We start from the raw sequence: 57,671 nt of genomic DNA, 5'->3' as shown, positions 1-57,671 counted from the left end.
TGAAATTCTAGAAAAAGAATATAAATGGTTAACGGATGAGGAACTTAAAAAGCATACTTTGTTATCTAGTAGCTTGTCCACAGTATCCAGCTAAAAATGTCACAACAACATACACTTTTAGTTGCTTTTCCTAGATATCGTGGACAAACTACTAGATGACACCTATTCACCTTAGAGTATAATATGATGTCTGCAAAACTTATTGTTCTTTTTACCTTACTTATCTCGCTTTCTACTATGGCAAGTAAAAAGGAAGAAGAAAAAATTACAGGAGTAAAAGCAACTAAAGTACAAATTGCCGAACTTTACGACATATTTAATATTGTAGGGCAATGCCAGAATGATAATAGTCGTGATTATTATGCTAATGCCACCGGAGTAGTTGAACAAGTCTCAGCACATCAAGGAGAAATAGTAAAAAAAGGGGATATATTGCTAGTTATAGATAAAAACATAGCAGAAACCACTAAATCTAGAGCAGCAGCGTTATTAAATACAAAACAAGAAGATTATAATAGAAAAGAAGCTTTATTCGCTAAAAAATTTGTAAGCAACGAGGAATATAAAAGGTCAAAAAGCGAACTTGAAGATGCAAAATTTCATTATTCCAAAGCTCTAAAAACATATAATGATATGATAATTACTGCACCCTACTCCGGTAAAATAGGCATAATTAAGTCTATGGTCGGCGATGAAGTAAAAATAGGTGACTATCTTTTTAGCATTACCGGAACAGAAAACTCACAAAGTATTTTTATTGAATTGCCGGAGTCTTTAAGCAGAAAAGTTGGAGTCGATACTGAAGTTTTAATTGCAGGAAAAATTAAAAGTACACTCGGGGCAGTATCGCATTACTTATCAGATAATGGTACTTTAACAGCTAAAATTATTTTACCTATGGGTACAAAAATCCTACATAATAGCTTTGTAGATGTTACGCTTATAATTAACCCTCATAAAAACCTAACCGTTCCTGAAAGTTGTATTCAACGAAATAATCAAGGTAATTTTATTTATAAAATAGACGATTATACGATAAAACAATTATATGTAAAAATCGGTACACGTACAGAAGGTCTAATTGAAATTATCTCTGACGATATTAAAGCAGGTGACTTAGTCGTTACCGAAGGTATGACTAAAATTGGTGACGGCTCAAAAGTTAAGATACTTGAGGAATAGTTATTTATATATGCTTTTTAAGCCATCTCTGTATTCTAGAGATTGTTGCACGTATTCCTTCTTGCCTTATAGAAGTAATAGTTAATAAAATCAAAATTTTTGTCACAAAGCAATAGGTTCGTATTTTTTGAATTACATAGTTATTTTTGAAAAAAGAAATATTACTTTTTTTATAGTCTTCATTTTTATTTTCTAGTAATCTTAATTGTGTAACAGCTGCTAATAACAAATTAATAGTAAACGGACTAAATTTACTTAAATAAGAATCATTAAGAACATAAGAAGTAATATTTATTAAACCTACTGAATATTTATTTGGATCCATAAACGTATTAGTACCACCGCTAATGCGTACTTTAGACAATTCTTTGTCTATACCACCTATTGAATTTTTACTAGCAATAGATATCCATAAACAACAATCTTCACCGCTTCTTATATTTTCAGGAAATAAATTTTCTTGGAATAATGTCAAAGTTCCCATAACTGTCGGCATTGCTATTGGACAAGTTTGTATGACTTGAGGAAAAACATTGCCACTAAAAAACCCGGAATGAACAGATTCTATATATTTTCCTTTTTCATTTATTTTTTGATATGAAGTATGAGAAAATATAAAATTATTTTCTTCCATAAACTTTAATTGGATTTCTATTTTATCCTTATAAAATAAATCGTCCGAATCAAGGAAAGCAATATATTTTCCTATAGCATTTTTAATACCTAAGTTACGTGCAGCAGCAGGTCCTTCATTTTTTTTATGAAAATATTTTATTCTTTTATCTTTTTTGCATATTGAAGTTAATTCTGATATATCATCAGTCGACCCATCATCTATTATAAGTATCTCAAAATTTTTGTGTGTTTGAATAAGTACACTTTCTATAGCTTCAATTGCCCAATTTATTCTATTATATACCGGTATAATAACACTAATTTTAGTATCATTTAGTACTTGTTTAGCCATAGTATTTGCTAAATCACAGGCTTTTTTATACGAAGTATTATTGGATAAAAAAGTAGCTGTACGAGTTAAAAATAAATAAGGAGAACCTTCCATTTTGATCATTTCTTCTTCTGTTAACTCGTGAAGAAACGATGACCATAATATATTACATTCTTCGTTATGATTTGATATTTTTTTACTACCTTGCTCTGAATGAAAACGAGATTTAATTAGGATAGATTCGTCAAAATGAATAGGAGCAACACGGAAAATTTTAAACCATAAATCATAATCTTGCGTTGTCGGTAAAGCCTCATTAAATATACCGACTTCATGAAAATATTTAGCAGGAATCAATAACGAACAACCATGTATTAATCCTCGTAATAAAGGTAATAAAGAAATATTAAGTTTATTTATAGGTAGCACACTATCCGGTTTAATATAACGTAGAGAGTTGCCTTTTTCATCGATTAATTCATAACCACCGTAAATGATAGTATCTTTATTATCCAATTTATTTAATATGTCAACTTGATGCTCGATTTTATTAGGATAATATATATCATCATGGCTAAGCCACGAAAAATATTCCCCTTTCATGTTTTTTATACCGTAATTTAAGGCCGAACCGCAACCTCCGTTTTCTTTATGAAAATAGCGTATTTTATCACCATATGATAATGCTACACGTTCTGTCTCTCCATTATCTTTTGAACCATCATTAACAACAATAATTTCAATATTTTTGTAAGTTTGTGCTAAAGCACTATTTATAGCTTCTTTCATATAATTAGCCCCATTATAGACAGGTATAATAATGGAAACTAAAGTATGATAAATATTTAAAGGTTTATCTTTTCTAGTTGTCATAACTTTTAAAAATAATTTATAAAATGTTAGTTTTATTGTTTAAATTTTCTATAGAGCTTTAGAAAAATAGATTTTTCTTCTTCACTAATAATTAGTTTATTTTTAAGAATTTTTATTTCTTCTAAAGCATTATTTAGCTCTGTTACAGTATTATTTAATTTAGTTTTTCTCTTCGCTATTTTTAAATGCATCTCTAGTTTGCAGCAATTGTTTTAATATATCTTGGGATTGCAAACCTAGCTTTTCTAAAAATTCTAGAGTCCAAGCTGAGATTAGATAGTTAAATAATTGTTTTATAGGCTTTAAATCTGAGTTACTAGATATACAGATTATAGAATTAGGAGGATTTTTTCAGAATGCGTGTCGTTAGTTACACCATCTACTCCTTCATAGAAAAATTCTTTGTTCGGATATGATTCAAAGTCTTTTTCAGTAATTCAATTAACTAAATGATGTATATTCCCTTCCGGTTCATTAAAAGGTACATTTACTATTAATCGTTTTTTATATTTAAGATTAAGTACTAGATTTAACCCATCTTCAATATGCTCAAGTGCATGTCGTGATACAATATAATCATATTCTTCTGCCTTTTTAATAAAACTAACTAAATCAGATTTAATATATTGTATATTAGATGCTCCATAATTTTGTTCAGCGTAAATTATAGATTCTTTACTGATATCTATTGCTGTAATTTCTATTCCTAATATATCGCTAAGCATGAAAATTCCGTGTCCCGTTCCACAACCTATATCTAAAATTTTTATTTTTTGATTTAGCATTAATGGGCTATTAAATATATCGACTTCTATAATTTTTTTAAAAATCTTATAGCTACTTTTATGATGTATTACCTCTAGAACATCATAAGTTTCCCCAGGAATTAATCTTTCTCCATCATTATATAATTTCTTCTAACATAAATTATTTAAACTATTATAATTTTAATAAATATTCGGCGATAAATGCAGCAGGGTTTTCTACAGGATCAAGCATCTTTTTAAATTGATTTCTGCCACTACTATTTTCATGATAAGGTAAATAATGATTTTGCTTAATAAATTCTATATAGTTAATAATATCTTGCGGCTCATAAGCAAAATACATATATTTTTTTAATTCTTTAGATAGAGCATTGCTATTAAATTCATTATTCCAACCATTACTTAAGTAAATTATAGGCTTATCGGCAACTATTACTTCAGCAAGAGATGAAGTACCGTCACTTATTACAATATCTGACACCATTATATCATCCAGTAACGACCTAAATGCATGTGCAGAAACAGTAACATTCTTTAAAGAGTTAAATCTACTTAATATATTATCCATATCACTTTGGCTTAAGTAATTTTTACCGACCGCATAGGTAAATAGTGTAACATGCGGTCTTATAATAAAATGAATATTAGGATGTTGTAATGCATAATTATAGAAAAAATAGTAATAATTTAAGAAAGTAGAACCTCCTTCATATAAATCTCTATTTTTAAATGATAACTCCCATCTAGGAAGCCATAAAATGGTTTCCAAGTTTGGTTTTTTAATATTATAATTTCTTATTTCATAGTATGGTTGATAACCTGAAACAATAACTCTATCCTTAGGAAATTTATAATTACTAATAAAGATATCCTTTGTACTTTCTGAATCAACAAATACCGTCTCTATGCAACTTGATAACTTATCATCATCAATATTTTTTTGATGAAAGATATGCGGACCATAGACTATATACATAATTTTTGTTTTAGTTCCTCTAAAGCTCTTATACAAATTAGCAGCCGTAAAAGGTTCTGATATATAGCCTTGAAAATTTTCGTAAGGGTTTTGCGTAAAGATAAAATCCGGCTGATAATTTTTTAGTTCAGAAATTTCACATTTTGTATTAACATTTGAATAAGAAGCATACTTACCGCATGGATATATCACATCTTGTGTATCAAATTTACTAATAAACCCGGTATCTATTCCTCCTTGAATATTGGGATGAGGATGAGGTACTATTACAATTTTGACATCATGACCTATTTTTTTCATCTCATTATACATTGCGTATACGCCTTTGCCGCCGAATGTCTCTGTACTAACAAGGAAAACTATTTTTTTATAAGAATTTTCTTTGGAATAGCAAAAAGAAGATATAAGAGTTATTAGTAAAAAAACACTTAAAAATAAAGTGTTAAGTTTTATTAATCTAAAGAATTGCATGTTTTTGATACAATAATAATGAATAGGATTACTTTTTAAACCATACTGTACGGTTAACATAATCCACATAACTTAAAACTATACGTAATATTTTCTTTGATACAAGTCCTGCTTCTGCATAATCCGGCACGATATCTTGCAAGCGTTTATTATGCTCGTGTTCTTCCGTAATAGCTTTCACCGATTGTAGTACCCGTTCAGCCTTAAAACCCGACATAATAAGCGTTCCGGCGTCCATACCTTCAGGACGTTCATGTGCTTCTCGAATATTTAAAGCAGGTAAATTAAGTATAGACGCCTCTTCAGTGATAGTACCGCTATCGGATAAAATACAAAATGCACTCATCTGAAGTTTGACGTAGTCCGTAAACCCGAAGGCCGGCAAAAATCTTATTTTATCGCCAAGTTCTTTAAACCCCTCTAAATCCTCAAGCCTTTTTTTAGTCCTTGGGTGTGTTGAGAAGATTACAGGAAAATTATACTCTTTAATAAGCGTTTGTAAACTACTTAATAATTCTTTCAGATTATTTTTGACATCAACATTTTCCTCACGATGTGAGCTAATTAAGAAATATTGCTTTGTGGTAAGTGACAATTTATCTAAAATATCAGACTTTAATATTTTAGGCATAAAGCGATCAAGGACCTCAGGCATATGCGAACCTGATTTAAAAATAAGCTCAGGTGGTAAACCTTCGAAAATTAAATAACGTCTTGCATGCTCGGTTAACGTAATGTTAACGTCACTAATATGATCAATGATTTTACGGTTTATTTCTTCAGGTACACGCTGATCAAAACAACGATTTCCCGCTTCCATATGAAAAATCGGAATTTTACGGCGTTTAGCGGCAATTGCCGATAAACATGAATTAGTATCACCGTAAAATAAAACGGCGTCGGGCTTTTCTTTCTCAAGTACTTCATCAACTTTTTCGATAATAAGCCCGATAGATTTTGCCGTATTATCTGCTGCTACTTCTAAGAAATAATCGGGTTTTCTAATTCCCATATCATCAAAAAAAACCTGATGTAATTCATATGCATAATTTTGACCGGTGTGAACTAGGATGTGATTAGTATATTTATCAAACTCGGAAATCACGCAGCATAGTTTAATAAGTTCAGGACGAGTACCGACAATCGTCATTACCTTAAGCATTTTTTAGCTCCTCTTGTACGTAATCAAGAGTCAGTAATAACTCTTTTACTTCTTCTAAATTTAAACGTTTTGTATTATGGGAAGTGTAATCCTCTAAAAGTGCTACTTTCTTTTCACCTTCAACAAAATATTTTGCATAATTAAGATCGCGCCCGTCCATAGGAATACGGTAATAATCCCTTAAATCATCAGCTTTTGCCATTTCTTCTGATGATACTAATGATTCGTAATGTTTTTCGCCGTGACGTGTACCGATAAAACGTATTTCATTTTTGCTATCGAATATATCTTGTAACGCTTTTGCGAGTACTTCAATTGTGCTTGCCGGAGATTTTTGTACGAAAATATCACCCTGATGACCATGCTCAAACGCATGTAAAACTAAATCCACCGAATCTACAAGCGACATTAAAAAACGTGTCATTGACGGTTCTGTAATGGTTAATTCCTTACCTTGTTTTATTTGATTGATAAAAAGAGGAATGACTGAACCTCTAGAAGCCATAACGTTACCGTATCTAGTAACGCAAAACACAGTCTCACCTGGAGAACGCATACGTGCTTTTGCTATTGCTAACTTTTCCATTAATGCTTTAGATAATCCCATTGCATTAATTGGATATACAGCCTTATCGGTACTCAGTACAATAACTTTTGTAACTTTGTTATTAATAGCAGCACTTAAAACATTTTCAGCACCTAAGATGTTAGTATTTATTGCTTCCATAGGATAAAATTCACAAGTCGGAACCTGCTTTAAAGCAGCGGCATGGAATACATAATCTACACCGTGCATTGCCTCATCAATACTTTTATAATTGCGTACGTCCCCGATATAGAATTTAAGTTTCGGATTATTTAAAGCAATACGCATATCCTCTTGCTTTTTTTCATCTCTACTGAAAATACGAATTTCCTTAATATCGTTAATAATATCGGATTTAAGAAAACGAGAAAGCACCGCATTACCAAACGAACCGGTGCCTCCTGTAATCATTAAAGTTTTATCTACAAACATTATATATAAATACCTATTTTGATTCATTCTGTCATTGTGTCAATCGAGAAAAACTCTAGGGTAGTCATCCTGTGGCTTGTCCACAGGGTCCAGTTATAAAAAATACAAACATAAAAAACTCGATTTATCTCACTTTATGCTGGATTCCGTGTACAAGCCTATAGTACCGGACATTTTTCTTCTATGTCATTCCCGCGCAGGCGGGAATCCAGTAAAGTACAGCTTTTTTTAAAAGCTTTACTTAAAAAAACTATATAATAAAAAATCTTTAAAATGAAAGATTTTTTAGTCTGGATCCTCGCTTTCGCGGGGATGACATTGAGATCTTTTTAAAAGTGGACAAACCTATATTCGCAATGACAATTTACTTAAACTCACACATACACTTTACAAGCTCACGCCATTCAGGAGGCGTATATCCCGTCACCTCATTAAAACGAGTGCTATCTAGTGAGCGATCTATTACAAGCTCATCTGACGAAATAATATCGATTTCTTTATTATATATTTCTGCTACTAATTTTAACAATTCTAACTTATTAATCGGTTTTGAGGCAACATGATAAAGCCCGTGCAACTCTTTATTAGGTAACACAAAATCCCTTATTATTCTTGCAAGCTCTACTGTCGGGAATCCTGAATAAATAGCTTTCTCAAACCCTTTCACTGAACCTTCTGCACTTAAAAACCAATTGATTAAGCTTCTATTGCCTGCTAGCTCATGACCTATAATGGAAGTACGCAATGTGATAGCATGCGGATAATCTACCTCACCAAGAAATTTTGAACGACCGTAAAGGTCATAACAGTCAGAAAAATCGCTTTCCTTATAATTACCTTTTTTTCCTGAAAACACACAATCAGTACTAATATGGATTAACCTTGAATTAGCTAGTTTACATAAATTAGCTAGCCTATGAGGCAGCAAACTATTTATCGGTAATGCTTTTAACGGGTTATTAGCATCTGCCAATTGTTTTACAAGCCCTATACAATTTATTACTATATCGGGTTTTGTTTGATTAAATACCTCAACTAACGAATCATGGTTCTCAACATCTACATTTGTAATTAATTTATCGGATAAATCCTTAGAAAAGTAAGAACGAGCTGAATTATTTCGGGCTGTCGCAAAAATGTCAAATTTTTTATCACTACTTAAAAACCTGAATATGCTATTACCCAACATACCGGTAACACCTAAAATTAATATTTTCATAGTATATTTTATTTATTTTTACCGAATCGGTTCTATCATAAATAATATATCTTTACAATAGTGTTTCGAGTGCGTAACAATATTGAGTTATAAATAATTAACTTGCCATAGAACAGGTTCTTATGCTATCTTCTGTAATTTTCCAACCTTCATCTTCTGCAAGCTCTAAATCATATTGGTCTTGCATATTCATCCACCAACGAGGATTAATATTAAAATACTTACCCAAACGAAGGGCTGTATCAGCGGCAATTGAACGATGATGCTTAATTATATTATTGATCCTAGTAACGGGTACATCAATATCACGAGCAAGTTTGCTTTGACTAATCCCCATAGGTTCCATAAATTCTGCTAGTAAAATTTGTCCCGGTGAAATAGGAGGTAATTTGTTTGTCATAAATTCTTGGCTTTGTTGCATGGACCGTTTTATGTCATTCCCGCGTAGGCGGGAATCCAGTAAAACCTATAAAAAACTTGTTTTTTTAGGTTTATTTTGTCAAATATGCAACTTCTATATCAATATTGAAGTTATTTTGCTGGATCCCTGCTTTCGCGGGGATGATATTGAGTAGGTTTTTCGATCCATGCAACAACTCTTCAATTCTTTCCTAATTAAATATTTTTTATAGAATCAAGCACGGTTTCAAGAATCATACTAGCAGCTACTGCATCATCGTTATTATTACGGTCTTTTCTTTTCACTCCAAACGATTTAAGGAAATTATTTGCAGCTTTGGTAGTTAATCTTTCATCTTGTAAATATATAGGCAAGTTTATAGATTTTGCTAGCTCTTCAGCAAATTTTATCACTATATTGGTTTGCTCCGTTACTGCTCCGCTCATATTAATCGGTAGACCTATTATAACACCGCAAACTTTATATTTCTCGATGATATTAAGCAAGGAAGTAATAACAATTTTTTTATTTATCTCGGTTATAGTATTTAAGGGCATAGCAATACTACGTTCTTGATTAGATAATGCGATTCCTAATTTTTTGCTTCCGTAATCAATAGCGATAAGCGGAGCATTTGGTATTAAAAGCCGATAAAATTCTTGAAGATTTTTTATGATCATGATAGTTATAAAAATTACTTTATTAATTATTATTTATGCTAAAAACTATTCAGAAACATTTAGATACGAAATTAATTAAATTATCGGCGATTTTAGCCTTTATTTATTGTTTATTATTTAATACCGCAATATTGATTTATAAATTTGATTATTATAAAGCAACAATCTTTAGAGGGATATTAGAGTTATCAAAAGATTTTTGCTATATTTATATATTTTCTTTTATAGCATTTTTCGGTCTTAGCGTACATAGATTAGTGTTAAAAATCGGCGTGGGGTTTTTATTTATAACATCCGCTATTGCTAGTTATTACATTTATTTCTTCAAAATCAATCCTACTAAACAAGTAATAGGTAGTTTTTTCTCAACGGATTTAAACGAAGTTTATGAATTAACCAGCATTAAGTTAATAACATGGATAATTTTTTGCCTTTTTACCTGTTTTTATACTCTCAAATCTTTTGCCGCCGAAAATTCTAAATCATTCGTAACAAAACTATTATCTGCCGCTTGCTTACTTATTTTTGTATATAATATTATTACTCCTTCATTTAAGATACTAAAAAATTATTTTCCCATTCAGTATTTACATAATAGCTACCTTAATTTTGCCGGAAATTTCGGTAATAAAAATTATGCATGTATAGATATTAGCAAACAATATAACTTTATAGATAAGTCAGATAAAGATATTATCGGTGTTTTAGTTATAGGAGAATCAGCAAGATTTGATCATTTCGGTATTAACGGTTATGAAAGAGATACGACTCCTTACTTAAAGACTACTAAAAACCTAATTTCTTTCAAAGCTAAATCTTCTTCTAACCTTACCTATCTTTCCGTACCGTCGTTACTTTCACGTTATCCTGCAAATCAAATTGAAAATAGTAGACAAGAGAACAGCTTTTTATCAATTTTAACAAATCTTGGCTTTAATACTACTTGGATCGGTACTCAAACTTTAATGAGGAGTTTTGCAAATTTTGACCTCAGTAATATATATAATGACGTTAATTTTACTATAGTACCGGGCGGCTCTGCCCTATTTTCTTTAAATGATCATGATGAAAAAATATTGCCTTTTATAAAAGAAATAATAACAAACTCAGAGAAACAATTTTTAGTAGTTCACACTTCCGGCAGCCATTGGAACTATAATGCGAGATATCCAAAAGAGTTTGAGTATTTTACCCCTACCTGTCCTATTAAGGTTAAGGGAGATGCAAGTGATTGCGATAAGCTTGCTTTAGTTAACAGTTATGATAACTCTATTTTATATACCGATTTTTTTTTATCTAATTTAATAGATTTGCTTAAAGATAAAAATGCATTTTTATTATATGTATCTGATCACGGCGAGTCCCTCGGAGAAAATGGTTATTACGGTCACGGCGGTCCACTACTTGCAGAACAAACAACCGTACCTCTTATAGTTTGGGTATCAGATGATTTTCAAGCCAAATATCCTAAATCAGTATCTTCAATTAAAAATTATGCTAATACCGAAATTAGCCATGATTATGTATTTCATTCAATCCTTGACTGTTTAAATATAGATTCCGACATAATAAATAAAGACTTAAGTATATGTAAATCTAGTTAAAAATTATTGAATTATTAAAAAATTTATATATAAATTAAGAACTCAATAATTATATGATTTATTATTATGTCTGATATACCTAAACTAGACGACTATTATTATAGATTTTTACAAAGTATTTTACTTAAAACACTAGAACAAAATAAAGCGGCTGAAACGTATTTATTGCAGAAAGATTTTAATAGCGCTTTAAATGAGATAAAAAATGTAAATGAACAACTTGAAGAATATTCAAGCATTCTTTCTTTACTCCAAGTAATTAAAACCCATTTTAGTGATAAAAAAATATATAATTAAGTACCGTTTAACTTAAATCCTTTTTTTATAATTAAAAATAATATAGAGTGGAAATAAAAAAAGGTATTGAATTATGGAATATGCATTATTAATTTTCAGTATTATAGCAATTTTAGTTATAATACAAATGGTTAAAGTTGTACCGCAACAACAAGCATGGGTAGTAGAAAAACTTGGAAAATTCGATAAGGTACTGCAGCCTGGCTTAAATTTACTCATCCCTGTCATTCAGAGAGTAGCATACAAACATACTTTAAAAGAAGAAGCAATAGACGTTACCGCTCAAACAGCTATTTCAAACGATAACGTAACATTATCTATAGACGGTGTTTTATATGTTAAGATCATTGATCCAATGGCAGCATCTTATGGTGTTAATAATCCTTACTATGCCATAACACAGCTTGCTCAAACTACTATGCGTTCGGAAATCGGTAAACTCCCTTTAGATAGAACTTTTGAAGAGCGCGAAACTTTAAACGTAGCAATTGTAGCAGCTATTAATCAGGCTGCTATAAATTGGGGCATACAATGTATGCGTTATGAAATTAAAGATATTCAACCTCCGCAAACTATACTTAAAGCTATGGAATTGCAGGTAGCGGCAGAGCGTCAAAAAAGAGCTCAAATTCTAGAGTCGGAAGGTAATAGACAAGCAAAAATTAACCATGCAGAAGGTGAAAAAGCACAAATCGTACTGAATTCAGAAGCTTCTTATACAGATCAAGTTAACAGGGCAAAAGGTGAAGCTGAAGCAATAGGCTTAGTCGCTACCGCTACGGCAAATAGTATTGAGATTGTCGCAACTGCTGTACAAAAAACGGGAGGAAGTGATGCAGTAGCTCTTAAAATAGCCGAGCAATACATTAGTGCGTTCGGTAATTTGGCTAAAGATACCAACACCGTAATTTTACCTGCAAATCTTTCAGAACCGAGTAGTTTTGTAACCGGAGCGTTAACTATATTTAACCAATTAAAAGCTTCTTCGGGAACGAAAATAGATAAGTAGCAATTTATAAAGATTTATTATTGTAATAATAATTAGTTTTATATATCATATCAGATTATTAATTAATAAAAGGTTATGAATATGTCAGTATTTGTCGGCAAAACTGCTCCAGATTTTACAGCTAAAGCTATTATGCCTAATAATAATATAGACGATAAGTTTAAACTTAGCGATTATGCTGCAGAGGATAATATAGTGCTATTTTTTTATCCTCTAGATTTTACTTTTGTTTGTCCATCGGAAATTATAGCATTTCACAATAAGCTTGGTGAATTTACCGAAAGACGTACTAAAGTAGTAGCTGTTAGCGTTGATTCTCATTTTAGCCATTTAGCTTGGAAAAATACTCCGCATAATAAAGGCGGACTTGGACAAGTACAATTCCCAATGGTTTCCGATATCAAAAAGGATATTTCTTCAAAATATAATGTACTTAATGAAGACGGTGTTGCTTTACGTGGAACTTTTTTAATCGATAAGGATTTCATAGTACGTCACATGCTAGTTAACGACTTACCTATCGGTCGTGATATTCATTATACATTAAAAGTAATTGATGCTTTAACTCATCATCAAAAGCATGGCGAAGTTTGTCCTGCCGGCTGGCATAAAGGTGAGGAAGCAATTACCCCATCACATGAAGGTATAGCACATTATTTAAGCTCACATGCAGAGAAGCTGTAATATATTACTGTGTTATTAAAGTGGAAAACTGTCCTACCGTGGCTTGTCTAGTGTTGTTGCATGGTTCGATGTCATTCCCGCGAAAGCAGGAATCCAGAAAAAAACAACCTTAACATTGATAAACAATTACATATTTAACAAAATAAGCATATAAAAATACAAATTTTTATATGCTTGACTGAATTCCTGCCTAGGCAGGAATGACATACAGCACTAACTCAATATCAAACTAACCCTAAATAATGTTGAAAGAATTATTTTCTGCTCCTAAAATATCTTATAATATTGAAACAATTAATATTTTACATCTTATTAGGAGTGAAAATATCGGTCCTAAAACTTTCTTTAGTTTAATTAAATTATTCGGTGATGCAGCAACTGCCATAGATAACGTTCCGGATTTTTTATTGCGAGACGGAAAGTCAAAACCAATTAAAATTTTCAGTAAAAGCGGTACTGAAAAAGAGTTAGAGCTTCCCGAAAAAGACAACGCTAAGATCATCACATATAAATCTCCGGAATATCAAAATTATTACTTGAAATTTATGATCCATCGCCAATATTAAGCTATAAAGGTAATATAGAGTTATTAAATCATAATAAATGCGTTGCAATAGTAGGTGCAAAAACGCTGCTGCAAACGGAAGAAGCTTTGCTCATAAAATTGCAAATGATTTAGTAAAAGAAGGTTATATAACCGTTTCAGGATTAACACGAGGAATAGATAGCAGCGTACATCAAGCTGCAATTTCTCAAACTATCGGAGTTATTGCAGGCGGTATTGATCATATATATATCCACCAGAAAATAAAAAACTATTTGAAAATTTAGAAGAAGAAGGTTTAATATTAGCTGAGTTACCTATCGGTTCTACCCCACTTGGAAAACATTTTCCATAGCGTAATAGGATAATATCGAGACTAGCCTTAGGAGTAGTGGTAGTAGAAGCAAGCTTAAAATCTGGTTCATTAATAACTGCAAAATTTGCACTTGAACAAAATAGGGAAATATTTGCCGTTCCCGGCTTTCCTTTAGATCCAAGATGTCAAGGTACAAACAAATTGATTAGAGAGGGAGCATATTTAGTGGAATCAGTAGACGATATTGTAGCTAATTTACCACAATATGAAGAATTTAGGAAAAAAGATGATGGATTATTTAAGGATTTTGTTAAGCTAGGAACAGTAAATACGAGATATGTTAAAGAACCGTCACAAAAGGAACGTACTGCTATATTGAAATTATTATCGGCAGTACCCATAGACTTTGAATATTTACAAAAAGAAATAGAATTACCGCTTCCTATCATACATACGGTAATATTAGAATTAGAACTCGCCGGGATAGTAATGCGTCACGCCGGTAATAAAATATCATTAGTTTATAATAAGTAGATGAAATTAGTAATAGTAGAATCGCCGGCAAAGGCAAAAACGATAAATAAATATTTAGGTGATGAGTTTAAGGTCATTGCATCATTCGGTCATATTAGAGATTTACCTTCTAAAAAAGGCTCGGTGTTACCTGATGAAAATTTTGCAATGAAATATGATATTTCCGATAAAGCCGGTAAATATGTAGATGCCATAGTTAAAGATGCTAAAAAAGCTGATGCAGTATATCTTGCAACCGATCCTGATCGTGAGGGTGAATCTATCTCATGGCATGTTGCAGAGGTAATAAAAGAAAAGAATCAAGTTAAATCCGATAATTTTTTCAAAAGGGTAGCATTTAACGAAATTACCAAAAAAGCAATTATTCACGCCGTTGAAAACCCTAGGAAACTTGACACTAACTTAGTAAATGCCCAACAAGCAAGAAGAGCTTTAGACTATTTAGTCGGCTTTACCCTTTCACCTCTTTTATGGCGTAAGTTACCGGGATGTAAATCGGCAGGACGTGTACAGTCCGTGGCTCTGCGATTAATATGTGAGCGAGAAGATGAAATAGAGCGTTTTAAGTCAGAAGAATATTGGGATATTAGCCTTAAAATGCAAAATAGTAATAACGAACTATTTACTGCTAAATTGACTCACGCAAACGATCAGAAGTTAGAAAAATTCTCAATTATTAACGAAAAAAACGCCAAAGATTTAACCAAAAAATTAAAATCTCAAAAATTTCATGTTGATAAGATAGAAAAAAAACAACAAAAACGTCAACCACAACCTCCTTTTATTACTTCATCACTACAACAAGAAGCAGCAAGAAAATTAGGTTTTAGTGCTAAAAAGACTATGCAAATAGCACAAAAACTTTATGAGGGTGTTGATATAGGTAAGGAAACTATAGGACTTATTACTTATATGAGAACCGACGGCGTTACATTATCAAATGATGCAATAGCAGATATACGTAAGTTAATCGATAAAAGTTACGGCGATAAATATTTACCGACTAGCCCTAGAATTTATAAATCCAAAGTAAAAAATGCTCAAGAAGCTCATGAAGCAATAAGACCCACAAATATTACTTATACTCCTGATAGCTTAAAAGAAAAGCTAGAAAAGGATTATTATAAGCTTTATGAGTTGATTTGGAAAAGAACTATAGCCTGCCAAATGGAAAATGTTATAATGGATTTGGTAGTTGCAAATTTAGCTTCGGAAAATAAAGAATATTTGGCAAAAGCAAACGGATCGACTATAGCCTTTGACGGATTTTATAAGGTTTATCGTGAAAGTGTGGACGATGAAGCTGAAGAAGAAAATAAAATGCTGCCGCCTTTAAAAGAACAAGAGCCGCTTAAAACTAAAGAAGTTATTCCAAATCAACATTTTACCGAACCGCCTCCAAGATATTCAGAAGCAAGTTTAGTGAAAAAACTTGAAGAGCTTGGGATCGGTCGTCCTTCGACCTATGCTAGTATTTTATCGGTTTTACAAGATCGAAAATATGTTGCTCTTGAGAAAAAACGATTTATACCTAAAGAGCTTGGACGTTTGGTAACGGTATTTTTAGTCGGTTTCTTCAAAAAATACGTTGAATATGATTTTACTGCAGGACTTGAAAACGAATTAGACGAAATAGCAGCCGGCAAACTTGAATGGAAAGCTGCTTTAAATAATTTTTGGAGCGGTTTTAACCATAATATTGAATCAGTAAACGAGCAGAAAATAACCAAGATTATTAGCTATGTACAGAAAGCCCTTGATTATCACCTGTTCGGTGAGAATAAAGAATCTAAAGTTTGTCCTTCATGTAACACGGGCGAGCTTAGCTTAAAGCTTGGTAAGTTCGGAGCGTTTTTAGCATGTAGTAATTACCCTGAATGTACTTTTAGAAAATCTATTGTTAGCGGTAACGATAATAACAAGAATGAAGGCGAGTCTGCCGCTATGCCTAATGAGAATAAAGTTTTAGGTACGGATAAAGACGGAGTAGAAATATATCTGAAAAAAGGACCTTACGGACCTTATATTCAACTTGGCGAACAAGAAGACAAAGTAAAGCCAAAACGTAGCCCCGTGCCTGCTAGCTTGAACCAAAATGATATTACACTTGATATAGCATTAAAGCTTCTAAGCTTACCGCTAAAAATAGGTATTCATAAAGATAGCGACGAGGAAATTATGATAGGATACGGTAAATTCGGTCCTTACATAAAATATATGGGTAAATTTATTTCGGTGCAAAAAAAATATGATTTTCTAAATTTAAGCTTAGATGATGCGATGAAGCTAATTGAAGAGAATAAAGCGAAATTAGAGAAGAAACAGGCGTAAATGGTTTAGTGTCACCCCGTGACTTGATCACGGGGTCTAAGGACACAGGCTGTGATACAAGACCCCGTGGTCAAGCCACGGAATAACAATTAATAAAATTACTTATTTATGACAAAAGTTATAACACGATTTGCTCCGTCACCGACCGGTATGTTACATGTCGGGAATATCAGGGCAGCATTGCTTAACTGGCTATATGCAAAGAAGCATAACGGACAGTTTATTTTAAGATTTGACGATACGGATTTAGAGCGTAGTAAACAGGAATATAAAGACGCTATTAAGGAAGATCTAAAATTTTTAAATATTAATTGGGATCAGACATTTAATCAATTAAGTCGTTTAAGTAGATATGATGCAATCAAAAATCTATTACTAGACAAAAAAAGATTATATGCCTGCTATGAGACTCCTGAAGAGCTAGAATTAAAGCGTAAATTTCAATTATCTAAAGGTTTACCACCGATTTATGATCGAGCTAGCTTAAATCTAACTGAAGAGCAAGCAAAGAAATATACAGAACAAGGAAGAAAACCGCATTATAGATTTTTGGTAAATCATGAACCGATTAGCTGGCATGATATGATCAAAGGCGAAGTTAAATATGACGGCAAGGCTTTAAGCGACCCAATAGTGATAAGAGCAGACGGTAGTATGACCTATATGTTATGCTCAGTTATTGACGATATTGATTATAATATTACTCATATTATTAGGGGTGAAGATCACGTTAGCAATACCGCCATTCAAATTCAAATGTTTGAGGCTTTAAATACTACTCCTCCGACTTTTGGGCATTTAAGTTTAATAATCAATAAAGATGAGAAAATTTCTAAAAGAGTTGGAGGGTTTGAGATCGCAACTCTTAGAAAAGAAGTCGGAATCGAAGCTATGGCAATCGCTAGCTTTTTTAGTTTACTTGGTTCATCAGCACAAATCTTGCCTTATAAATCAATGGAGAAGCTAGCAAATCAATTTGAGATAAGTAGTTTCTCTAAAAGTCCAATTATCTATCAGCCGGAAGATTTAGAAAGATTAAATCATAAATTACTTATAAGTTTAGATTTTGATACAGTAAAAGAACGCCTTAAAGCAATAGATGCCGAGTATATTGATGAAAATTTTTGGTTATCGGTAAGCCCTAACTTGCAAAAATTACATGATGTAAAAGATTGGTGGGAAATTTGCCATCAAACTCCGAATGTAGAAAATCTAAATTTAGATAAGGAATATTTAAAGCAAGCAGCAGAATTATTACCGAAAGGTGAAATCACTAAAGATAGCTGGAGCATTTGGACTAAAGAAATAACAAATATAACAGGCAGGAAAGGTAAAGAGTTATTTTTACCTCTTCGCCTTGCTTTAACCGCCAGAGAATCAGGACCGGAAATCGCAGGCGTTTTACCTTTGATTGATAGAGAAGAGATAATAAAGCGTTTAACTAGTGCATGACTCTCTATGTCATTCCCGCGAAAGCGGGAATGCACCGTTTTCTATCACATTAATAGCATGTTCCGTTACTAAGGTAGCATACATTGTGAAATCTGTCGCAGCTTTGGTAACATTTTGAAATGGATATTATTAATAAATAATTTAAAAAATTAATAATATTTAAAGATAAAAAGAAGGTTTAGCTATTAAAAAACTTTTTGATTTTTAGCTTATCTACGATCATATGCCCCCATTGTTATTTTCTCGATCGGCAGCACTTTAGCAACATTAGCTAAATCTATAGTTTTTTTACCTTGTGCTATATATTCGTTTATCTCTTTATCTATGCCCTTTGGAATATAATTTTTAACTATTTTTTTAAAATAATCGCTTGAAAATTCTTGTTCTTTTGAGGTTTTAAATAAATCAAGCATAACATTATCCAGCGATTTACTCTTATTATTCTCTTTAATGAAATTGTCCAAATAAAGTGCCAAAACAAATCCACGATAATATGGCAATCTTTGTACTGCATAATCTTGCCAATAATCTGTTTCGATTAAATTATTAGGTTCATTTACAACAGGTGATAAATAATAATTCTCAAAGAATTTATTAAATTCTTCTACAAATTCCTCAAGCGTTATAACACTGGAACGTAAGGCTAAAACCCTGCTATAATAATCGGTAAATCCCTCACTCCACCAATAATTTAATCGTTCTAAGTTATTACGTATTTTCTTCCCTGTCCAATTATGTAGATGTTCATGAGCAAGTAACGTTATATAATCCTGTTTGTCCAAACCTTGAGGAATAAATGCAGTAAAACTATGAGTTAAGCCCGTTCCGCCCATATGTCTAGGTTGATTCCCTTCGATTAAGCTTATTAGATAATAAGGAAAATTATTATCATGGAAAAATGTTCTTTGTCCCTTGATAATTTTATTTATATAAGAAGCTATTTCTTCATCTTTAAGATCAAATTGACCATGTAACGAAAGATATACAGGATTTTTTTGATCGACAATTTTGTAAACACGTAAATCACCCGCTGCATAAACTGCACTATATAATTCAATCGGCATAGCTTTAAATTTCACGCTTTTACCAAGACCATAATCTGATATTGTTTCCCAGCTATCAGGAATATTATCCCATTCAATGTTAAACGCTACTATATCATTTCCATTTAGATCACCGGGAGTAGGGAGTAGCAAAAAGGCCATAACCCGGTGAATGAATTAAATTTTGATTATTGCTTCGTGGATATCACAAGGATTACCGGTTTTTTGATATATTTCGTAGCTTAAACGAATAATATTAATTTTTTCCGTATTTAAAATAGCTTCATTCGAGTCTTGATTTTAATTTTCCAATAGGATATTCTAGCTTAACATTTTTGATTTGCTTGTAATATGTAGCATTTGCCCATGCATAGGGTAAATCTAAAACAATCTCACCACTCATATTGCCGATTATTTCCGTCTCAACTTTGATAGCTGAAACAGATGTATTAGACAAAGGTGTTATTTTGTAATTTATCTGCCTATAAGTATTTGCGAATGCTAGATTTGAAATTAGAATTATGAATATGATCAAAAAATTTTTTAGAAAGTACATTTTTAAAACTCATGGATTTTAGGGATTATTTAGAGTGTTGTGCGACTCTCGATACCATTCCTGCGTGGCATTGTTGCGTGGATACTGAGTCGTCATTGCGAGGAAATTATAAAATAATTGACGAAGCAATCTAGTTAAAAATTCTGATTTACAGAATTTTTATTATTTTTTATAGATTACCACACCGCCTATATGGCTGCTCGCAATGACGATATCTATGTAGGCATGTATTCTATTTAATTATTACTTCCTGACCATTAGCCCATAAGCTTCTATGTCTTCAAGCCATTTAGCGTTTTCTATTAAATATGATTCTTAAAATTCGGCAAGTGTAGGATCAGGTTCGCCTGTTAAATTTTTAAGCCCGTCAAATAAAATGTCTAAAAAACCTATTTTATTCTTTTTACAATAATCTCCTACATCTGCAATATGCTTCGCACGATCATCAACAAATACAATAAAACTAGCATTTAGCTCTTCAGAAAATTTTGATAAAGTACCACTTTTTGAGTGATTACCGGTTATAAATATACCTTTATAAAAAATAGCATCATCCTTTTGTCCTGAATTATAAATTGCTAATTTTTCATTATCTAAAAATTCGATACCCAGCTCTTTTAGTTCTTTATATCGCCAATCTTGCATAGAAGGAATATTGCCGAATGCTCCCGTATTCATTTGTGTAAGACCATAAACCGGAAACTTTTCCTTGAGCTTGTTTATAACTTCTACCCACTCTTCATCAATTAATATTACTTTTCACTGCAAACACCAATTACTGATAATTTCCTCATAATTGTCATAACTACTTTTATTTTCCTTAATTCTATCAATTATTTGATTATAAGGCGATTTCTTAAAAGTTTTTGATTTAGGAGTTATAAGCGTATCATCAACATCAATGAATATAGATGCACGAGTAGGAGCATTTTTTATTATTAAATCATAAACTTTTTCGGCACTATCGGCAGTTTCAAAATCTTTCATATATACTCCGAAGTAAAATGCAGAGTAGTGATACGAAGTTTAACTTGGAAAAGAGTAATCGGTCTGTAAGCCGAGGAGCGGAGCGTATATTAAACGTTCAGCATCCGAGGTCTTACAAAGACATTGTTGCTAATTTTTCAAGTGGGGCGAGCATCAAATTTAATATTAAGTTCTTCAGTTAAAATAGCCATTAATTCAAGCCCTGCTCTATTTGTCCATTCGCCTTGTTCATAAAAAAAATGATAAGGACCGCTAACCGGCGACGACAACCAAATTTCTTTGGCGGCACTTTGTTTATTTATTACATATACCCCTTTATCAGTATCAAGGTTTAATATATCGCCTTGTAAATCTACATCTATACTTGCTTCTTTATCCTGCTCTTCTATCTTTTCTGCTATATATGCAATTGTTGTCTCGGCTATTTTACTAAATTCACTATTATTCATGATAACATCCCTTAAGTAGATAAAAATATACGCAAATCAACTTCAAAAAGAGCAAGGAATCTATAAGGCAAGGAGCGGAGCGTATACTTAATACATGAGCACCACAGCTCTTATAAGACGACGTAGCCAATTTTTGAAATTCATCGAGTAGATGGTTTTTCAGGATCAATTGCCGGCTCAGGTACTTTAATCAAACTTTTGCGATAAGTTTCAACAAATCTATTATGATCATTAAGATTGTTAGAAAAATTATGCCCGCCTTTACCGTCAATTACAAAAAATAATGCATCCGTTTTAGCAGATTTTACCACTGCTTCTAAAGATTTTAACGACGGACAAGAAATCGGACCGGGTGGTAAACCTTTCATATAATAAGTATTATAGGGTAGTTCTTGCAATAAATCTTTTTTTGTTAAAGCTCTTGCTAATTTAAATTTTCCTTCAGTCAAAGCATATATAGTAGTCGAATCGGCTTGTAGCTTCATATTTTTCTTTAAACGATTAATGAATACTGCTGCTATAATAGGCTTTTCTGCATTTGAGCCGGCTTCTTTTTCAATTATTGAAGCTAGCGTTAATACCTCAAGTCTAGTTTTTAATGGAGAATCCGGTGCAAGATTTTGCATTACTTTATCTAAATTAGCAGACATTAAATTTCTCATGTTATCAATTATCTGCTCTTTTTGATCACCGTAAGAAAAAAAATACGTGGAAGGCATTAAAAAACCTTCAGGTATTATCCCTTTTATTTCTCCAAGTAATCGACTTTCTTCATTAATTTTCTTTATAACCTCACTAACTACCGTACCTTCCGGGACAATTATCTTGTGTATTATAGATTTACCGCTTGCTAACATTCTTAAAGTTTGCAGAGGCGATATATTACGAGTAAACACATATTCACCGCTTTTAAGAGGTCTTTTTATAGAATAAATTTTAGCAATTACTTTAAAAATTCTTGGATATTTGATTACTTCATTAGAATAAAGTTTTGTAACTATTTGATTTACGGATAATTTAGGTTCAATAATTATCGTTTTATTTTGAGTAAGATTACCCGGCACAAAAATATAAAATATACTAAAATTTAGCAAAGTAATAAATATAGTTAGAGATACTATAACTAAAAAAAGTTTAGTTTTTAATAGGTTGTTTAACATAATAACTATTATTTTTATAAGGCTTAGAAATATTGATAAGAAAGTTACCACAAAGCATGGTTTTTTTCTTGACATTTGAAATAACATATAGTAAAATTAATTTTTTGCTAAATCAATCAATAGTTTTAATATTTGGTAATTAAAATTAGATAACTAATGAGCAACAAATTAATAACGCAAACCAATTTACTATAACAATAGTATACTCCTGTAAAATGAAAAGTTAGAACTTTTATTACAAACAAAAAATATAAATCTTTATTCATAGTTCATATTACTATACCGGCGTTAATACTGATCTTATAATGGGCATTATATATTATGATACAAGATCACAATACCGATCTAAAACACGAAGAACATACTGAAAGGTTAAAAGCTTTACAAAATAAGTTAGGAAACTTATCCGGTTTCTTGACAACAATGCGTTCTGATAACAATGAGGAATACAAAAAAATTTCCAATGATTTAAAAATTTTAATGAAACAAATTAATACTATAAGAAAAAACATGGAAATATATTTTATTATTATATTAATATTAATGTTTATTATAATTCAGAAAATGTTGTGGACCACCAGTTTCAAGCACTAATCTTTCTCTTTTAACAACTTTATTTTAGGTTCTAAGAACTCCTGTTTAATAATTTCTGCAGCTATATAAGAAGGTACAGCGTCATCTCGATCACTTGATACAAGCGAATTTTCCAAGCTAAGCCTGTGTTCACGTACTTTTGTACGCCTAGCTAGCTTGCCTTTAAATTCATCATGTCTAAAACTTTCTGAATTTAGCTGTAATCGGTTTGATTTAAATCCTAATTGCTGCAAAATTTTTTGGCTTTCTATTACCTGCTCATAAGCTTTTTTAGAATTAAATAATAACTCTTGAAGTTTATTACTAATAAGATTAGCTCGGCAATTAAATTGGATAAATTCCGGAATTATTTCTTTATCGGCTATAATATTTATCAACGTAACATATTTTATTTTTATCAATAGCCTGATAATAAAAAAGCTTATAAGATTAACTTTATAAGCCACAATCATAGGAGTACCGGAAGCTGCTATCTCTAAAGTATTAGTACCGGATTTTGCTAAAACTACATCCGCAACAGCATAAGTTTTAAGTCTCTCACTTGAAAATAAATATTTAAACTTAACATCTTCTAGAAACGGTTTTATTATTGCCTCATGAGCAGGATTTGCAAGAGTAAATATAACTTTAAGATTATTACAACTCTTGAATATTGCTTCAATAGAAGAAACAAAAACCGATAAATGCCTTAGAATCTCACTCTTTCTACTACCAAGAGTAACACACAAAACTCTCTCATTCTCATCTATTTTAAACTCTTCACGTAAAGCTATTTTATCACTATAAAACTCTTGCTCCATAATCGGATGACCTATATATCTACAATCAAGACCGACTTTAGTAAAATATGGAGGTTCAAACGGTAGTAAAGCAAATAAACAATCATAAATTTTAGCGTATTTTACTGCCCTACCCTCTTTATATGCCCAAACTGACGGTGCAACGATATGAATCATTTTCAGCTTTGGTAAAAGTTTCCTTACTCGCTTTGCCACACGATAAGTAAACCCTGGTGAATCTATGGTAATTAATAAATCAGCTTTACTATTTATTATATCCTCCACAGTTTTATCAATTAATTTTTTAAGCTTAAAAATATGAGGCAAAATTTCTACAAAACCCATTAAATTTATGGAAGTAATAGGAAATAGGCTTTTAAAGCTACCAGCTTCCTCCATATATTTGCCGCCAACACCAACAAACTGTATAGCGTCATTCACAAAGCTTGATACAGGTGAATTTAGTTGTACTCCTGTATTGTTTTTTAAATGCTGAATTATACGACCACCTACAAAGTCTCCTGACACCTCACCAGCTATAAAGTAAATTTTTGTCATTAAAGATAGTTATTTTTTAAGGTTCTCAATTTCTGTTTGTAATCGCTCTATTTCTTTTATAGATACTTCAGTAATCTCATGTATTTCTTCTATCGAGTTTTTTTTTCATTAACATCTTTTTTGCTATTTTTATACTTTTTGTAACTTCGCCTTCTTGTATACCTTCTTGTTTACCTTTTTTCCTTCCATCTTCTATTCCTTTTGCCATACCTTGTTCTCTACCTTTTTCTTCAGCAGAAACTATATAATCACGCTCTTTATAGCTTTTATTCATATAGGCACGATAAATTATTTGCTCTTTAGGAGTCATCTTAAGTATATCAAGACGTTTTGCTACTTTCTTCATATATGGTGATTTAAAATCTTTCTTAACTTCAGAATATTTTACTACATATAGCCATTCATCCAATTCATCTCTTATAACATCATTAAATAATGGTACTGATATTACAACATGATTCTGGAAATACATTATATAAATCAAATATTTTATCTCTCATATCTCCCAAAGAAAATTTCATAGGGTGTTTTTTATCAACTTCTCTAAAAATAGTCTTACCGTGATATAAAGGTGCTTTCATATTATCAAAAGGAAAACACAATAAATTAATATGAAATATTTTTTTATAGTAGAATAATCCTCGCTCTTAGAAATACTATCAACTATTAATCTACTAGAATTAAAACAAGCTTTATACATAAAAAGATTTGTATAGGATTTTTCTATTTCTACTATATATTTATGCCCTTCTTCATCTTCCACAATGACATCATCTGCTACGCTAGATTTTAAGCTATCATTTTCTTTATTACTGCCACTTTCTAGTAGGGCTTTTATTTTAACAGAACTATAACCAGCATTTTTAAGAAAATCCCTCGATTATTTCATAATCCCCTTTATCTTTTAATAAATATTTTATAATCAAAACTTATTATAGTACTCATATCTTTTATCTTTAAATCATCTTAAATATATTGCAAAAAATGAAGACAGTATACGAAGATCAACTTCAAAAATGCTACGTCATCCTACAAGAGCTTCGGTACTCATGTATTAAGTATACGCTGCGTTCCTCGCCTTGTGGACTCCTTGCTCTTTTTGAAGTTGATCTTCGTATACATATTATTAAATTCCATTTTACGGTAACTTAAAGCTTTCGCAATATGCACTTTCAAGACCTTATCAATATTCTCAAGATCGGCAATCGTGCGTACTACTCTAAGTATTCGGTTATAAGCACGCATTGATAAACGAAATTTATTTGCCGCTTCATTCAGTAAATCTTTACCTTCATCCGCAGGCATAGCGTAACCTATTAACAACTGCCTATCTAATCTGTTACTTGTTTTAATATTATAGCCCTCATATCTCTTTTCTTGAATTAAACGTACTGTCTCGACTCTTGCAGCTATATATTCAGATTCTTCCTCAGAGTTATCTACAATCAAGTCACAATTATAAACATTAATACTAGATACTTCTATATGCAAATCAAATCTATCCATAATAGGTCCTGATACTTTCATTTGATAGTCGCTAGCACATTTTTGGAGCTTTCATATACATTCTTTATAAGAATCGCCTCAATAACCACATTTACAAGGATTCATAGCTGCTATTAACTGGAAATTTGCCGGATATTTTATATGAGCATTTGATCGTGAGATTAGTATTTCACTGTTTTCAATAGGCTGTCTTCATGCATCAATAACATGCTGTGGAAATTCAGGTAGTTCATCTAAAAATAATACTCCGTTATGAGCTAGCGTAATTTCCCCAGACTTTACTTTTTTTCCGACACCGCCACCGACCATAGCGGCCAATGAGCATGAATAATGTGGGGTTCTGCATGGCCTTACTTTGGTAAGTTTACCGTCTAAAAATTTTCCTGCAATACTTGTAATCGTACTACATTCTAAAATTTCTTTTGTAGACATTTTAGGTAGTATATTGGGAAGACAGGCAGCAAGTCTTGATTTACCGGTTCCGGGAGGACCGAACATTAAAAGGTTATGCCCACCTGATGCTGCAATTTCTAAAGCTCGTTTAGCAATTTTTTGACCTTTTATATCTTTAAAATCGGGATAATTTATCGGCTCATCTTGTAACTTAGCTTCCGGAGGAGTTAAAACTTGTGAACCTTTAAAATGATTTACTAGTTCAATTAAATTACCTACAACAAGTATATTATCATTACCCGACCAAGCAACTTCCGAGCTGTTTTTACTTGAACAAATAAGACCTTTACCTCTAACAGAAGCCCCAATCGCTGCAGGTAAAGCTCCACTTACCGGTAAGATTGAACCATCTAACGATAGCTCTCCTATTATCAAATATTCCGCAATTTTAAGTTCAGGTAAAATATTCATTGCGGTAAATATCGCACAAGCAATCGCAAGATCGAAGTGGCTTCCTTCTTTTACTAAATCTGCCGGAGCTAAATTTATTAAAATCTTTTTAGTAGGTAGTGCAAGTCCTATAAGATAACGCTGCTTTAACTAGTGCTTTTGATTCAGCTATAGTTTTATCGGCAAACCCTACTATAGTAAAAGCAGGGATACTCGGTGATATTTGTACCTGCACATCAACATCGATAATATCAATTCCATTAAACGTTAGACTTGCTATATGCATTATCATGAAATTTTTCTTAAAATGCTATTGTGCTAGGTTGTAGATGTTATTGCATGGATACTACTAAATCGTCATTGCAAGCAGACATAGGCTGCGTAGCAATTTCATGAAATAATAACAAACTCCTGAGATTGCTTCGTCAATTACTGACGTAATTTCCTCGTAATGATAAAAAATAACAATCTTACCTCAACCATTGATCGAAAAAAACATCTATAGAACAAACTTAGCTAAGTCAAGATTAGTTATTATTTTTGATAATTGATTTTCTACGAATTGATCATCGATAGTTATTTTTTTGCCTTTCATTTCGCTAGCTTCAAAGCTTATATCCTCAAGCAAATGCTCAAGTATAGTATGCAGCCTTCTAGCCCCTATATCTTCGACTTCTAAATTAACGGTGATCGCATAATCCGCTATCTTCTCAATAGCAGAAACAGCAAATTCAAGACGCACGTCTTCAGTACCTATTAACGCCGAATATTGTTTTATTAAACTAGTTTCAGGCTCAAGCAATATTTTAATCATATCATCTTTGGTAAGCGAACTTAATTCTACTCTAATCGGTAACCTTCCTTGTAACTCCGGTAATAAATCAGAAGGTTTAGCAATATGGAAAGCACCGGAAGCAATAAATAATATATAATCGGTTTTTACCGGTCCATATTTAGTATTAACCGTCGTGCCCTCTATCAAAGGTAGCAAATCTCTTTGCACTCCCTCTCTACTTATTTCGGCATTTTTTGCTCCGGAACTACCAGTTGAAGCTATTTTATCAATTTCGTCAATAAAAACTATACCATCATTTTCAGCTAAATTTATAGCTTGCTGAATAATTTTTTCTTGGTCTATTAATTTTTCTGATTCTTCAGGTATAATAATAGCCATAGCATCTTTAACTAGCATTTTTTTTGTTTTAGTCTTACTGCTGCCAAGGGCTCGTCCAATCATATCGCCAAGATTAAGAACGCCCATAGATGCTCCCGGCATACCCGGTATTTCAAAACTTCCACCGCCGACAGGTGTAGTATCAGCTACGCTAATTTCAATTTCCGTATCATCAAGTGCGCCGTTTAAAATTTTTTCTTTGAACTTTTCTCTAGTCTCACTACTAGAAGTTTTACCTACTAAACTATCTAATATTCTCTCTATCGCTTTTTCACGGGCATGAATATCTACTTTCGTTTTTGCTAAAGTTTTTTCAGTATTAACGGCTATTTCGACTAAATCACGAATTATTGATTCTACATCACGCCCTACATATCCGACTTCGGTAAATTTAGTTGCTTCAATTTTATAGAAAGGAGAATTAGTCAGCTTTGCAAGGCGTCTTGCTATTTCCGTTTTCCCGACACCGGTTGAACCAATCATTAAAATATTTTTCGGTACTATTTCATTACGTAAATTACCTTCTACTCTTTTACGACGACCACGATTTCTAAGTGCAATAGCAACGGCTTTTTTGGCCTTTTCTTGACCTACGATAAATCTATTAAGTTCATTCACTATTTGAGAAGGGGTAAGCCCCATAGGGTCTTTTTTATAAGTAGTTTTAGTAGCTTTCATACAACTTTTTCCATTATAATATTATGATTAGAAAATACACACAAATCTGCAGCTATATTCATAGATTTTAAAGCAATTTCTTCAGCAGTTAAATTATTCTCGTAAGACATTAGAGCGCGAGCGGCAGATAGTGCAAATAAACCGCCTGAACCTATTGCTGCAACATTATTTTCAGGCTCTACGACATCACCGTTACCGGTTAAAATTAATATATGACTACGATCAGCAACAATCATCATTGCTTCCAAACGTCTCAAATATTTATCGCTACGCCAATCTTTTGCAAGCTCAACTGCACTTCTAAGTAAATTATGCTTATGTTGCTCTATCTTTACTGCAAGTTTTTCAAATAACGCAAGACCGTCAGCCGTAGAACCCGCAAAACCGGCAATAATTTTATTATTTGCTATAGTCCGAAGTTTTCGTGCTGTAGATTTCAGTACGGTATTACCATACGAGACTTGTCCATCTGCTGCTATAATTATTTCTTCGTTCTTTTTTAAACAAAGTATTGTTGTGCCGTGTAAGGCTAAATTATCTGACATAATATAAAATTTATTGATATTAAGTTGTTAATTAAGTACTATTAGAATTACTGTTAAATAGACGAATAGACAAAGTCTAATTTGGAAAAGAGCAAGGAGTCTGTAAACCGAGGAGCGGAGCATATATTAATAAGTGAGTATCCGAGGATTTACCAAAACGACGTAGCCAATTTTCCAAATTAAACGAGTATACTTGACTAATCTAATTTAATTAATTATTGTCCCTTGAATTTTCAAGGCTTAAACTTAAATAATGAATATATACGCAATATACATTAACTCCACACAAAAAAATAATAATTTTATTGTTATTGAAGAAGGCTTTTCATGGATAGCGGCTCTTTTAAGTATATTTTGGGCATTATACTATAAAATGTGGTTAGTTGTTGCTATTGCCGCAATAGCGAATATAATCGTTACGGCGATTAATATCGAAGAGTTAAAGTTTATATTTAAGATAGTCTTAATCTTAGGCTTCGGCTTTTTTGCTTCAGATATTAGAGAAAATTATTTAAAAAGAAATAATTACCGACTAGAAGATATAATAATTGCCAACTCTAGAATTGAAGCTGAATTAAAATTTCTAAAACGTAGTATGCTTGTTTAACAGAAACGTAATTTCATAAATATTAAATCGTCATTGCGAGCAGTCGTAGACTGCACGGCAATCCAGAAAAAAAATTAAAGAAATGCTAAAACTAGCATTTCTTACTGGATTGCTTCGTCAAAACTTACATTTTTTACTCGCAATGACGGAAAATCAAGCCATGCAATAAAGCTTTTAACAGGAATAAAATGATGTATAACAAAGAAAATGTTTTTGCAAAAATCATAGGTAAAAATCTTCCGGCAGAAATAATTTATGAAGACGAACAAATTTTAGCATTCAAAGATATAGCACCCGTAGCACCTGTACATATTATCGTTATACCTAAAAACGAATATATAGATTATGCCGATTTCATCTCTAAAGCTTCTATAGACGAAATAAAACATTTTTTTGCTAAAATTTCTGATATAGCAAATGAAGCGGATTTAGATAAAGACGGTTATCGTTTAATAACTAATAAAGGCGAAAAATCAGGACAAACTATTTTTCATTTCCATTTCCATATTATCGGAGGTAAAAAACTCATCGGATTAATAAATAATGACTAAAAAATACAATATTGCAGTAATCGGAGCTACAGGAAATGTAGGGCGTGAAACTCTAAATATTCTAGCTGAGCGTAATTTCCCCATTAATAAAGTTTATGCTATAGCTTCAGATAGCTCTCTAGGGCGGGAAGTAAGCTTTGGAGAAAAAATACTACAAATTAATAGTTTAAAAAGTTTACATTTTGACGATATCGATATTGCTTTTTTTTGTGCAGGTTCAGAAGTTTCAAAAGAATTTATACCAAAAGCTACTGCTAGTAATTGTGTAGTTATCGACAAATCCTCACTTTTTAGAGTTGATAATCAAGTGCCGTTAATTGTACCTGAGGTTAATTTATCAACACTTAAAGAGTTTAATACTAAAAATATCATAGCTAACCCTAACTGTGTCGTCATTCCGCTTGCAGTAGCATTAAAACCGCTAGATAATGAAACAAAGATTAAAAGAGTAGTGATATCTACTTATCAATCAGTATCAGGAGCAGGTAAAGCAGGAATGGACGAACTCTACGACCAAACAAAATCTAAATATGTTTTTGGAGAGAATGATCCTAAGAAATTTCCAAAACAGATTGCATTTAATCTTTTTCCTCATATAGGTGATTTAAATAAAGATGGCTATACAAGTGAAGAAGCAAAAATTGCTTCTGAACTAAACAAAATTATAGGTAATCACTTTAAAGCTAGCGTTACTTCTGCTAGAGTACCAGTATTTATCGGTCATTCTATATCGGTTAACATAGAATTTAACGACAAAATTGATGCCAAAGAAGTCGAAGAAATATTACAAGATGCCGATGGAATTATTACAATTTCTAATAATAATGACCTTGCGTATATCTCACCCGTTGAAGTGGTAGGCGAAGATGCCGTATATGTCTCCCGAATTAGAAATGACGTAAGTAGAGATAATACGATAAATCTATGGATCACATGTGATAACTTACGTAAAGGAGCAGCTTTAAACAGTGTTCAAATTGCTGAAGAATTAATTAATAATTATTTATAATATAACTAATATGAATAATAAAAATAATAATCTAAATAAAAAAAACCCGCTAGTAATAGCATTAGGCGAATGTAGAACAGCTTTTTGGATAGTTTTTTGGTTTGCTTTTGTAATCAACTTACTAATGTTAATTACTCCTCTTTACTCACTACAAGTTCTTGATAGAGTCCTTGGAAGCGGTAATCTACAAACATTATTATTTTTATCAATAATAATCGCATATATTTATTTTGTTTACGGATTATTACAAATTGCTCGTTCTTTTACACTTATAAAGGTAGGAGAATGGCTTGATAGAACAGTAGCTCCCGTAATTTTTGCTTCTTCAATTTCTGCAGCTGCAACACGAGCAAATATGGGTTCTAGCCAATTATTACGTGATTTTCAAACCGTCAAAACATTCCTAACAAGTACTGGAATTAATACTTTATTCGATGCCCCTTGGAGCCTTATCTATATTGCGGTTATTTTTTCAATTCATCCATATATCGGTCTTATTACCGTTTTTGGTGCAATTATAATAGTTTCAACTGCTTTCTTTAACGCTGCAGCTACTAATAAAACGCTCGGTGAAGCTACCGAATTTTCGATAAAAGGTATGACACAAGCCGATATTGCAAACAGAAACGCAGAAACAATTGAAGCAATGGGAATGATGAAGAATGTTACAAAAAATTGGCATAAATTTAACATATTAGCACTTGATAAGCAATCGGTTGCTAGCTATCGTAACGGTGTTATTTCTAACTTTTCAAGGTTTATCCGTAATATAATGCAAATGGCTGTTACCGGAGTTGGTGCTTACATTGTTGTAAAATCTCACAGTGCAGATATGACTCCCGGTAATATGATTATGAGTTCTATCATAGTTGGTAGAGCTCTTGCTCCTTTCGATAATGCTATTGATTTATGGAAAAGTATGAGCGGTGCTATTAAATCATACAAAAACATTAATAATTTATTTAACACTTATTCTTCTAGAGACGAAACGATGCCAATTCCGAACGTTGATGGTCATCTTACTGTTGAAAATATTTATTATGCTCACCCTATACCAAAACATTTACCGCAACCTCCCGTACCGAAATATATCTTAAAAGGCGTTAGTTTTGCAGTACAACCGGGCGAAGTTTTAGCAATTATCGGTCCTTCGGCTACAGGAAAATCAACTTTAGCTAAAATCATAGTCGGGGTATGGAAAGAATCATCAGGTTCCGTACGTTTAGATAGTGCTGAAATTTATCGTTGGAATAGAGAAGATTTCGGTAGACATGTCGGCTATCTTCCTCAAGGAATAGAACTTTTTAGCGGTAGTATTAAACAAAATATAGCTAGAATGGAAGAAGATGCCGATCCGCAAAAAGTTATTGAAGCAGCTAAAATAGCCGGAGCTCATGAAATGATATTAAGATTCCCTGACGGTTATGATTCTGATATCGGTCCTGCAGGCTCTAATCTATCAGGTGGTCAAAGACAGCGTATCGGACTTGCTAGAGCTTTTTACGGTAATCCAAAACTCATCATTTTAGATGAGCCTAATGCTAATTTAGATGAGGCAGGTGAAGTTGCCCTTGCAAGTGCCTTAAAACAAGCAAAACTTAAAGGAATAGCAGTTCTTGTAATTTCACATAGACCATCCGTATTATCCGTTGTTGATAAAATTCTAATATTACAGGATGGAGCCGTTGCAGTTTACGGAACGGAAGAAGAGATTCAAAAACACTTTAAAACTTTAAAAAGCGGTACAATTCATATTAATAACTAAAGTGTCATATCGTGACTTGATTGGCATTGTTGCGTGGCTTCCAAATCATCTTCTATCGAGATTGCTTCGTCAATTACTACGTCATGTCCTCGCAATGACGCAAAATACAAACAAGGCTGACTAAAATATAATAATGATTAAATATTATGCAGGACTTAAAACACAATAAACCTCAAATTACTCCGGAACAATTAAAACAATTATTGTCCTTAAGAGAAGATGCGTTAAACCTTAAAGGTCAAAGTTCTAAACGTAAAGCTTTAATAAATACTACATTAAAGAAAACTTCTCATGCTATAGAATTCTTATTAGTAAAACTTGATAGGTTTGTTAATTTTATTACCAAGAAAACCGATAAAGATCGTAATAACGTAACCCAAGCTGCAAGGTCACCTATACTTTTCGGTATTTATGTTATGATCTTTTTAGTATTAATAGGCGGATTATGGTTGGCTCTTGCTCCGCTTGATAGTGGTGCTGTAGCTGTCGGTATCGTAATGCCAAGCACAAATAAAAAAACGATTCAACATCATGAAGGCGGAATAATCAATGCTATTTATGTGAAGCAAGGTGATAAAGTCAAAGAAGGCGATAAATTAATAGAGCTTGAAGAAACTAGAATAAAAAGCGAACATGAAAATATTCTTGGTCAGTACCGTAATTTTTTAGCAACTGAAAATCGTTTAATTGCCGAACGTGATAATTTAGAACAAATCGAATTCTCTGATTTTCTAATGCAGGATATCAATTTACCGGAAGTAGCTAAAATAATTCATACACAGGAAAATTTATTTAGATCTAGAAAAGAAGTATATAACTCAGAGAAAGATGCATTACATCAAAATATTGCTCAACTTGAGAAAAAAATTGAAGGTTTAGAAGCAAAAAAAGTTGCCGCCTCCAAAACTGCTGAAGTTTATCAAGACCGTTTAAAAGCTTTAAGAACGTTAAAAGAAAAAGGCTTTGTACAAAAAGCAGCCTTATTAGACCAAGAGGCAAAAGTTGCCGCTTCAAAAAGCGATGTTGCAACAACTGAAGCCGAAATAGCAGGAATACGCCATGCTATTACCGAAACTCAAATTAAAATTATAAATCAACAAAATAAATACACTGAACGGACTTTAACAGAGCTTCGTGAAGCTCAAGTACAAACCGCATCTCTTAAAGAAAAATATAATGCCCTGACGGACTCGCTTAATCGTGTGATAATTAGATCACCTGTTGACGGTATAGTTAATAATTTAAAATATCATACAATAGGCGGTGTTATAAGTCACGGACAACCTATTATGGAAATTTCGCCAACTAATGACCCATTAATAATAGAAGCAAAGGTATCTCAAAAAAACATTGACTCAGTACATGAGGGATTAGTTGCAAAAATACGTTTCAGTGCATTTAAATCAAGAACAACTCCAACATTTACCGGTAAAGTAGTAAGCATATCTCCCGATATCGTACAAGATGAAAGACAGCATCCGGGACAACAGCAAGATAATTATTATGTTGCAAGAGTTGAAATCGATATGGATGAATTTAACAAAGTTGCTAAAGTTAAAAATCTTGAATTACACCCCGGTATGCAAGCTGAGGTACAAATCGTAACAGGTACTAGAACACTACTTAGATATTTACTTGATCCCGTTACTGATACTGCATTTAAAGCTTTCAGAGAAAAATAAATAATTTGAAAATTTTAAGTTAGATAACTTTACGAAACCTAAATATTTCAATATTTATTAAAAATTCTTAATCTTTTATTGACTTTGAATCAAAAGCAGTATAGCCTATTTTGTAATCCAATTATATATAAAGGTTATGTTAGGCTACGAAAAAGAACAAAGAAGCTTAAATACAGGACAAAAACAAGCAGTCGGATTACTTTCTATAGGTACATTTCTAGAGTATTTTGACCTTATGCTTTATGTGCATATGGCGATGCTTTTAAATAATTTATTTTTTCCGGAATATGATCCTTTCACTTTTTCGTTGCTTACTGCCTTTTCTTTCTGTTCTACCTATTTGCTAAGACCTATAGGAGCATTAATATTTGGGTATATAGGCGATCATTTTGGACGTAAGATTGTAGTTGTTTTAACTACCCTATTAATGGCTATTACTTGTGTGATTATAGGCAGCATGCCAACATATGCACAGATAGGTATAACAGCCTCTTGGGTTCTTACCATATGTCGTATAATTCAAGGTATGTCAGCAACTGCAGAAACACGAGGTGCAGAGCTGTACTTAACCGAAAATTCATCTCCTCCTATACAATATCCATTAGTAACAATTATAACCGTATTTTCTGCCGTAGGCACTACGGTAGCACTAGGTATTGCATCAATTTTTACTAATCAAAGTATTTATCACCATGAATCAAGTTGGCGTATAGCCTTTTTCGTTGGCGCAACTATCGCTTTTGTAGGTACTATTGCAAGGACTAGTTTAAAAGAAGCAGATGCATTTTCAAATAAAAGAAACAAATTAAAACTAAGACTTCAAGAAAATAATATTATGCTTGAAGAAATTGACAAAGATATTCTAGATCAAAAAGTTCCAAACACCACTTCTATTTGGTATTTCTTTATCCAGTGTGCTAGACCACCGTGTTTTTATTTCGTATATATATATTGCGGTGATATATTAAAAAGAGAATGCGGATTTACTCCAAGTCAAATTATAAATCAAAATTTTTGGGTATCTATAATAGATTTACTCGGTATTATCGGTCTTGCATTTATTAGCTATAAAATCCATCCTTTAAAAATCCTAAAGGTAAAATTATATCTATTTTTTACCTCTCTCATTTTTTTTCCTATAATGTTAAATTATAACCCTACTCCTTTATATATTTTTATTTTTCAATGTTTAGCTGCATTATTCGTATTTGATCACGTACCGGCAGCTCCTATATTTTATAAATATTTTCCGGTTTTTAAGAGATTTACATATACTAGTATGCTAAGTGCAATAGCAAAATTATTTACTTATATTATAACGTCATTTGGTTTAGTTTATATTACCAATTATCTAGGATATTGGGGATTATTTTTAATTTTCATTCCAATAGGTATAACTTTCTTTATGGGAGTAACTTATTTTGAGAAAATGGAAACGAATCGAAATTTATAATTTTATTAAAAGTAGAATTTACATTAAACTTTAAATTATTTTTATAACATTCAGCATATATAAGCTCTGAAACTGAAGGTATTTCAAGTATTTCACTTAACACTAAAAAGCTTTTTAATGTCTCTTTAATTATTTTATGAGCTTTTTCAGGCGATTTTACTTCCAAAGTTTGTAAATTATGTATTCTATCAAAAAGTTTTATAAGAGCAGTATCGTATCTTTTTTGTTTAATTAATAAAATAAGACTTTTCCCGCTACTTATTTTTCCCCAAGGCCTAATTCTAGTTAGACCTGCTACATGCTTTGCTACTTCTTCATCAAAAATATTGCTAATCATTTCTGCAGTAAGTTCAGTATCTTCAATAGTGTCATGAAGTAATGCAGCTTGTAGCATTCTAAAAGTAAAGAGTTTAGGTACTTCTTTTGCTACAAATTCCGCTACCATAATTGTTACTGCGATTGGATGAGAATAATAAGGGTCACCTGATTGACGCATTTGCTCACCATGATATTTACGAGCATAATAAATACCTTTTTTAACTTCTCTAATATCAATAGGTTGTTTTACTTGGGTATTTAACAATAAAAGCCTTTCGATTAATTTATCTGAATATTTACAGCTTTCAAAATTTTTTTCCCAATATTCTATATCTTTCATATCTTTCATAAAATCGCCCCATTCTATATATATTATTTTATTGTTTTTTTTATGATTATCTTTTTAAAATCCAATTATTATTTATTAAAATTTTATTTTTAATGCTAAAAAATAACTATATATTAAAAACAGTTTTTTACAAAGGTTTATATGTCATCCTTAACTATCACCTACATTTTTCTCATTACAACAATATTTCTTTTTCGTCTGTATGGCTGAGGAAGTATTCTTTCGAGGGTTTTTACAAAGAACATTACAAAATCTTTTACCACAACAGCAGATTTTAGCTGTTATTATAGCATCTTTAATATTTGGGATCGCACATTTTCAAGGCGGACTAATATATATAGCTTTAAGCACTATATGCGGTTTTTTCTATGGTTATGCATATTATAAAACAGGCAAAATATTATGCTCTATGATAGTTCATTTCGATCTAAATTTATCCATGTATTATTATTTACTTATCCTGCTCTTAAAACTTTGTGAAATAAATGTAATTTTAATAGACAAAGTTATAGTGTTTTTTTATTTACAAATAGTAAACATAATAACTAGGTTTTATGAACAAAGATATCCTACGGATTTATTACCTTCAGAATATGAGTTAGTAAGCTCTAGTAATGCTGCTTTGACCCTATTGTTAATGGAAGCAACCTTATTATTCTTGTTTGGTTATTGCTGCTACTGTTGTTTCAATAATGAGCAAAAAGATATGGGGCTTGAATTAATCGGTGATCACCACAAACATGATGAATAATATTTTTTAATTATTGCACGGTTCTTAATGTCATGCCTGCGAAAGGCTTGCCTACGTGGCTCGAAAATAGTCATTGCGAGGAAATTGCATAGCAATTGACGAAGCAATCTCAAGAGTTTGTTATTATTTCATGAGATTGCCATGCAGTCTACGACTGCTCGCAATAACGGGGTGATATCCACACAGGCAATGCCCAACCTACAATTTACTTGGATCAAAGCTAAAATTAATCTCTTTCCAATGGTTAAAGCGTGCAGAGTCAAGATTTTCGATAGGACTTGCTTGCCATACCGCTCTAATTGCATTATCCGCCAAAGCTTCACAAACACTAGCCGGAATATTAGGACAGATTTTTTCGTTAACCTTTGCCTGCTCAACATTACCTGCTTTATCTAGAGTAATACTAATAATGACTTTTACCTTATTATTACCTCTAACTCCTGCCGGTACATTACTCCAATGTCTTTCAATCTGTCTTTTTATCAAAGATGCTTCACTATCGGAAAGAGGCAGCCCATCTGTATAAACCCCTTTAGTTTCTTTTGCATTATCAGCTTTTTTTGACCTTTGATGTTTATTGGATTTTACATTATCCCCTTCCGAAGACTGCTCTAAATTTTTCAGCAAAGAATCAAGCTCATCGGTTTTAGGCTCTTTTTTCTTCACCTCTTTAGGTTTCTCAACCGGTTTTTTTTCTTCTTCTTTAGGTTTTTCTTTCTTTACTTCTTCTTTCTTCTCAGGTAACGCTTCTTTTGCTTCTTCAGACTTTGGTTCTTCTATAGGTTTTTTCTCTTCTATTTTAGGCTTTTCTTCCATTGTTTTAGCCTCAGGCTCTTTTGCTTTTTCTTCTTTAGGCAAATCTTGCGATTCTTCTTCTTTTGGCTTACTCTGCTCAGATTTTTTAGCGTCTTCGTTTTCTATAGGGGCTTCTTTTTGCTTTGTCTGAGTGGTAATATTTGATTTATCGCTAACAGGTAACATTTCAAAAGTTATAGTTTGCTCTTCCGGTAATTTTTCAAAAAGTAACGGCATACCGAATAGAAAAAAATATAAAAGAAGTAAGTGCAGAACAACAGAAAAGCTAAGAAAAACCGTAAAATTATCCTTATTTTGATTACTTTTCATTATTTTTAATATTTGAAATAAGAGCTACACGAGAAAAGCCGGCAGCATAAATTTCGGCCACTATCTCTACTACCTGCCCATAAGAAACATTTCTATCGCCTCTTACAAAAATTCTAGCATCCTTTTTTTCTTTAGTGATATTTGCAAGCTTGTCGGTTAAATGCATTCTTTCTATTGGAATTTCAAGTAAGAAAATTTTGCCTTTATTATTGATAGTAACAACCAAAGGCTCATCCTGACCTGAAATCGGGCTTGAATTTGTCTCAGGCAAATCCACGTTTACTCCTGAAACAAGCATTGGAGAAGTAATCATAAAAATAATTAATAGCACAAGCATCACATCAACAAGCGGCGTAACGTTAATTTCGCTAACTACCGCTCTTTTACTTTTTCTATTACTTCCGGCAAGCTTTATAGCCATTACATTTTCTCCTGATCAATTGCCTTAGAAAGCATAGAGTTTAACTCACTAATAAAATCTTCAATCTTATTATTGATAAGAGTAATACGGGAAATCAGATAATTATAAAAAATTACTGCCGGAATAGCTGCAAATAAGCCTATCACAGTTGCAAGTAACGCCTCGGCAATTCCGGGAGCTACTACGGCAAGAGAAGTATTTTTTGAAGTAGCAATCGATTGGAAGCTATGCATAATCCCCCAAACGGTACCGAATAAACCTACGAAAGGAGCACTCGATCCAACAGTTGCCAAGAAGCTTAAATTTTTCTCGAGCTTTTCGACTTCCCTATTTTGAGCTAAGTACATTGCACCCGTTATACGCTCTTTATGGTTGTTTTTTAAGCCTTCAGAAAGCCCTTTAGTGCTTAAACTTTTATACTCATCCATAGCTGAGACAAAAATTAAAGCTAGCGGATTATTAACCGACCTCTTTATGCTTTCATATAATTGCTCTAATACTCCACCGGACCAAAACACATTTTCAAATGCCCGCATGCTTTTCTGCACTTGCACTAGCTTAAATATTTTATCCAAAATAATAGCCCATGACCAAATAGAGGCAATAAGCAACATCAGCATAACTGACTTACCGATAATGTCGGAGGAGCTTATTAAAGAAAAAATCGATAAATGATCTTGCGTAACGACTTCTAAACCGTTGCTAATATTAGTATCTGCACTCATTGAATATATATTATTTAAATTATTCTAAAATTAAATAATATATTCATATTTTATTTTTGTCATTAGGTTATGTGAAAAATTTTAGTAATCAATTTAGTATGGCTTTTGAAAAACACTTCAGTGTCATACCGTGGCTTGACCAAGGTATCCAGAAAACAACTAAAAATACTAATAATATTAGTATTTTTAATTGGATTCTGTGAATAAATCACGAGGTGACACATATTTTTTAAACCATCAATTTAATATCTCTTGACTTATGTCAATTGTTCATATAAAATACCGCTCTTAAATTTAAAGTTGCACGTAAAATTAATTCAATATTTAAAAAAACTTGAATCTATAGCTTTTGGTCCATGGCTTAATAAATACAAACAATTATTTATCTCAGACGAATTAGAAACTGAGCTGTTTGATATAATCATTCAAGCTCAAGAAAATAAAAAACATTTTAATAAAGAGTTATTTATATTATCTAATAATGTTATTGAAAGAGAGAAAAAGGAAGAGATAAAGCAATCAAAAGTTGTTATTATTTTTCTTCGGACTATAGAGCAAATTTATATTCTACATGTACTTGGTTAACTAACTTTCAGTTAGAACAATATGCTAGATTTATATTAAATCTTCCAAAGAATTATAAGGACTATGAAGATTATTTTTTACAAAAAAAACAACAAGACGGAGATTCAAAAATTAAAGCTTTTAATAATGTTCAAGATAAGAAATTCTTAGCGAGAAAATATTTCAATTTATCAAAGCACGAACCATCAAATAATTACCCATTGTTTCAAGAAAATACTTTAAAATTGCAAAAATATTTAGAATATCCTTATGAATATAATACTGCAATTGATAAATCTGAATTTCTAGGTTCTGTAGATAGCTATTATAATTATTCTTGTGATAATATATAAAAATTATATATTAATAAAACAATCATTTATTAAGAAAATTAATATGCTGAAATCAGAAAATATACAAAAATCCGATAAAACTCCTAAAATTATACGTAAAAACACTTTTTTAGACCTTATGGCCTTCTATCTTATTCTATTTACTATATGGATAACTGCACAACTATATATCGTGAATCTGAATTACCTAATTATTATGATAAAGTTAAAATGATAGGTCATGATACCGGATATTTTCATAAATACTTTACTGGATTTGGGTTTGAATAGACATGACTTAGAAAGAATTGCTTTGTGAGTTAATTTAGCCTCTCGATATCATTCCTAGCTAGAAGCAGGAATCCAGTAATAAAAAGTTCATACACTGTAAATAATTCTATGTAAAATTTTAAACCTTTCCTATCACATTGTAGCAGTTCTTAAGCCCAACTAATACTAAATTATATTCATGAAAAATGCAGAACCTTCAATTACTTTCAAGCTTGATATTACCACGGTTTATAACACCCCCAATATATTATCAGAAAGTAACATAAGAAATTTTAGAAAAAACTTTTCCGGTCTTGATGTAGTAGAAATGGATAAAAACTTTTCATCTATACCAACTGTTGGTGCCGCTATAGAAGTAATGTATTATATATTTGGACATTTAAATAGTAAAAAATCTACAGTAAGTAGCAAGAAAGCTACAGAAATTAAGCATTCACTAATACATAAATTAATGCCTAATTATCCATATGAAAGTTACACAAATCATGAATTGTTGAAAAATTATGAAATAATACAGAAACCAGGCTTTTTTGAATATCAATTAGATGGTGAATTCATAAAATGGATGCCGGATAAAATCACTTCTATACCACCTGACACGCTAACCAAAATTCAAATAATGAGTCTTGCCTTTCAATGTAGTATATTAAATAGACACAATGAAGCTGCTAAAGAGATATTTAAATGTATAATTGCAGCAATAAATCTATATTTTAATTACTTTGCAAAAGAAGTTGAACAATATAGCAAATGTGCAGAATATCTACTCCCCGTGCTAAAGCTTATTGAACCGGAATCTAAGCTTAAAATTACCCAAGCACTAGTACCGTATATAAAATCCAGCTTAGATTTATCAGGTCAATTCTCTGATTTATTAATGGAAAATAAAAATTTTGAAGAGGTAAAAGCTTTACTTGAAGAATCTATTTTTTCGTTAAATACTAATACTGAAAATCAGGTTTTAGCCCAGTGGTATTATAGAACAGGTCGTGTTTATGAAGAAATCGGAAGCTATGATATGCCACTAAATGTTATGAACATGCTTTTGTGCTTCTACCCACACATCCAACAGCAGCCTATCATTTATGATCTAATTATAGAATACAAGGCGAATGTGATAAAGCTAATGACTCAATACAATATGTGCTGGTAGAATATATAAAATATATTCTAGAAATGTTAACTAATCCATATGAAATTTCTTATAAGACATTAGATGTAATTAAAAAAATACCTTAGTTCCTTTCTATTCATCAATATATGATGGCTGTGAATACATGGCTTTTTATAACAGAATTTCCAATTAAAAAAAATAACAAAAACCAGCAATCAATATTAACCGAAAAACTAAAAGCAATTAGTGATACCCCAAACAACATACGTCTAGCATTCTCAATTGCCCTATGTAGTAAGCAATTTAAAACGGCTTCTGATCTTTTAAATAAGATACCTGAGCATCAAATAAATTTGTATGAAAAGACTATTATAAAACTTCGGAGTTACGTGGACCCAAATTATACGTTACCTCAAAATAATACTCTAACGTCCAATGAAAAAGCAGAGGTTCTTAACGCCGTTAATACCGGTTTAATAGCAGATAACGAGACTAAATTAACTTTTGAAAAATCTGAAAAGATTTTCCAAAATATTGAAAATGCTCTGCAAAATGATTCTTGCAATGAAAACACTTTAGAAATTGGAGTAGTTACCGCCTTATTAAATAATAACTCAAAAAAGTACAAGAATATGCAAGTAAATTAAATCAAAAAAAACAAGAAGGGATTATTGCAAACTATTCCCCCGATAATAAGCCAATAGAAAACTTAGAACAATTAACCCTTCAATATGATACAAAAAAAATCCATCAATATTATCAACTAAAAAAGAAACATGAATTTTATCTAGCCATTCAAAAGATTACCAACTGCAATAATAATTCTTGGAATATTCCTAAAGAAGGTCAAATTAAAATTGATAATCAGGAAGTAACAAAAGGTACGGATAAATTTCTTGGCAAATATAGAGGATTTGATTGTTACGGTACAATGTCTAAAAAAATCTATAATACCTTTGATAAAAGTAAAGTTACCTCTTTTGTTTCTGCTTTAAAAAAAGGAATAATATATCACAAACACGGAGTAAACGGAGTTAAACTTATTAAGGAAAATGCTTTTAAAGCTAAGTGGGACTGTGATGACCGATTATTTACGAATATACTATATTTTAATGAACAAGGATTATTATTAAATGTTGATGAGTATGGTAACCATGCTGAAATAAAAAAGTTTATTAGCGGTCATCATTTGGAGTTTTATAATGTGGAGTGATTAACTTTAAGATTCTGCTTTGTTGTATGACTCGATTTTTATCGTCATTGCGAGGAAATTGCATAGCAATTGACGAAGCAATCTCAGGATATTTGACGAGATTGCTATGCATCCTATGGCTGCTCGCAATGACGTGGTGGTATCCACGCAACAACACCTCCTCGCAATGACGATATTTATATTTAATGAGCCATGCCTAAAACTTAGGATAATTTTGTAGTAAAACTTAAATAATCGTTGCCGTATTTCTCAATATAATCATCATATTTACCTTTAAAATCAACAATCTTTTTCCTATAGGAAAGAGCAATAATTCCGATCGTGCGTTACTAATATTACCGTACCATCAAAATCAATTAGAGATTTTTTAAGAGCTTCTCTTGACTCTATATCAAGATGATTTGTCGGTTCATCAAGAACCAAAATATTACTTTTTTCTAGCATCATTTTAGCAAGTAATAATCTTGCCCCCTCACCGCTGCTTAAACTTAAAATATTTTCTTCATCACTGCGAAATAATACTTGTCCGAGCGTATTTCTAACTGTATTTTCCGTTTCTTTTTCAGATTGCTTTTTAAGCCAATCAATAATACTAATATTTTCATTAAGTAGCTCATGATGGTCTTGAGCGAAATAAGATATTTGCGATTCATATCCCCACTCATAACTACCTTGATCTGCTGATATTTTATTCATTAAGATTTTTAATAAAGTAGATTTACCGATATCGTTTGCACCGATAATAATAATTTTTTCTCCTCATGATACGTTAAAACTAACTTTATTTAATATTTGCTTATTCTCAAAATCTTTAGTTATTTGATCAATTTTTAATACTAATTTTCCTGAATTGCTTAGCTGCTTAAATCTAAATAACAGACTAATTCTTGAAGATTTCTGTATATCCGGTAATTATATTTTCTCTAACTGCTTTTCTCAGGAGGAACTTTGCCTTGCTCTCGTCCCTGCTCTAAATTTATCAACCCAAGCCTGCATATTTTCTATTTTCTTTTCTAAGAAATTTCGCTCGCTTAGCTTTCTGAGCAGCTATTATCTGCTTTTCTTGAACAAAATTATCATAATTGCCCGTATATAGTTTTATTTCTTCATAATCTATGTCCAAAATATCCGTTGCGACATTATTAAAAAAAACTAAATCATGCGATATAAAAATTAATATTCCTTTAAAAGAGTTTTTTAAATAATTCTCAAGCCAATATATTGAAATAATATCAAGATGGTTTGTCGGTTCGTCGAGTAGTAAAATATCGGGATTATTAAATAGACTTTGTACGAGTAATACACGAAGCTTATAACCTTCTGACAACGCAGAAAGCAGCTCATAATGGTATTTTTCGGCTATTCCAAGACCTACAAGCAAGCTAGCTGCAAAAATTTCAGCAGTATAACCGTCATTATCGTATATTACCTGTTCAAGTTCACCAAACTTATACCCATCTTCATCACTACATTCCTGCCGATTTAATATCTCTTCTTTTTCCTGTAAAGCTTTCCATAACTCCTTATTCCCTGCTATTACCGTATCTATAATTTTAGTATTTTCATAAAGAAACTGATCTTGTTTTAAACAACCTATTTTGGAATTTTTTGGTATGTTAATCTCACCGAAAGCTAGCTCTTCTTCTTAGTTAAGACTTTGAAAAAAGTTGTTTGACCTGCTCCGTTGGCACCTACTAAACCATATAGTTTATTGTTTTTAATATGCAAATTTACATCGGTAAATAGTATTCTTGTACCATAATAACTCATGGCTAAATCGTTTATAATAATCATATTTTTAGATTTCGTAGTTAAATGGTGTTATTGTATAGACACCTAATCGCCATTGTGAACAACTGCAAGTCTTGTTGCATGACTCGTTTTATGTCATTCCAGCGAAGGCGTTGTTGCGTAGATACCGCCCCGTCATTACGAGCAGTCGTAGACTGCGTGGCAGTCCAAAACAATAATAAAAAAATTCTGTAAATCAGAATTTTTTACTGGATTGCTTCGTCAAAACTTACAGTTTTTCCTTGCAATGACGACCTTCAGTATCCACACAACAAGACCTATGCAGGCATAACATAAGAGCCATGCGGGCAATGCCGAGCTTGTGGCAAGATTCATAAATGCTTATTACTTAAAGTTAGTTTTGATGGATACCATGGAAGGTTCACGGTATAACAATAAAAAATCTTATTTCTTCAATAGCTCAAGAGCTTTTGCAAAATCTACTATATATTCTTCTTCTTTTTTTAAGTCTTTGATTTTTAAGTTATTATTCACCTGCTCTTCGTCACCTATAAAAATAATAAATTTAACATTTTCATTAAAAATGCGTTGCATTCTTTTAGCTATTTTACCTAGGGGTTCTATGATAGTAGCAATATTTTCTGTTCGCAATTTATCTACAATTTCTAAAGCATAGCAAATATTATTTTTGCCTATAGGTAATACAAATACCGACTTAACTTCAGATATATTATATTTCCGCATTAAAGCAATTCGCTCAATACCGGCAGCAAAACCGATAGCCGGCACATCATCATTATTACCCATGATTTTAGCAAGCCCGTCATAACGTCCACCAGCTAGAATAGTAGATTGGCTCCCTAGCTTTTTTGTAGTGAATTCAAAAGCAGTATGGTGATAATAATCAAGCCCTCTAACCAAGCGTGGATTTATGCTATATTTCACGCCTAAAATATCTAGATACTTTATTAACTCCTCAAAATATTCTTTGGATTCATCAGTGTAATATTCAGATAAAACCGGTACGTTTGCTATTATTTTCTGATCGGTCTCACTTTTAGAATCAAGTATCCGCATCGGATTTTTGGATAACCTTATTTTGCTTTCTTCTGATAATTGATCTTTAAAATCATTTAGATATTCTACTAATTTTTGCTGATAAACGCTTCTTGATTCATTACATCCAAGAGAGTTAAGCTCTAAGGTAGTATCCTGCTCTATTTCGAGTGCTTTTAATATATCAACGGCTAACTTCAAAGTGTCAGCATCAGTAATTGCTCCTTTAGCACCGATATACTCATAATTTAGTTGGTGAAATTGTCTTTGACGCCCTGCTTGCGGTCTATCATAACGAAAAACAGGACCGGTAGAGAAAAACTTTAATGGTAATTTATGTTGTAATCCGTTTGAGATGAGGCTTCTTATAATACATGCTGTAAATTCAGGTCGTAATGCTACGGAATCATTGCTTTTATCTAAAAAACTATAGATTTCTTTGCTGATTACGTCAGAGCTTTCACCCATCGAACGGTTAAAGACTTTAGTATACTCCAAAATAGGAGTACTCATTTGTTTATAGCCGTACAATACTCCAACATCTCTTGCTTTGTTAATTATATAGTCGTGAACTTTATAATCATCCGGCAAGAGATCTTTCATTCCTCGGAGTGGTTGCAACTTTTCAGTCATTTGGTTAATTTTGTTTTGTTGCGTGGATACTACTAACTCGTCATTGCGAGGAGGGGCAAAGCCTCAACGTGGCAATCTCAGGAATTCTGTACTACTTCATGAGATTGCTACGCTCTCTACGTTCGCTCGCAATAACGGATAACCCCTTCTTAATTCTGCTCTTTTTGCATAAAAAACGATCTTATAATATATAAAACAAATATTGTGATAAACCAATATATTAATGCACGACCTGCGGTTAATAGATTAAATTCACCGTCATATATTTGAATAAATAGTAAATATGCACAAGAAATTAAAATAAACGGTACGATAATAAATACTAAAGGACATCTAAAAGGTCTTTGAGCATCAGGTAACGTTACCCTAAATAATACCACTATTATTGTAACGGTTATATAATCAATAAGAGCTCCCATTGAAGTTAATTGCGTTAATAATTCCGTAGAACAAAATCCTCCAAGGATAGCGGCTAAAGAAGCAAATATTATAATCGTAATATACGGACTATCATATTTTGGGTGCAGCTTTGCAAAACTTTTCGGTAGTAAACCGTCACGTGCAATAGCATAAAAAATACGAGAAGTACCATAAATATTCATCATCAACACCGTCATCATACCGCAAACTGCTCCGGTTGCAACAATAGCAGAGCCGATCTTGCTATTATTGATAGTTAAAGCGTACGCAAGCGGTTGAGCGTTATTTAACTGATCAAAAGGTGCAATACCGGTAACAAGCCCTGCCATCGTTACATAAACTATAGTAGTTAGAACAAGTGAGCCAATAATACCGATCATTATATCGCGTTTTGGGTTTTTACACTCCTCAGCTGCGGTTGCAATCGTTCCAAAACCCGTAAAAGCTAAGAATAAAATAGACGCACCTACTAAAACATTACTAAAACCGAAAGGCATAAAATTACTCCAGTTAGTAGCATCAAAATGAGGGGCGGCAGCGAGTATAAATACGAATATTGCAGCCATTTTTACGAAAACTAAAATTGCATTTAGTCTCTTACTATCTTTAGTACCTAAATATAAAATAAATCCAATAAATACCGAGATTAAAAATGCCGGTAAATCTATTATACCGCCGTTTGTCGGTACAGTAGTTAATTCTTTCGGTAAATTGATTCCACCTGCTGCTAGTATTCCTTGTACGTAGCCCGACCAGCCCACAGCTACTATTCCTGCAGCAACACCAAGTTCTAATATTATAACACTACCGATCATCCAAGCAAATACTTCGCCAAATGCTACATAGGAATAAGTGTAAATACTTCCTGATGTCGGAAGCATTGCAGCAAGTTCAGTATAAACAAGCGCTACAAAGATACAGGTAATACCTGCAATCGCATAAGATAACATTACTGCAGGTCCTGAATATTTAGCAGCAATTATACCGGTAACGACGAATACGCCCGTGCCGATCATCGCACCAAGACCCAGTAATATTAAATCGAATGCTCCAAGCGTCTTGCTAAGACCGCTTGAGCTTCCTATCTCTTTTACTGATTCAAAACTTTTCTTCCTTAAAAAACTCATTAGTTTCTCCTGTTTTAGTGAGCTTATTTTTTTGTGAATTGTGTCATTGCGAGCGACTAAAAGGAGCGTGGCAATCTCAGGAGATCTAACTAGATTGCCACGTTGCTTTGCTCCTCGCAATGACACAATTACCTTATCTCTCTAGTAATCCATCCACCGCCAAGTACTCTTTCGCCGGCATAAATAACGCATGCTTGCCCAGGGGCAACGGCTTTTTCTTCACATAAAAATTTTACTTTCATTTTATCATCACCGAGTTTACTTATTTCGGCTAGACGCGGCGGCCTTGTCGAACGAATTTTAACTGCTACTTCTAACTTTTCATTATCTTTAATCTCATCTGCAAGCCAATTCACATCTCTAATGATAAATTCCTGCACGTTTAATGCGGACTCCGGTCCTACATATACTATATTGTCCTTAGGATCAATCTTTACTACATATAAAGGCTCATTATAAGCTATACCAAGACCACGACGTTGTCCTATGGTGTAGTTAATTATACCACTATGCTCTCCTAGCTCAAACCCGTTTACGTGAATAATTTTACCGCTTTCACTGCTATTTGGACGTATTTTATTTATCACGCTCTTATAATTTCCGTCAGGTACGAAACAAATATCTTGGCTGTCGGGCTTATCCGCTACCTCAAGCCCAAATTTACTAGCAAGCTTTCGTGTTTCATCCTTAGTAAGCCCTCCTAGAGGGAAACGTAAATATTCTAATTGCTCTTTAGTTGTCGTAAATAAAAAATAACTTTGATCTTTTGCTGGATCAAGCCCTGTATGTAATTCCGCTCCGTTATCACCGTTTATTTTTCGTACGTAATGACCGGTAGCAAGCTTATCTGCTCCAAGCTCTCTAGCCGTTTTAATTAGATCCCTAAACTTTACCGATTTATTACATTGCACACATGGAAGCGGTGTTTCACCTTGTAAATAGCTATCGACGAAATTATCTATTACCGACTCTTTAAATTTGCTCTCATAATCAAGTACGTAATGGGGAATACCTAGCTTATTTGCTACCATTTTAGCATCGTAAATATCCTGACCAGCACAACAGGCATTTTTCTTCCCTACTGCCATACCGTGATCATATAGCTGCAAGGTAATACCTATAACATTATGTCCTTGTTCATGCAGCATTGCGGCAACCGCCGAACTATCAACCCCGCCTGACATTGCGACAACTATAGTAGACTGCTTATCCCCTAAATTAGTCATACCAACCTTAAACAAACAGCAAATTATACTAAATTTATAATTAAATTACAACACTATCTTTTAACATATTAAAATGCTATAATTGGCGTTGTCTAATAATTATCGATTTCGTCATTGCGAACAGCCCGTAGGCTGCGTGGCAATCTCATGAAATAATAACAAACTCCTGAGATTGCTTCGTCAATACTTCGTATTTCCTCGCAATGACAATTTACTAATCCACGTGGGAATGACAAAATGCTTCAAATAATGCAAAAATTATATGTTATTTAAAATATTATACAAAACAGTTATTACATTAGCTTTAATTTATTTCATACTGATTATTTTAGAATATGCACGTCAAGGTTTTATTAATGACTTATCGTTACAAAAAGTAGATTTATCTATTCAGAATTCCATAAAAGAACCAATTTATTTAGTTTCTTATGCCGACGGTCCGGAGTATGTTTATCGTAATCAAAATGCAACCACTCATTATGCAATTAATAAAGGTATAGACTTCATATTTCACTATAAGAAAAAACACATAAATCAAGCGTTTATAGAAAAAAACCAAGAAATTTTTAATGAACCTGCAGGAGCGGGATTATGGCTATGGAAGCCTTATATTATAATTGAAACAATGAAAAATGCACCAGAAGGAGCTATTATAGTATATTTAGATTCAGCATTTATTATTAAAAAGCATATCAGTAATTTAACAAATCTTTTAGGCGATAATGATATATTACTGGTACATGATCGCAATCGTAAAAACGGTAGTTTTATTAAAGGCGAAACTTTTGCTTTAATGGATTGCCTTACAGACGAATGCAGAAATGACGATCACATTTGGAGTGCCATTATTATTGTGCGTAATACCAAGCTTTCTCGTTCTTTCATTGAAAAATGGCTAAAAAGTTGTGAAGATATTAGAATTCTTTCAGGCAAAGATTATAATATCCATCCTAATTACGATGAATATAAATGGCATCATTCCGATCAATCGATACTTAGCCTTATATATCATAAAAATCCACAATCGGTCAAAGTAATAGAATATGAAGAAACAATACCTTCTTTATCTTGGTTCCACCGTAAATATTCAAATAGCTCACCGTTAAAACCTTGGTATAGCATATACGGTATAGATCCTATAATTAATTTTAATACTAACGGCAAAGTTTTACCTTCTACCGCTCTTATAAATACTCCGCTGATTGTTAGACTTCGTAAATGGGTTATCGAGTATACTCAATGAGCCGGTGTTGTTGCATAATTCCAAAGCCGTCATTGCGAGCGAACGTAGAGAGCGTGGCAATCTCATGAAATAATAACAAACTCCTGAGATTGCTTCGTCAATTACTTACGTAATTTCCTCGCAATGACGACATCTCTCGTACTTTAAAAAAACTATAAGATAAAGTAAGTACTTTAATGTCTTGCATTTCAGGGTCAAGCTCAAAATCCTTATCTATATAAAATGTAACCGGCATTAAGACTTTTTCGCCGGCTTTTAATAATTGTTCTTCAAAACAAAAACAATGAATTTTTACGAAATATTTTCCTGCTTTATTTGGAGTAACATTATATACGGAAGTACCTATTATATCGTTATCGCTTAGATTCTCCGTTTCATAGAACACTAGAGTATTCTGCCCCGGAACAATTTGCACTCTTTGCTGCCTTGGAATAAACCGCCAAGGTAAATCTTTATCAACATTAGCATCAAACTCGATAATTATAGGTTTAGTGCCTTTTACCTTAGAATATACACTCACCATTTCTTTTGCAGTAGTGCCGCCATATCCTGTAACTTTACAAAATAAATTATAGATAGGTACGGAAGCAAAACTGAGTAACACCATACTAATTATTAATCCCAGCAAGGAAAAAGCTAAATTTTTATTGGATTTTTTAGACATTATTTGATTTTATTTAAAAATACTCTAGAAAAAGTTTATTTTAGATCATATATGTGTTAGTATAAAAAAAATAGTTTTTAAGGTTAGTATGACTAATAATATTAATGCATTAGCAATTTCTAGCGAATCAGGATTTTATAGCTACTTACAGAAAATCAATAAAATCCCTTCACTTACGCAAGAAGAAGAATTGTTATTAGCAAAATCCTATTTAGAAGGGAATGATTTACAAGCTGCACATAAATTAGTAACAAGTCATCTTAAACTTGTTGCAAAAATTGCAAGCGGCTATAGGACTTACGGTCTTCCTATTACCGAATTGATTTCAGAAGGTAATATAGGTTTAATGCAGGCAGTAAAAAAATTCAATCCCGAACTTGGTTTTCGCCTATCAACATATGCGATGTGGTGGATTAAAGCAGCCATACAAGAATATATATTAAAATCTTGGTCATTAGTAAAGATGGGAACAACGGCTGCACAAAAAAAATTATTTTTTAGTCTTAATAAAGTTAAGCATAAAATTACTAATTTATACTCAAGGGCTATTACTACCGATGATTTTGCACAAATAGCAGATGAGCTAGGCGTTTCGGTTAATGAAGTTTCTGAAATGAATACTAGAATTTCAGGTCCTGATTTATCGTTAAATAACTCTATAAATAGTGACGATACAGAATCCGGAGAATTAATAGAACTATTACCGGAAACACGTCCTACTCCTGAAGCTATGGCTATTAATAAGCAAAATTCTACCAGTAAAAGGCAGTTACTATCAAATGCTATGAAGATTTTAAACGATAGGGAACTGCGTATTTTAACAGAGCGTAAATTAACGGATACTCCTAAAACTCTAGATATTCTAAGCAATGAGTATAATATTTCTAAGGAACGTATTAGACAAATAGAAAATACGGCTTTTAAAAAAATAAAGAAGTTTATTTTAAACCATAGTAGAGAAGTAGCTTAAGTCTTATTGAACTGTCATCCCGTGGCTTGACCACGGGACCCAAAAACAACTAAAAATACTAACAATGTTAGCATTTTTAACTGGATACCGCGATCAAGTCGCGGTATGACAACGGAAAAACGATCCACCCAACAATGCTTTCGTAGAAATGACATTAGTTCAGTACACCTGACCATTCTGGATCAGAAGCATCTGCCGGTGTCATAATTTCTCTTTCATTATGACCTGTTAGATCAATTGCAAAAATTTTGTTTTTTCCCGGAGCTTTAGCTCTCGACGGCCAACCTTTAGCAAACATAATAACTCGTCCGTTAGGCGACCAACAAGGACTTTCGACTAAATATCCGCTTGTTATTATCCTTTCACTATTCTCATCATCTTGGGGATATGCTTTCATAATTCCGATATTAAAAGTTTTTCCTCCATCTCCTCTAGTAATCTTAGTAAATGCTATATAGTCTCCTCTAGGCGACCAGCTAGGAGCTGCGTAAGAACCACCGCCAAAACTAATACGCTGAACGTCACTTCCGTCTGAATTCATGATATATAATTGAGGCACACCGTTTCTATCGGAATTATATACAATTTTTTTACCGTCTGGTGAATAGCTAGGAGAGGTATTAATACCGAATCCGTCAGTTAATTTATGAAGCCGTTTAGTAGCAAGGTCGATTTCATAAATATGCGTCGAACCGTTTTTAGCTATCGACATTACAGCTTTTCTACCGTCCGGTGAGAATCTAGGAGCAAAAGATATACCGGGAAAATCACCTACTACACTTTCTTTGCCTGTTTTTAAATCTTTTTCATAAACGAGTACTCTTCTTTTAGTAGCATATGAAACGTAAAAAATCTTATCCGCCGAACGAGCAAATCTTGGGGTTAAGACTAGTGACTTTCCATTGGTAAGGTATTTATTATTAGCCCCGTCATAATCCATCAAAGCAATTCTTTTTATTTTCGGTAAAGAACTGCTTTCTGATACATACACTATTTTAGTGTCAAAATAACCAGCATCACCGGTAATTTTTTCATAAATTTTATCGGCAATTTTATGTGCTGCTCTTCTCCATAGATTTTCCGGTACTTCAAGAATTTCACCGGCGAGCTGTTTTTCAAGCAACGTATCCCATAATATAAAGCTAATTTTAAATTTACCACTTTCTAGTTTTTTAACTTCACCGTTTACTAAAAGACTAGCATTAATTTGACGCCATGCAGCAAAAAGCGGTTTATATTCTATTCCTGTCTTCTCTTCTATAAAAGAGGCAGCAGAAATAGGACGGAATAACCCCGAAAGCCTTAAATCATTAGAGATAACTTTAACCATATCGTGACCTAATACATCAGCGGCAGCATTATCGGCATCAAATTTATTGACCGCTATAGGCGTCGGGTCAGCTCGCCCATGCTCAATGTTTATTGTTTCAAGTGCATAGCTGGTAAAGCTAAATAATAGTGATAGTATAAAGTATATAATATTTCTCACTTAAAATACTCCTTTTTATCAAATTCCGTTATGGGTAATGTATGTCATTCCTGCTTTCGCAGGAATGACATACATTACCCAAAAATCTTCATCAGTTCTTCCCATTCTCTCTTAGTCATATCACTAGTTTCATGGGTAACTTTTTCACCGTTTATCATTCTTTTAATTACATCCAAACCTTTACGTGAAATATTTGCTCCCTGCAAACGATATTCTTCAAAAGCTTCGTAAGCAAAAGGAACCCAAGCTTTGACTATCTCAAGCATCTTTTCAGCATAAACTCTAATTTCATATTGAGCGTGAGGGTCGGCTCGCAATCTTAAAAAATGAAGTAAATTATGTAAATTAATCTTCCAATACCATTCCGTATAATAATTTAAAGTTAAATTCATACGAGCAAGCTCTCTTGCTATCCCTGTGGCGTTCTCATCTATAATATTACCCTCTTCATCGGCATTCATCAGTTCCTTATAATGCCCGTAGCACTGTCTAGCATCTTCCTCTAAAATTGCAAGGACCTTTTTAGCCACTTCTTTCGGTAAGCTATCCCTTTCCCTACATTGTTTATTTACAGCAGATTGGGAAGCAATATTTGCCGGTTCAGGTAGATAAAATTCATTACCTAAAATAGAATATCTTGCCGAATATTCGTTAACGCTAGCTGTTCTATGCCTAATCCATTGCCTTGCAATAAATATCGGTAGTTTAATATGGAACTTAATATCACACATCTCAAAAGGAGTGGTATGATAATGACGAAGCAAGTAGTTTATCAGCCCTTTATCTTGGTTTAATTGCTTCGTACCCTTACCGTAAGAAACACGAGCTGCTTGTACTATAGCACTATCATCCCCCATATAGTCGATAACTCTAATAAAGCCGTAATCTAACACTTTTATAGGCTCATATAAGATTTCTTCAAGTGCCGGGACTGTTACTCTTTTTGTGGTGTTGTGCATTCTATTTATCCTTTATGTTTTTCTTTAAATTAACCTTTCCGATGTCATTCCTGCGAAAGCAGGAATCCAGCGTAAAGCGAGATAAATCGAGCTTTTAAAAAGCTTTAAAGTATTGGATTGGATTCCCGCTTTCGCGGGAATGACATACAGTTATGGCAAATAACTATATAAATTCTTACCGTTTCTTTTTAGCCATAATTTTGCCAGTTGGTATTCGGGATATATATCCTCAACTAGCTCCCAAAAATTTTTACTATGGTTTATTTCTTTTAAATGTGCCATTTCATGAGCTACTAAATATTTCAGTACTTCAAAGGGGGCAAAAACTACCCGCCAATTAAAAACAAGGTTCCCTTTGCTACAACAACTCCCCCAACGGCTAACATTTTCCATTATTCTAATATTGGAATAAGTCAAATTATGTTTTTTAGATATATTCTCTAATATTGTTTTTATTTCTGCTAATAATTTCTTTTTAAGGAATACTTCTATACTAAGTTTTTTTAGTACCTGACTACAATACACTTCTAACGTAGAATCATTTAATTTTATCTGATTTTTAGACGAATCAATATGTATTATTTCATAAGATTTACCCAAAATAGAAATCTTATCTTCATCTTTTGGTATCGCAGTTACATTACGACGTAATTTTTGCCTAACCCAATATTCTTAACTTAACAAAAAATTATGACCTTTTTCGGCTTTTACCTTAAGAGGTAATACAAGCTCTGCACCTTTAGACGTAATGCGGATGGCTATATTTTTAGCTTTGCTACTCCTTCTTACTATAACATTTTGAGGTTCACCATATTTGGTAAGAGTAATAACATCTTCCATTTAAAATTCTATATACTTATTAGGATCAACTGCTATTTTATTTTTACGCATAGCAAAATATAATTTGTGTTCTACATGTCCGATAACACTATTTCTAGCAATTTTATCACCTTTTTTCAGTAATAAATCATCTAAACTCGCATATGCTACTTCTAGATCATCTTTATCTAATTTAACTATTACTAAATTACCGAATTGCTTATTATAACCTGAATATATTACCGTTCCTGCAGCTATCGATTTAACTTCACTATATTCTTTAGCTGCAATATCTATCCCTTTACTTTTACCGGCTTTAAACTCGGTAATAATTACCCCATTTAACGGTTTTACAAAGTTTAATTGTTCTATCGCTTCTTCATCTTCGTCTTCATTCCGAGACATAGGCATCTCAATATCATCATTATCATCTTCTATAATTTTTGCCTTTGGCTCTTCGAGTCTACCGCTCACTTTTTCTGACGCGGGATTGTCTTCCATAGTTCTTTGAATTATCATGCCCTCATCGTGATCTAGTTCGGTAGAATTATTATTTGCAGTAACATCTCCTACTTTATACTCAATTGGAGCCGGTTGCTGATCAACACAAGCAACTAAACAAAAACATATAACGATACTAAGTACAACAGGATATTTCATATATTTAACAAAACTATTATTTACATTAGAAAACAAATCTTACATAGTATATAATTTTTATCATTATTTTCCATCAAAAAATTAACTATGAAAACTTATAATATTGTCATAGCTAGTGATCATTCAGGTTATGAGCTTAAGTCTGAAATTATCAATTATTTAGAGCAGAAATCTCTAAAGATTTATGACTGCGGAACAAATAATACACAAACCGTTGATTATCCTGATTATGCTAAGAAAGTAGTAGATATTATTATTGAAAAATCAGCACCTATCGGTATTTTAATTAGTGATACGGGGATTGGTATGTCTATAGCTGCGAATCGTAGCTCGGAAATAAGAGCCGCTTTGTGCAACGATATATTAACTGCCGAAAATGCTAAAGCTCATAATGACGCTAATATCTTGATACTCGGATCAAAAACCATAGACCAAAAAATAGTATTTGATATTATAGATAAGTTTTTAACTACCCAATTTGAAGGCGGCAGACATAGCACCCGCCTATCAAAGATAAAATAGTTGTATAAACTGTTAAACATTGTTATTATCCGTCATTGCGAGGAGAGGCAAAGCTTCGACGTGGCAATCTCAGGCATTTTGCACTATTTCATAAGATTGCCACGCTCCTTGCAGTCGCTTGCAATGACGATTCGGTATCCATGCAATAAAGCCAAACTATAATATAAATTATGCTGCTTAATATGAATCTTCAAGAATTGAAACAAAAATATAATTACGATGTTGCAACGAAAATGATGCAGCAATATCTAGACATTAAATTTGCTCATTTAGATTGTTTACTACTATTTAGAATGGGTGATTTTTATGAAATGTTCTATGAAGATGCAATTCTAGCAAGCAATGTACTTGGCATTGCTTTAACAAAGCGCGGCAAAAACGGCGAAGAAGAAATTGCGATGTGCGGAGTACCTTATCATGCCCTTGAGAATTATTTAACTAAGTTAATTGAAGCAAATTATAAGGTTGCTATTTGTGATCAACTAGAAACACCTGAAGAAGCAAAGAATAGAGGCGGTTATAAA

At 32.4% G+C, this 57,671-nt stretch carries 58 protein-coding genes and 10 pseudogenes (1 of these 68 running past the window's edge); 31 read left to right on the top strand and 37 right to left on the bottom strand.

Annotation, left to right across the window (positions count from 1 at the left end; genetic code table 11):
* Both RGRA_RS0103105 and RGRA_RS0103100 read left to right on the top strand, forming a co-directional pair.
* Positions 1–94, top strand: partial view of a DUF2608 domain-containing protein gene (locus RGRA_RS0103105; RefSeq protein ID WP_017443163.1) — the end only. The gene continues 701 nt to the left of window position 1, outside the view; 94 of the gene's 795 nt are visible here — the last part of the coding sequence; the start codon falls outside the window, past its left edge; its stop codon occupies positions 92–94.
* A gap of 89 nt (positions 95–183) precedes the next feature.
* Positions 184–1,182, top strand: a complete 999-nt coding sequence (locus RGRA_RS0103100; protein WP_017443162.1) for an efflux RND transporter periplasmic adaptor subunit — start codon at positions 184–186, stop codon at positions 1,180–1,182.
* 4 nt (positions 1,183–1,186) lie between these two features.
* Here RGRA_RS0103100 and RGRA_RS0103095 read toward each other — a convergent pair whose 3' ends face one another.
* The 9 genes and pseudogenes from RGRA_RS0103095 to ruvX all read right to left on the bottom strand — a co-directional run bounded on the left by RGRA_RS0103095 (position 1,187) and on the right by ruvX (position 9,694).
* Positions 1,187–3,001: a glycosyltransferase family 2 protein gene (locus RGRA_RS0103095; RefSeq protein ID WP_017443161.1), complete on the bottom strand. Its 1,815-nt coding sequence runs from the start codon at positions 2,999–3,001 to the stop codon at positions 1,187–1,189.
* A gap of 32 nt (positions 3,002–3,033) precedes the next feature.
* Positions 3,034–3,192 (bottom strand): hypothetical protein, encoded by a 159-nt coding sequence (locus RGRA_RS12265; RefSeq protein WP_014014159.1) that lies wholly within the window; start codon positions 3,190–3,192, stop codon positions 3,034–3,036.
* A gap of 246 nt (positions 3,193–3,438) precedes the next feature.
* Positions 3,439–3,925: pseudogene (locus RGRA_RS0103085) on the bottom strand (class I SAM-dependent methyltransferase).
* Positions 3,926–3,940: 15 nt separating this feature from the next.
* Positions 3,941–5,284, bottom strand: coding sequence for a glycosyltransferase family protein (locus tag RGRA_RS0103080; protein WP_029662605.1), 1,344 nt, complete (start codon positions 5,282–5,284; stop codon positions 3,941–3,943).
* Entirely contained in the window at positions 5,244–6,377 is a 1,134-nt protein-coding gene (gene wecB, locus RGRA_RS0103075) for a non-hydrolyzing UDP-N-acetylglucosamine 2-epimerase (protein WP_017443158.1), read from the bottom strand. The genes RGRA_RS0103080 and wecB overlap by 41 nt, the downstream gene beginning before the upstream one ends.
* Positions 6,370–7,395: a UDP-glucose 4-epimerase gene (capD, locus tag RGRA_RS0103070; RefSeq protein ID WP_024547267.1), complete on the bottom strand. Its 1,026-nt coding sequence runs from the start codon at positions 7,393–7,395 to the stop codon at positions 6,370–6,372. The genes wecB and capD overlap by 8 nt, the downstream gene beginning before the upstream one ends.
* Positions 7,396–7,759: 364 nt before the next feature.
* Positions 7,760–8,614, bottom strand: a complete 855-nt coding sequence (locus RGRA_RS0103065; RefSeq protein WP_017443156.1) for a dTDP-4-dehydrorhamnose reductase family protein — start codon at positions 8,612–8,614, stop codon at positions 7,760–7,762.
* Positions 8,615–8,711: 97 nt separating this feature from the next.
* On the bottom strand, positions 8,712–9,035 hold the full coding sequence (locus RGRA_RS0103060; protein ID WP_017443155.1) for a HigA family addiction module antitoxin: 324 nt from the start codon (positions 9,033–9,035) through the stop codon (positions 8,712–8,714).
* 194 nt (positions 9,036–9,229) lie between these two features.
* A complete protein-coding gene (gene ruvX / locus RGRA_RS0103055) occupies positions 9,230–9,694 on the bottom strand; it encodes a Holliday junction resolvase RuvX (protein WP_017443154.1) in 465 nt (154 codons plus the stop codon).
* Between the two features lie 35 nt (positions 9,695–9,729).
* Between ruvX and RGRA_RS0103050 the strand changes: the two genes are divergently transcribed.
* From RGRA_RS0103050 to gltX, 9 genes are all read left to right on the top strand, one after another.
* Complete coding sequence (locus RGRA_RS0103050) at positions 9,730–11,298, top strand: phosphoethanolamine transferase (protein WP_017443153.1); 1,569 nt, start codon at positions 9,730–9,732, stop codon at positions 11,296–11,298.
* 66 nt (positions 11,299–11,364) lie between these two features.
* Positions 11,365–11,595, top strand: coding sequence for a hypothetical protein (locus RGRA_RS0103045; RefSeq protein ID WP_017443152.1), 231 nt, complete (start codon positions 11,365–11,367; stop codon positions 11,593–11,595).
* A gap of 73 nt (positions 11,596–11,668) precedes the next feature.
* Positions 11,669–12,604, top strand: coding sequence for an SPFH domain-containing protein (locus RGRA_RS0103040; RefSeq protein ID WP_014365972.1), 936 nt, complete (start codon positions 11,669–11,671; stop codon positions 12,602–12,604).
* Positions 12,605–12,685: 81 nt separating this feature from the next.
* Positions 12,686–13,288 (top strand): peroxiredoxin, encoded by a 603-nt coding sequence (locus RGRA_RS0103035; protein WP_024547266.1) that lies wholly within the window; start codon positions 12,686–12,688, stop codon positions 13,286–13,288.
* A gap of 242 nt (positions 13,289–13,530) precedes the next feature.
* A complete protein-coding gene (locus RGRA_RS0103030) occupies positions 13,531–13,854 on the top strand; it encodes a hypothetical protein (RefSeq protein WP_024547265.1) in 324 nt (107 codons plus the stop codon).
* A gap of 37 nt (positions 13,855–13,891) precedes the next feature.
* Positions 13,892–14,119, top strand: a complete 228-nt coding sequence (locus RGRA_RS14085) for a DNA-processing protein DprA (protein ID WP_269077349.1) — start codon at positions 13,892–13,894, stop codon at positions 14,117–14,119.
* Positions 14,120–14,223: 104 nt separating this feature from the next.
* Complete coding sequence (locus tag RGRA_RS13265; RefSeq protein ID WP_024547264.1) at positions 14,224–14,682, top strand: DNA-processing protein DprA; 459 nt, start codon at positions 14,224–14,226, stop codon at positions 14,680–14,682.
* Positions 14,683–17,013 carry a type I DNA topoisomerase gene (gene topA, locus RGRA_RS0103015; RefSeq protein WP_017443149.1) on the top strand — a complete coding sequence of 777 codons (2,331 nt, stop codon included), beginning with the start codon at positions 14,683–14,685 and terminating at the stop codon, positions 17,011–17,013.
* Positions 17,014–17,121: 108 nt separating this feature from the next.
* Positions 17,122–18,465: a glutamate--tRNA ligase gene (gltX, locus tag RGRA_RS0103010; RefSeq protein WP_017443148.1), complete on the top strand. Its 1,344-nt coding sequence runs from the start codon at positions 17,122–17,124 to the stop codon at positions 18,463–18,465.
* A gap of 209 nt (positions 18,466–18,674) precedes the next feature.
* Here the strand turns inward: gltX and RGRA_RS13260 are convergent, their stop codons facing one another.
* The 6 genes from RGRA_RS13260 to mltG form a co-directional block, all read right to left on the bottom strand.
* The gene (locus RGRA_RS13260; protein WP_236609772.1) at positions 18,675–19,670 is read right to left on the bottom strand and encodes a M61 family metallopeptidase; all 996 of its coding nucleotides are present in this window, start codon (positions 19,668–19,670) and stop codon (positions 18,675–18,677) included.
* A gap of 121 nt (positions 19,671–19,791) precedes the next feature.
* Complete coding sequence (locus RGRA_RS13255; protein WP_236609771.1) at positions 19,792–19,965, bottom strand: hypothetical protein; 174 nt, start codon at positions 19,963–19,965, stop codon at positions 19,792–19,794.
* Between the two features lie 414 nt (positions 19,966–20,379).
* A complete protein-coding gene (locus RGRA_RS13250; protein WP_236609776.1) occupies positions 20,380–20,787 on the bottom strand; it encodes a DUF2608 domain-containing protein in 408 nt (135 codons plus the stop codon).
* A gap of 36 nt (positions 20,788–20,823) precedes the next feature.
* Entirely contained in the window at positions 20,824–21,051 is a 228-nt protein-coding gene (locus tag RGRA_RS13245; protein WP_236609770.1) for a hypothetical protein, read from the bottom strand.
* Positions 21,052–21,188: 137 nt separating this feature from the next.
* Positions 21,189–21,500 (bottom strand): iron donor protein CyaY, encoded by a 312-nt coding sequence (gene cyaY / locus RGRA_RS0102990; RefSeq protein WP_017443146.1) that lies wholly within the window; start codon positions 21,498–21,500, stop codon positions 21,189–21,191.
* A gap of 140 nt (positions 21,501–21,640) precedes the next feature.
* Positions 21,641–22,660, bottom strand: coding sequence for an endolytic transglycosylase MltG (gene mltG, locus RGRA_RS0102985; RefSeq protein WP_024547262.1), 1,020 nt, complete (start codon positions 22,658–22,660; stop codon positions 21,641–21,643).
* Positions 22,661–22,981: 321 nt separating this feature from the next.
* Here mltG and RGRA_RS0102980 point away from each other — a divergent pair, with 321 nt between their 5' ends.
* Positions 22,982–23,254, top strand: coding sequence for a hypothetical protein (locus RGRA_RS0102980; RefSeq protein ID WP_017443144.1), 273 nt, complete (start codon positions 22,982–22,984; stop codon positions 23,252–23,254).
* On the opposite strand, the gene lpxB is transcribed toward RGRA_RS0102980, so the two are convergent.
* The 7 genes and pseudogenes from lpxB to hslV form a co-directional block, all read right to left on the bottom strand.
* The gene (gene lpxB / locus RGRA_RS0102975; protein ID WP_017443143.1) at positions 23,251–24,591 is read right to left on the bottom strand and encodes a lipid-A-disaccharide synthase; all 1,341 of its coding nucleotides are present in this window, start codon (positions 24,589–24,591) and stop codon (positions 23,251–23,253) included. The two genes, RGRA_RS0102980 and lpxB, sit on opposite strands and share 4 nt — an antisense overlap.
* A 9-nt stretch (positions 24,592–24,600) precedes the next feature.
* Positions 24,601–25,193: pseudogene (locus tag RGRA_RS12505) on the bottom strand (hypothetical protein).
* Complete coding sequence (locus tag RGRA_RS11395) at positions 25,169–25,354, bottom strand: hypothetical protein (RefSeq protein ID WP_017443141.1); 186 nt, start codon at positions 25,352–25,354, stop codon at positions 25,169–25,171. The pseudogene RGRA_RS12505 and the gene RGRA_RS11395 overlap by 25 nt, the downstream one beginning before the upstream one ends.
* Before the next feature lie 284 nt (positions 25,355–25,638).
* Positions 25,639–27,039: pseudogene (locus RGRA_RS14550) on the bottom strand (YifB family Mg chelatase-like AAA ATPase).
* A gap of 10 nt (positions 27,040–27,049) precedes the next feature.
* Positions 27,050–27,232, bottom strand: a complete 183-nt coding sequence (locus RGRA_RS14285; RefSeq protein WP_174345154.1) for a hypothetical protein — start codon at positions 27,230–27,232, stop codon at positions 27,050–27,052.
* Positions 27,233–27,439: 207 nt separating this feature from the next.
* The gene (gene hslU, locus RGRA_RS0102945) at positions 27,440–28,792 is read right to left on the bottom strand and encodes an ATP-dependent protease ATPase subunit HslU (RefSeq protein WP_017443138.1); all 1,353 of its coding nucleotides are present in this window, start codon (positions 28,790–28,792) and stop codon (positions 27,440–27,442) included.
* Positions 28,789–29,337 carry an ATP-dependent protease subunit HslV gene (gene hslV / locus RGRA_RS0102940; RefSeq protein WP_017443137.1) on the bottom strand — a complete coding sequence of 183 codons (549 nt, stop codon included), beginning with the start codon at positions 29,335–29,337 and terminating at the stop codon, positions 28,789–28,791. Before hslV ends, hslU begins: the two co-directional genes overlap by 4 nt.
* A gap of 81 nt (positions 29,338–29,418) precedes the next feature.
* On the opposite strand from hslV, the gene RGRA_RS10340 reads away from it, so the two are divergent.
* From RGRA_RS10340 to RGRA_RS0102910, 7 genes are all read left to right on the top strand, one after another.
* A complete protein-coding gene (locus RGRA_RS10340) occupies positions 29,419–29,520 on the top strand; it encodes a palindromic element RPE5 domain-containing protein (RefSeq protein WP_017443136.1) in 102 nt (33 codons plus the stop codon).
* A gap of 70 nt (positions 29,521–29,590) precedes the next feature.
* Positions 29,591–29,944, top strand: a complete 354-nt coding sequence (locus RGRA_RS0102935) for a DUF2628 domain-containing protein (RefSeq protein WP_017443135.1) — start codon at positions 29,591–29,593, stop codon at positions 29,942–29,944.
* Positions 29,945–30,135: 191 nt separating this feature from the next.
* Positions 30,136–30,495: an HIT domain-containing protein gene (locus RGRA_RS0102930; protein ID WP_024547261.1), complete on the top strand. Its 360-nt coding sequence runs from the start codon at positions 30,136–30,138 to the stop codon at positions 30,493–30,495.
* Entirely contained in the window at positions 30,488–31,504 is a 1,017-nt protein-coding gene (gene asd, locus RGRA_RS0102925) for an aspartate-semialdehyde dehydrogenase (protein ID WP_017443133.1), read from the top strand. Before RGRA_RS0102930 ends, asd begins: the two co-directional genes overlap by 8 nt.
* Before the next feature lie 10 nt (positions 31,505–31,514).
* Positions 31,515–33,269 (top strand): type I secretion system permease/ATPase, encoded by a 1,755-nt coding sequence (locus tag RGRA_RS0102920; protein WP_017443132.1) that lies wholly within the window; start codon positions 31,515–31,517, stop codon positions 33,267–33,269.
* Between the two features lie 146 nt (positions 33,270–33,415).
* Positions 33,416–34,951 carry an HlyD family type I secretion periplasmic adaptor subunit gene (locus RGRA_RS0102915; protein WP_017443131.1) on the top strand — a complete coding sequence of 512 codons (1,536 nt, stop codon included), beginning with the start codon at positions 33,416–33,418 and terminating at the stop codon, positions 34,949–34,951.
* Between the two features lie 136 nt (positions 34,952–35,087).
* Complete coding sequence (locus RGRA_RS0102910) at positions 35,088–36,404, top strand: MFS transporter (RefSeq protein ID WP_017443130.1); 1,317 nt, start codon at positions 35,088–35,090, stop codon at positions 36,402–36,404.
* Here RGRA_RS0102910 and RGRA_RS0102905 read toward each other — a convergent pair.
* Positions 36,355–37,062, bottom strand: a complete 708-nt coding sequence (locus tag RGRA_RS0102905; protein ID WP_024547260.1) for an HD domain-containing protein — start codon at positions 37,060–37,062, stop codon at positions 36,355–36,357. The two genes, RGRA_RS0102910 and RGRA_RS0102905, sit on opposite strands and share 50 nt — an antisense overlap.
* Positions 37,063–37,273: 211 nt before the next feature.
* Between RGRA_RS0102905 and RGRA_RS14280 the strand changes: the two are divergent.
* Positions 37,274–37,447, top strand: a pseudogene (locus RGRA_RS14280) (CPBP family intramembrane glutamic endopeptidase); the annotation flags it as partial.
* Positions 37,448–37,625: 178 nt separating this feature from the next.
* A pseudogene (locus RGRA_RS14275) lies at positions 37,626–37,822 on the top strand (hypothetical protein).
* 198 nt (positions 37,823–38,020) lie between these two features.
* Here RGRA_RS14275 and RGRA_RS0102890 read toward each other — a convergent pair.
* Genes RGRA_RS0102890 through tolQ form a run of 3 tightly spaced genes read right to left on the bottom strand, consistent with a single transcriptional unit; the run spans position 38,021 to position 40,093 of the window.
* Complete coding sequence (locus tag RGRA_RS0102890) at positions 38,021–38,947, bottom strand: periplasmic protein TonB, links inner and outer membranes (protein ID WP_017443128.1); 927 nt, start codon at positions 38,945–38,947, stop codon at positions 38,021–38,023.
* The gene (tolR, locus tag RGRA_RS0102885) at positions 38,937–39,368 is read right to left on the bottom strand and encodes a protein TolR (RefSeq protein WP_017443127.1); all 432 of its coding nucleotides are present in this window, start codon (positions 39,366–39,368) and stop codon (positions 38,937–38,939) included. The genes RGRA_RS0102890 and tolR overlap by 11 nt, the downstream gene beginning before the upstream one ends.
* The gene (gene tolQ / locus RGRA_RS0102880; protein WP_017443126.1) at positions 39,368–40,093 is read right to left on the bottom strand and encodes a protein TolQ; all 726 of its coding nucleotides are present in this window, start codon (positions 40,091–40,093) and stop codon (positions 39,368–39,370) included. Before tolQ ends, tolR begins: the two co-directional genes overlap by 1 nt.
* 300 nt (positions 40,094–40,393) lie before the next feature.
* Here tolQ and RGRA_RS08570 point away from each other — a divergent pair, with 300 nt between their 5' ends.
* The 6 genes and pseudogenes from RGRA_RS08570 to RGRA_RS14270 all read left to right on the top strand — a co-directional run.
* Positions 40,394–40,678: a hypothetical protein gene (locus RGRA_RS08570; RefSeq protein ID WP_236609769.1), complete on the top strand. Its 285-nt coding sequence runs from the start codon at positions 40,394–40,396 to the stop codon at positions 40,676–40,678.
* A 200-nt stretch (positions 40,679–40,878) separates the two neighbouring features.
* Positions 40,879–41,010 carry a hypothetical protein gene (locus tag RGRA_RS14080; protein WP_017443124.1) on the top strand — a complete coding sequence of 44 codons (132 nt, stop codon included), beginning with the start codon at positions 40,879–40,881 and terminating at the stop codon, positions 41,008–41,010.
* A gap of 147 nt (positions 41,011–41,157) precedes the next feature.
* Positions 41,158–41,280, top strand: coding sequence for a hypothetical protein (locus tag RGRA_RS14075; protein ID WP_269077348.1), 123 nt, complete (start codon positions 41,158–41,160; stop codon positions 41,278–41,280).
* A gap of 178 nt (positions 41,281–41,458) precedes the next feature.
* Positions 41,459–42,433, top strand: coding sequence for a hypothetical protein (locus tag RGRA_RS08560; RefSeq protein WP_020480173.1), 975 nt, complete (start codon positions 41,459–41,461; stop codon positions 42,431–42,433).
* Between the two features lie 124 nt (positions 42,434–42,557).
* A pseudogene (locus RGRA_RS13230) lies at positions 42,558–43,087 on the top strand (hypothetical protein).
* Positions 43,062–43,478, top strand: a pseudogene (locus RGRA_RS14270) (hypothetical protein); the annotation flags it as partial. The pseudogenes RGRA_RS13230 and RGRA_RS14270, both read left to right, overlap by 26 nt.
* A 159-nt stretch (positions 43,479–43,637) precedes the next feature.
* Here the strand turns inward: RGRA_RS14270 and RGRA_RS13225 are convergent.
* From RGRA_RS13225 to mnmA, 6 genes and pseudogenes are all read right to left on the bottom strand, one after another.
* A pseudogene (locus RGRA_RS13225) lies at positions 43,638–43,783 on the bottom strand (polysaccharide polymerase); the annotation flags it as partial.
* A 118-nt stretch (positions 43,784–43,901) separates the two neighbouring features.
* Positions 43,902–44,309 carry an ATP-binding cassette domain-containing protein gene (locus RGRA_RS13220; RefSeq protein ID WP_330216861.1) on the bottom strand — a complete coding sequence of 136 codons (408 nt, stop codon included), beginning with the start codon at positions 44,307–44,309 and terminating at the stop codon, positions 43,902–43,904.
* A 277-nt stretch (positions 44,310–44,586) separates the two neighbouring features.
* Positions 44,587–45,401 (bottom strand): annotated as a pseudogene (locus tag RGRA_RS13215) (ATP-binding cassette domain-containing protein).
* A gap of 402 nt (positions 45,402–45,803) precedes the next feature.
* On the bottom strand, positions 45,804–47,048 hold the full coding sequence (gene hisS, locus RGRA_RS0102830) for a histidine--tRNA ligase (RefSeq protein WP_017443121.1): 1,245 nt from the start codon (positions 47,046–47,048) through the stop codon (positions 45,804–45,806).
* 149 nt (positions 47,049–47,197) lie between these two features.
* Positions 47,198–48,595, bottom strand: a complete 1,398-nt coding sequence (locus RGRA_RS0102825; protein ID WP_024547256.1) for an amino acid permease — start codon at positions 48,593–48,595, stop codon at positions 47,198–47,200.
* Positions 48,596–48,723: 128 nt separating this feature from the next.
* Positions 48,724–49,821 carry a tRNA 2-thiouridine(34) synthase MnmA gene (gene mnmA / locus RGRA_RS0102820; protein ID WP_017443119.1) on the bottom strand — a complete coding sequence of 366 codons (1,098 nt, stop codon included), beginning with the start codon at positions 49,819–49,821 and terminating at the stop codon, positions 48,724–48,726.
* A 262-nt stretch (positions 49,822–50,083) separates the two neighbouring features.
* On the opposite strand from mnmA, the gene RGRA_RS0102815 reads away from it, so the two are divergent.
* Positions 50,084–51,064 (top strand): hypothetical protein, encoded by a 981-nt coding sequence (locus tag RGRA_RS0102815; RefSeq protein WP_017443118.1) that lies wholly within the window; start codon positions 50,084–50,086, stop codon positions 51,062–51,064.
* Positions 51,065–51,161: 97 nt separating this feature from the next.
* On the opposite strand, the gene RGRA_RS0102810 is transcribed toward RGRA_RS0102815, so the two are convergent.
* A complete protein-coding gene (locus RGRA_RS0102810) occupies positions 51,162–51,728 on the bottom strand; it encodes a cytochrome c oxidase assembly protein (RefSeq protein ID WP_017443117.1) in 567 nt (188 codons plus the stop codon).
* An 88-nt stretch (positions 51,729–51,816) separates the two neighbouring features.
* On the opposite strand from RGRA_RS0102810, the gene rpoH reads away from it, so the two are divergent.
* Positions 51,817–52,698 (top strand): RNA polymerase sigma factor RpoH, encoded by an 882-nt coding sequence (gene rpoH / locus RGRA_RS0102805; protein ID WP_017443116.1) that lies wholly within the window; start codon positions 51,817–51,819, stop codon positions 52,696–52,698.
* A 154-nt stretch (positions 52,699–52,852) separates the two neighbouring features.
* Here rpoH and tolB read toward each other — a convergent pair whose 3' ends face one another.
* From tolB to RGRA_RS0102785, 4 genes and pseudogenes are all read right to left on the bottom strand, one after another.
* Positions 52,853–54,187: a Tol-Pal system beta propeller repeat protein TolB gene (gene tolB, locus RGRA_RS0102800; protein WP_017443115.1), complete on the bottom strand. Its 1,335-nt coding sequence runs from the start codon at positions 54,185–54,187 to the stop codon at positions 52,853–52,855.
* 74 nt (positions 54,188–54,261) lie between these two features.
* Entirely contained in the window at positions 54,262–55,146 is an 885-nt protein-coding gene (thyX, locus tag RGRA_RS0102795) for an FAD-dependent thymidylate synthase (RefSeq protein WP_017443114.1), read from the bottom strand.
* Between the two features lie 150 nt (positions 55,147–55,296).
* Positions 55,297–55,986 (bottom strand): annotated as a pseudogene (locus tag RGRA_RS08550) (M48 family metallopeptidase).
* Positions 55,987–56,625 (bottom strand): murein hydrolase activator EnvC family protein, encoded by a 639-nt coding sequence (locus tag RGRA_RS0102785; protein WP_051354050.1) that lies wholly within the window; start codon positions 56,623–56,625, stop codon positions 55,987–55,989. It lies immediately after the preceding pseudogene.
* 87 nt (positions 56,626–56,712) lie between these two features.
* Between RGRA_RS0102785 and rpiB the strand changes: the two genes are divergently transcribed.
* Together rpiB and RGRA_RS08545 are read left to right on the top strand one after the other, a co-directional pair.
* Entirely contained in the window at positions 56,713–57,147 is a 435-nt protein-coding gene (gene rpiB, locus RGRA_RS0102780; RefSeq protein ID WP_017443112.1) for a ribose 5-phosphate isomerase B, read from the top strand.
* Between the two features lie 170 nt (positions 57,148–57,317).
* A partial coding sequence (locus tag RGRA_RS08545; protein ID WP_458692633.1) for a MutS N-terminal domain-containing protein occupies positions 57,318–57,671 on the top strand: 354 nt, incomplete at its 3' end.

Origin of the sequence: Rickettsia gravesii BWI-1 (genome assembly GCF_000485845.1) — a bacterium.
In the GTDB taxonomy this organism is placed as follows: domain Bacteria; phylum Pseudomonadota; class Alphaproteobacteria; order Rickettsiales; family Rickettsiaceae; genus Rickettsia; species Rickettsia rickettsii.
This window is presented reverse-complemented; position numbering and strand designations above follow the sequence as displayed.

Bases quoted from the DNA above. Each gene is read 5' to 3' on its own strand.
- mltG (WP_024547262.1), bottom strand. From the start codon at position 22,660: ATGTTAAACAACCTATTAAAAACTAAACTTTTTTTAGTTATAGTATCT.
- lpxB (WP_017443143.1), bottom strand. From the start codon at position 24,591: ATGACAAAAATTTACTTTATAGCTGGTGAGGTGTCAGGAGACTTTGTA.
- rpoH (WP_017443116.1), top strand. From the start codon at position 51,817: ATGACTAATAATATTAATGCATTAGCAATTTCTAGCGAATCAGGATTT.
- RGRA_RS0102810 (WP_017443117.1), bottom strand. From the start codon at position 51,728: ATGTCTAAAAAATCCAATAAAAATTTAGCTTTTTCCTTGCTGGGATTA.
- topA (WP_017443149.1), top strand. From the start codon at position 14,683: ATGAAATTAGTAATAGTAGAATCGCCGGCAAAGGCAAAAACGATAAAT.
- hisS (WP_017443121.1), bottom strand. From the start codon at position 47,048: ATGACTGAAAAGTTGCAACCACTCCGAGGAATGAAAGATCTCTTGCCG.
- RGRA_RS14285 (WP_174345154.1), bottom strand. From the start codon at position 27,232: ATGATAATGCATATAGCAAGTCTAACGTTTAATGGAATTGATATTATC.
- wecB (WP_017443158.1), bottom strand. From the start codon at position 6,377: ATGCTTAAGGTAATGACGATTGTCGGTACTCGTCCTGAACTTATTAAA.
- RGRA_RS0103060 (WP_017443155.1), bottom strand. From the start codon at position 9,035: ATGCAACAAAGCCAAGAATTTATGACAAACAAATTACCTCCTATTTCA.
- RGRA_RS0102915 (WP_017443131.1), top strand. From the start codon at position 33,416: ATGCAGGACTTAAAACACAATAAACCTCAAATTACTCCGGAACAATTA.
- RGRA_RS14075 (WP_269077348.1), top strand. From the start codon at position 41,158: ATGGATAACTGCACAACTATATATCGTGAATCTGAATTACCTAATTAT.
- RGRA_RS0103050 (WP_017443153.1), top strand. From the start codon at position 9,730: ATGCTAAAAACTATTCAGAAACATTTAGATACGAAATTAATTAAATTA.
- RGRA_RS12265 (WP_014014159.1), bottom strand. From the start codon at position 3,192: ATGCATTTAAAAATAGCGAAGAGAAAAACTAAATTAAATAATACTGTA.
- RGRA_RS0103095 (WP_017443161.1), bottom strand. From the start codon at position 3,001: ATGACAACTAGAAAAGATAAACCTTTAAATATTTATCATACTTTAGTT.
- RGRA_RS0102935 (WP_017443135.1), top strand. From the start codon at position 29,591: ATGAATATATACGCAATATACATTAACTCCACACAAAAAAATAATAAT.
- cyaY (WP_017443146.1), bottom strand. From the start codon at position 21,500: ATGAATAATAGTGAATTTAGTAAAATAGCCGAGACAACAATTGCATAT.
- RGRA_RS0102905 (WP_024547260.1), bottom strand. From the start codon at position 37,062: ATGAAAGATATAGAATATTGGGAAAAAAATTTTGAAAGCTGTAAATAT.
- RGRA_RS0103080 (WP_029662605.1), bottom strand. From the start codon at position 5,284: ATGTGGATTATGTTAACCGTACAGTATGGTTTAAAAAGTAATCCTATT.
- RGRA_RS0102920 (WP_017443132.1), top strand. From the start codon at position 31,515: ATGAATAATAAAAATAATAATCTAAATAAAAAAAACCCGCTAGTAATA.
- RGRA_RS0102785 (WP_051354050.1), bottom strand. From the start codon at position 56,625: ATGAAATATCCTGTTGTACTTAGTATCGTTATATGTTTTTGTTTAGTT.
- tolR (WP_017443127.1), bottom strand. From the start codon at position 39,368: ATGGCTATAAAGCTTGCCGGAAGTAATAGAAAAAGTAAAAGAGCGGTA.
- RGRA_RS0103100 (WP_017443162.1), top strand. From the start codon at position 184: ATGATGTCTGCAAAACTTATTGTTCTTTTTACCTTACTTATCTCGCTT.
- RGRA_RS13260 (WP_236609772.1), bottom strand. From the start codon at position 19,670: ATGGCCTTTTTGCTACTCCCTACTCCCGGTGATCTAAATGGAAATGAT.
- mnmA (WP_017443119.1), bottom strand. From the start codon at position 49,821: ATGACTAATTTAGGGGATAAGCAGTCTACTATAGTTGTCGCAATGTCA.
- ruvX (WP_017443154.1), bottom strand. From the start codon at position 9,694: ATGATCATAAAAAATCTTCAAGAATTTTATCGGCTTTTAATACCAAAT.
- thyX (WP_017443114.1), bottom strand. From the start codon at position 55,146: ATGCACAACACCACAAAAAGAGTAACAGTCCCGGCACTTGAAGAAATC.
- asd (WP_017443133.1), top strand. From the start codon at position 30,488: ATGACTAAAAAATACAATATTGCAGTAATCGGAGCTACAGGAAATGTA.
- RGRA_RS0103045 (WP_017443152.1), top strand. From the start codon at position 11,365: ATGTCTGATATACCTAAACTAGACGACTATTATTATAGATTTTTACAA.
- RGRA_RS0103040 (WP_014365972.1), top strand. From the start codon at position 11,669: ATGGAATATGCATTATTAATTTTCAGTATTATAGCAATTTTAGTTATA.
- RGRA_RS0102910 (WP_017443130.1), top strand. From the start codon at position 35,088: ATGTTAGGCTACGAAAAAGAACAAAGAAGCTTAAATACAGGACAAAAA.
- tolQ (WP_017443126.1), bottom strand. From the start codon at position 40,093: ATGAGTGCAGATACTAATATTAGCAACGGTTTAGAAGTCGTTACGCAA.
- RGRA_RS0102930 (WP_024547261.1), top strand. From the start codon at position 30,136: ATGTATAACAAAGAAAATGTTTTTGCAAAAATCATAGGTAAAAATCTT.
- hslV (WP_017443137.1), bottom strand. From the start codon at position 29,337: ATGTCAGATAATTTAGCCTTACACGGCACAACAATACTTTGTTTAAAA.
- RGRA_RS0103065 (WP_017443156.1), bottom strand. From the start codon at position 8,614: ATGAAAATATTAATTTTAGGTGTTACCGGTATGTTGGGTAATAGCATA.
- rpiB (WP_017443112.1), top strand. From the start codon at position 56,713: ATGAAAACTTATAATATTGTCATAGCTAGTGATCATTCAGGTTATGAG.
- RGRA_RS08560 (WP_020480173.1), top strand. From the start codon at position 41,459: ATGAAAAATGCAGAACCTTCAATTACTTTCAAGCTTGATATTACCACG.
- RGRA_RS0103035 (WP_024547266.1), top strand. From the start codon at position 12,686: ATGTCAGTATTTGTCGGCAAAACTGCTCCAGATTTTACAGCTAAAGCT.
- capD (WP_024547267.1), bottom strand. From the start codon at position 7,395: ATGTTTGTAGATAAAACTTTAATGATTACAGGAGGCACCGGTTCGTTT.
- RGRA_RS0102980 (WP_017443144.1), top strand. From the start codon at position 22,982: ATGATACAAGATCACAATACCGATCTAAAACACGAAGAACATACTGAA.
- RGRA_RS14085 (WP_269077349.1), top strand. From the start codon at position 13,892: ATGCGTTGCAATAGTAGGTGCAAAAACGCTGCTGCAAACGGAAGAAGC.
- RGRA_RS0102890 (WP_017443128.1), bottom strand. From the start codon at position 38,947: ATGAAAAGTAATCAAAATAAGGATAATTTTACGGTTTTTCTTAGCTTT.
- RGRA_RS0102815 (WP_017443118.1), top strand. From the start codon at position 50,084: ATGTTATTTAAAATATTATACAAAACAGTTATTACATTAGCTTTAATT.
- RGRA_RS13245 (WP_236609770.1), bottom strand. From the start codon at position 21,051: ATGAAAGATTTTGAAACTGCCGATAGTGCCGAAAAAGTTTATGATTTA.
- RGRA_RS0103030 (WP_024547265.1), top strand. From the start codon at position 13,531: ATGTTGAAAGAATTATTTTCTGCTCCTAAAATATCTTATAATATTGAA.
- gltX (WP_017443148.1), top strand. From the start codon at position 17,122: ATGACAAAAGTTATAACACGATTTGCTCCGTCACCGACCGGTATGTTA.
- hslU (WP_017443138.1), bottom strand. From the start codon at position 28,792: ATGAAAGCTACTAAAACTACTTATAAAAAAGACCCTATGGGGCTTACC.
- RGRA_RS0102825 (WP_024547256.1), bottom strand. From the start codon at position 48,595: ATGAGTTTTTTAAGGAAGAAAAGTTTTGAATCAGTAAAAGAGATAGGA.